The sequence below is a fragment of the Pseudomonas sp. Xaverov 83 genome (genome assembly GCF_019352905.1).
Taxonomy (GTDB): domain Bacteria; phylum Pseudomonadota; class Gammaproteobacteria; order Pseudomonadales; family Pseudomonadaceae; genus Aquipseudomonas; species Aquipseudomonas yamanorum.
In genome coordinates, this window is record NZ_JAAAFU010000016.1 from 1 (window position 1) to 49,497 (window position 49,497).

General features: G+C 62.4%; 46 protein-coding genes and 1 riboswitch. Of the genes, 24 read left to right on the forward strand and 22 right to left on the reverse strand.

The annotated features are described in order from the left end of the window. The first annotated feature begins 213 nt into the window (after positions 1–213). The 4 genes from K0H47_RS07070 (at position 214) to K0H47_RS07085 (ending at position 5,306) form a co-directional block, all read left to right on the forward strand. Positions 214–723: a sigma-70 family RNA polymerase sigma factor gene (locus K0H47_RS07070; RefSeq protein ID WP_219272266.1), complete on the forward strand. Its 510-nt coding sequence runs from the start codon at positions 214–216 to the stop codon at positions 721–723. A 9-nt stretch (positions 724–732) separates the two neighbouring features. Beyond that, the gene (locus K0H47_RS07075) at positions 733–1,689 is read left to right on the forward strand and encodes a FecR domain-containing protein (RefSeq protein ID WP_063029067.1); all 957 of its coding nucleotides are present in this window, start codon (positions 733–735) and stop codon (positions 1,687–1,689) included. Between the two features lie 90 nt (positions 1,690–1,779). Next, entirely contained in the window at positions 1,780–3,573 is a 1,794-nt protein-coding gene (locus K0H47_RS07080; protein ID WP_219272268.1) for an ABC transporter ATP-binding protein, read from the forward strand. Continuing rightward, complete coding sequence (locus K0H47_RS07085) at positions 3,567–5,306, forward strand: ABC transporter ATP-binding protein (RefSeq protein ID WP_219272270.1); 1,740 nt, start codon at positions 3,567–3,569, stop codon at positions 5,304–5,306. The genes K0H47_RS07080 and K0H47_RS07085 overlap by 7 nt, the downstream gene beginning before the upstream one ends. Positions 5,307–5,340: 34 nt before the next feature. Here K0H47_RS07085 and K0H47_RS07090 read toward each other — a convergent pair whose 3' ends face one another. Beyond that, positions 5,341–7,080 carry a dipeptidase gene (locus K0H47_RS07090; RefSeq protein WP_219272271.1) on the reverse strand — a complete coding sequence of 580 codons (1,740 nt, stop codon included), beginning with the start codon at positions 7,078–7,080 and terminating at the stop codon, positions 5,341–5,343. Between the two features lie 205 nt (positions 7,081–7,285). Here K0H47_RS07090 and K0H47_RS07095 point away from each other — a divergent pair, with 205 nt between their 5' ends. Then, positions 7,286–8,203: an ADP-ribosylglycohydrolase family protein gene (locus K0H47_RS07095; RefSeq protein ID WP_081253122.1), complete on the forward strand. Its 918-nt coding sequence runs from the start codon at positions 7,286–7,288 to the stop codon at positions 8,201–8,203. Positions 8,204–8,210: 7 nt separating this feature from the next. Here K0H47_RS07095 and rtcR read toward each other — a convergent pair whose 3' ends face one another. Further along, positions 8,211–9,818 (reverse strand): RNA repair transcriptional activator RtcR, encoded by a 1,608-nt coding sequence (gene rtcR, locus K0H47_RS07100; protein ID WP_177027082.1) that lies wholly within the window; start codon positions 9,816–9,818, stop codon positions 8,211–8,213. A 204-nt stretch (positions 9,819–10,022) separates the two neighbouring features. Here rtcR and K0H47_RS07105 point away from each other — a divergent pair, with 204 nt between their 5' ends. The 5 genes from K0H47_RS07105 to K0H47_RS07125 all read left to right on the forward strand — a co-directional run bounded on the left by K0H47_RS07105 (position 10,023) and on the right by K0H47_RS07125 (position 16,059). Continuing rightward, entirely contained in the window at positions 10,023–11,573 is a 1,551-nt protein-coding gene (locus K0H47_RS07105; protein WP_063029078.1) for a TROVE domain-containing protein, read from the forward strand. Between the two features lie 332 nt (positions 11,574–11,905). Further along, positions 11,906–13,132, forward strand: a complete 1,227-nt coding sequence (locus tag K0H47_RS07110; RefSeq protein WP_063029080.1) for an RtcB family protein — start codon at positions 11,906–11,908, stop codon at positions 13,130–13,132. Positions 13,133–13,168: 36 nt separating this feature from the next. Continuing rightward, entirely contained in the window at positions 13,169–13,963 is a 795-nt protein-coding gene (locus tag K0H47_RS07115) for a nucleotidyltransferase domain-containing protein (protein WP_063029082.1), read from the forward strand. A 9-nt stretch (positions 13,964–13,972) separates the two neighbouring features. After that, positions 13,973–14,998: an RNA 3'-terminal phosphate cyclase gene (gene rtcA / locus K0H47_RS07120; protein WP_063029084.1), complete on the forward strand. Its 1,026-nt coding sequence runs from the start codon at positions 13,973–13,975 to the stop codon at positions 14,996–14,998. 104 nt (positions 14,999–15,102) lie between these two features. After that, positions 15,103–16,059, forward strand: coding sequence for a Dyp-type peroxidase (locus K0H47_RS07125; RefSeq protein WP_219272273.1), 957 nt, complete (start codon positions 15,103–15,105; stop codon positions 16,057–16,059). Here the strand turns inward: K0H47_RS07125 and K0H47_RS07130 are convergent. Continuing rightward, positions 16,056–16,928 carry an undecaprenyl-diphosphate phosphatase gene (locus K0H47_RS07130; protein WP_093208602.1) on the reverse strand — a complete coding sequence of 291 codons (873 nt, stop codon included), beginning with the start codon at positions 16,926–16,928 and terminating at the stop codon, positions 16,056–16,058. The two genes, K0H47_RS07125 and K0H47_RS07130, sit on opposite strands and share 4 nt — an antisense overlap. A gap of 180 nt (positions 16,929–17,108) precedes the next feature. On the opposite strand from K0H47_RS07130, the gene K0H47_RS07135 reads away from it, so the two are divergent. Further along, entirely contained in the window at positions 17,109–17,624 is a 516-nt protein-coding gene (locus K0H47_RS07135; protein WP_081253123.1) for a GNAT family N-acetyltransferase, read from the forward strand. Between the two features lie 4 nt (positions 17,625–17,628). Here the strand turns inward: K0H47_RS07135 and K0H47_RS07140 are convergent, their stop codons facing one another. Then, positions 17,629–18,585, reverse strand: coding sequence for a GlxA family transcriptional regulator (locus K0H47_RS07140; RefSeq protein WP_063029087.1), 957 nt, complete (start codon positions 18,583–18,585; stop codon positions 17,629–17,631). A 167-nt stretch (positions 18,586–18,752) separates the two neighbouring features. On the opposite strand from K0H47_RS07140, the gene K0H47_RS07145 reads away from it, so the two are divergent. After that, on the forward strand, positions 18,753–19,430 hold the full coding sequence (locus K0H47_RS07145) for a type 1 glutamine amidotransferase domain-containing protein (RefSeq protein ID WP_201142614.1): 678 nt from the start codon (positions 18,753–18,755) through the stop codon (positions 19,428–19,430). A gap of 95 nt (positions 19,431–19,525) precedes the next feature. Next, positions 19,526–20,650, forward strand: coding sequence for an alkene reductase (locus tag K0H47_RS07150; RefSeq protein ID WP_219272275.1), 1,125 nt, complete (start codon positions 19,526–19,528; stop codon positions 20,648–20,650). A 6-nt stretch (positions 20,651–20,656) separates the two neighbouring features. Here K0H47_RS07150 and K0H47_RS07155 read toward each other — a convergent pair whose 3' ends face one another. After that, the gene (locus tag K0H47_RS07155) at positions 20,657–21,262 is read right to left on the reverse strand and encodes a glutathione S-transferase (RefSeq protein WP_219272276.1); all 606 of its coding nucleotides are present in this window, start codon (positions 21,260–21,262) and stop codon (positions 20,657–20,659) included. Between the two features lie 101 nt (positions 21,263–21,363). Here K0H47_RS07155 and gcvA point away from each other — a divergent pair, with 101 nt between their 5' ends. Continuing rightward, entirely contained in the window at positions 21,364–22,263 is a 900-nt protein-coding gene (gene gcvA, locus K0H47_RS07160) for a transcriptional regulator GcvA (protein WP_201142612.1), read from the forward strand. 15 nt (positions 22,264–22,278) lie between these two features. Here gcvA and K0H47_RS07165 read toward each other — a convergent pair whose 3' ends face one another. Beyond that, a complete protein-coding gene (locus tag K0H47_RS07165; RefSeq protein WP_093208619.1) occupies positions 22,279–23,277 on the reverse strand; it encodes an NAD(P)H-quinone oxidoreductase in 999 nt (332 codons plus the stop codon). 177 nt (positions 23,278–23,454) lie between these two features. Here K0H47_RS07165 and K0H47_RS07170 point away from each other — a divergent pair, with 177 nt between their 5' ends. Both K0H47_RS07170 and K0H47_RS07175 read left to right on the forward strand, forming a co-directional pair. Continuing rightward, positions 23,455–24,330, forward strand: a complete 876-nt coding sequence (locus tag K0H47_RS07170; RefSeq protein ID WP_219272278.1) for a LysR family transcriptional regulator — start codon at positions 23,455–23,457, stop codon at positions 24,328–24,330. 108 nt (positions 24,331–24,438) lie between these two features. Beyond that, positions 24,439–24,855, forward strand: coding sequence for a DoxX family protein (locus K0H47_RS07175; RefSeq protein WP_201142610.1), 417 nt, complete (start codon positions 24,439–24,441; stop codon positions 24,853–24,855). Between the two features lie 60 nt (positions 24,856–24,915). Here K0H47_RS07175 and K0H47_RS07180 read toward each other — a convergent pair whose 3' ends face one another. The 3 genes from K0H47_RS07180 to K0H47_RS07190 all read right to left on the reverse strand — a co-directional run bounded on the left by K0H47_RS07180 (position 24,916) and on the right by K0H47_RS07190 (position 28,106). Beyond that, positions 24,916–25,734, reverse strand: a complete 819-nt coding sequence (locus K0H47_RS07180) for an alpha/beta fold hydrolase (protein ID WP_093208634.1) — start codon at positions 25,732–25,734, stop codon at positions 24,916–24,918. Between the two features lie 87 nt (positions 25,735–25,821). Beyond that, entirely contained in the window at positions 25,822–27,213 is a 1,392-nt protein-coding gene (locus tag K0H47_RS07185; protein WP_219272280.1) for an alginate export family protein, read from the reverse strand. Then, positions 27,210–28,106, reverse strand: coding sequence for a VOC family protein (locus tag K0H47_RS07190; protein ID WP_093208641.1), 897 nt, complete (start codon positions 28,104–28,106; stop codon positions 27,210–27,212). Before K0H47_RS07190 ends, K0H47_RS07185 begins: the two co-directional genes overlap by 4 nt. 150 nt (positions 28,107–28,256) lie before the next feature. Between K0H47_RS07190 and K0H47_RS07195 the strand changes: the two genes are divergently transcribed. Continuing rightward, positions 28,257–29,324, forward strand: a complete 1,068-nt coding sequence (locus K0H47_RS07195) for an NAD(P)-dependent alcohol dehydrogenase (protein ID WP_063029106.1) — start codon at positions 28,257–28,259, stop codon at positions 29,322–29,324. A 135-nt stretch (positions 29,325–29,459) separates the two neighbouring features. Here the strand turns inward: K0H47_RS07195 and mntP are convergent, their stop codons facing one another. From mntP to K0H47_RS07215, 4 genes are all read right to left on the reverse strand, one after another. Next, on the reverse strand, positions 29,460–30,023 hold the full coding sequence (gene mntP / locus K0H47_RS07200) for a manganese efflux pump MntP (protein ID WP_063029108.1): 564 nt from the start codon (positions 30,021–30,023) through the stop codon (positions 29,460–29,462). 10 nt (positions 30,024–30,033) lie between these two features. After that, positions 30,034–30,200: riboswitch (yybP-ykoY riboswitch) on the reverse strand. A gap of 41 nt (positions 30,201–30,241) precedes the next feature. Then, complete coding sequence (gene scpB, locus K0H47_RS07205) at positions 30,242–31,024, reverse strand: methylmalonyl-CoA decarboxylase (protein ID WP_063029110.1); 783 nt, start codon at positions 31,022–31,024, stop codon at positions 30,242–30,244. After that, positions 31,021–32,244, reverse strand: coding sequence for a CaiB/BaiF CoA-transferase family protein (locus tag K0H47_RS07210; RefSeq protein ID WP_219272281.1), 1,224 nt, complete (start codon positions 32,242–32,244; stop codon positions 31,021–31,023). The genes scpB and K0H47_RS07210 overlap by 4 nt, the downstream gene beginning before the upstream one ends. A gap of 18 nt (positions 32,245–32,262) precedes the next feature. Beyond that, a complete protein-coding gene (locus tag K0H47_RS07215; RefSeq protein ID WP_017475349.1) occupies positions 32,263–33,564 on the reverse strand; it encodes an MFS transporter in 1,302 nt (433 codons plus the stop codon). A gap of 160 nt (positions 33,565–33,724) precedes the next feature. Here K0H47_RS07215 and K0H47_RS07220 point away from each other — a divergent pair, with 160 nt between their 5' ends. After that, positions 33,725–34,639: a LysR substrate-binding domain-containing protein gene (locus K0H47_RS07220; protein WP_017475348.1), complete on the forward strand. Its 915-nt coding sequence runs from the start codon at positions 33,725–33,727 to the stop codon at positions 34,637–34,639. A gap of 25 nt (positions 34,640–34,664) precedes the next feature. Here the strand turns inward: K0H47_RS07220 and K0H47_RS07225 are convergent, their stop codons facing one another. Then, a complete protein-coding gene (locus tag K0H47_RS07225) occupies positions 34,665–35,237 on the reverse strand; it encodes a LuxR C-terminal-related transcriptional regulator (protein WP_063029114.1) in 573 nt (190 codons plus the stop codon). A 130-nt stretch (positions 35,238–35,367) separates the two neighbouring features. Here K0H47_RS07225 and K0H47_RS07230 point away from each other — a divergent pair, with 130 nt between their 5' ends. Genes K0H47_RS07230 through K0H47_RS07240 form a run of 3 tightly spaced genes read left to right on the forward strand, consistent with a single transcriptional unit; the run spans position 35,368 to position 39,463 of the window. Then, positions 35,368–36,546 carry an acetyl-CoA acetyltransferase gene (locus tag K0H47_RS07230; protein ID WP_017475346.1) on the forward strand — a complete coding sequence of 393 codons (1,179 nt, stop codon included), beginning with the start codon at positions 35,368–35,370 and terminating at the stop codon, positions 36,544–36,546. 1 nt (position 36,547) lies between these two features. Beyond that, on the forward strand, positions 36,548–38,080 hold the full coding sequence (locus tag K0H47_RS07235) for a class I adenylate-forming enzyme family protein (protein ID WP_177071468.1): 1,533 nt from the start codon (positions 36,548–36,550) through the stop codon (positions 38,078–38,080). 42 nt (positions 38,081–38,122) lie between these two features. Further along, on the forward strand, positions 38,123–39,463 hold the full coding sequence (locus K0H47_RS07240; protein WP_063029118.1) for an MFS transporter: 1,341 nt from the start codon (positions 38,123–38,125) through the stop codon (positions 39,461–39,463). Positions 39,464–39,481: 18 nt separating this feature from the next. Here K0H47_RS07240 and K0H47_RS07245 read toward each other — a convergent pair whose 3' ends face one another. The 8 genes from K0H47_RS07245 to K0H47_RS07280 all read right to left on the reverse strand — a co-directional run bounded on the left by K0H47_RS07245 (position 39,482) and on the right by K0H47_RS07280 (position 47,044). Next, on the reverse strand, positions 39,482–40,432 hold the full coding sequence (locus K0H47_RS07245; protein ID WP_017475343.1) for an oligopeptide/dipeptide ABC transporter ATP-binding protein: 951 nt from the start codon (positions 40,430–40,432) through the stop codon (positions 39,482–39,484). Beyond that, complete coding sequence (locus K0H47_RS07250; protein ID WP_093208668.1) at positions 40,432–41,424, reverse strand: ABC transporter ATP-binding protein; 993 nt, start codon at positions 41,422–41,424, stop codon at positions 40,432–40,434. The genes K0H47_RS07245 and K0H47_RS07250 overlap by 1 nt, the downstream gene beginning before the upstream one ends. Then, complete coding sequence (gene ddpC / locus K0H47_RS07255) at positions 41,421–42,302, reverse strand: D,D-dipeptide ABC transporter permease (RefSeq protein WP_032868129.1); 882 nt, start codon at positions 42,300–42,302, stop codon at positions 41,421–41,423. The genes K0H47_RS07250 and ddpC overlap by 4 nt, the downstream gene beginning before the upstream one ends. Positions 42,303–42,321: 19 nt before the next feature. Next, positions 42,322–43,338, reverse strand: a complete 1,017-nt coding sequence (locus tag K0H47_RS07260; protein ID WP_017475340.1) for an ABC transporter permease — start codon at positions 43,336–43,338, stop codon at positions 42,322–42,324. Between the two features lie 170 nt (positions 43,339–43,508). Beyond that, positions 43,509–45,059 (reverse strand): ABC transporter substrate-binding protein, encoded by a 1,551-nt coding sequence (locus tag K0H47_RS07265; RefSeq protein ID WP_219272282.1) that lies wholly within the window; start codon positions 45,057–45,059, stop codon positions 43,509–43,511. A 118-nt stretch (positions 45,060–45,177) separates the two neighbouring features. Beyond that, positions 45,178–45,720: a D-alanyl-D-alanine dipeptidase gene (gene ddpX / locus K0H47_RS07270; RefSeq protein WP_177027097.1), complete on the reverse strand. Its 543-nt coding sequence runs from the start codon at positions 45,718–45,720 to the stop codon at positions 45,178–45,180. A 21-nt stretch (positions 45,721–45,741) separates the two neighbouring features. Continuing rightward, positions 45,742–46,596, reverse strand: coding sequence for a MurR/RpiR family transcriptional regulator (locus K0H47_RS07275; RefSeq protein ID WP_063033943.1), 855 nt, complete (start codon positions 46,594–46,596; stop codon positions 45,742–45,744). Between the two features lie 136 nt (positions 46,597–46,732). After that, positions 46,733–47,044 (reverse strand): hypothetical protein, encoded by a 312-nt coding sequence (locus tag K0H47_RS07280; RefSeq protein ID WP_063029128.1) that lies wholly within the window; start codon positions 47,042–47,044, stop codon positions 46,733–46,735. Between the two features lie 162 nt (positions 47,045–47,206). Between K0H47_RS07280 and K0H47_RS07285 the strand changes: the two genes are divergently transcribed. Genes K0H47_RS07285 through K0H47_RS07295 form a run of 3 tightly spaced genes read left to right on the forward strand, consistent with a single transcriptional unit; the run spans position 47,207 to position 49,388 of the window. After that, positions 47,207–47,881, forward strand: a complete 675-nt coding sequence (locus K0H47_RS07285; protein WP_219272284.1) for a secretin and TonB N-terminal domain-containing protein — start codon at positions 47,207–47,209, stop codon at positions 47,879–47,881. Next, positions 47,878–48,423 (forward strand): RNA polymerase sigma factor, encoded by a 546-nt coding sequence (locus K0H47_RS07290; RefSeq protein ID WP_017475334.1) that lies wholly within the window; start codon positions 47,878–47,880, stop codon positions 48,421–48,423. The genes K0H47_RS07285 and K0H47_RS07290 overlap by 4 nt, the downstream gene beginning before the upstream one ends. Positions 48,424–48,461: 38 nt before the next feature. Next, on the forward strand, positions 48,462–49,388 hold the full coding sequence (locus tag K0H47_RS07295) for a DUF4880 domain-containing protein (protein ID WP_063029132.1): 927 nt from the start codon (positions 48,462–48,464) through the stop codon (positions 49,386–49,388). Positions 49,389–49,497: the final 109 nt, after the last annotated feature.

Consider the following 49,497-nt stretch of genomic DNA (forward strand, 5'->3'; position numbering starts at 1 on the left):
GGTGGGGCAAGAGCGTTTTGCTTACTTTTGCGCTGTTCAAAAGTGAGCCGCTGTAAGAGCGGAACCAATATCAGCCGTCACCCAAATAACGGATATGCACACACCACCCCGCCCAGCCCCTCCACATTGCACCCACGCCCCAGAGCCGATAGTCTTGCCAACCATTACCAAAACCCCAATGCCCCCGGGCCCATTGGGTAAAAGGAGAGGTTTGTGAACATCGGACAGTTCGCCTTTCAACGCCAGGTTGAAACCCTATACGTCGACCACAACAGCTGGCTGCGCACCGTACTAAGGCGCAAGCTGGGCAATGCATTCGACGCCGCCGACCTGGCCCACGACGTCTACCTGCAACTCATGCGCAAGGGCCAACTCCCCCCCACCGGCGAATCCCGCCGCCACCTGACCCAAATCGCCAACGGCCTGGTCATCGACCTCTACCGCCGTCGCCAGATCGAATCCGCCTACCTGCAAGCCCTGACCCTCTTGCCCGAACCCTGCGCCCCCGATGAAGAAACCCGCGCCCTGGCCATCGAAGCCCTGATCGAAATCGACGCCGCCCTGCACAACCTGCCACCCAAGGCACGCCAGGCCCTGTTGCTGTGCAAACTCGACGGCCTGAGCTACCGCGAGATCGCCGCCGAGCTGCACGTCTCCGTCTCCTCGGTGGAAAAATACATCGCCGCCGGCCTGCTGGCCTGCTACCAGACCCTGCACGGCTGACCCACGGCGATGTCGACCGAACAGCCAATCGCCCCCGATATTATCGAGCGCGCCACCGCCTGGATGGCCCGCCTGTGGGCCGATGACGCCAGCGCCCAAGACCACGCCAACTGCCTGCGCTGGCGTGCCGAACACCCCCATCACGAACTGGCCTGGACACGCCTGCTGGGCTTCGAGCAAAAACTCAACAGCGTCCCCGCCGCAGTAGCCAGGCACAGCCTGGCCGAACCCGACGCTCCCGACTCCCCCGATCGCCGGAGCACCCTGCGCCTGCTGGGCCTGTTGGTAGCAGCCGGTGGCCTCACCTACGGCGTGCGCCGCACCGACGCCTGGCAACTGGCAAGTGCCGGCCACAGCACCCGCACTGGCGAAATTCGCGAAGTCGTATTGCCCGACGGTACCCGCCTGGTGTTGGGCTCGGCCTCGGCGATTGACGTGCAATTCGACGACCGCCAACGCCTGGTACGGTTGCGGGCCGGCGAGGTCTTCATCACTACCGCGCCGTCATCTCGACCGTTTCGGGTGCAGAGTCGCCAAGGTGTGTTTCAGGCCCTGGGCACGCGCTTCAGCGTCCGCCAATGCGACGACAGCTGTCAGTTGGCAGTGCTTGAGGGCGCCGTACACGTGCAGCCGGACCATGGCCCAGCGGTGCGAGTGGAGGCGGGGCAAGGTGCCACGGTTTCCAGGGACAAGGTGCACCCGACTGCGGCGGTGACTGACCGCAGCATCGCCTGGGTCAAGGGGCTGTTGGTGGCTGATGGTACCCGGCTCGACGAGCTGATCGCCGAGCTGGCGCGCTACCGCCCCGGAGTGCTGCGCTGTGCGCCGGAGGTGGCGATGCTGCGGGTCAGCGGCGTGTTGCACCTGGACAATACCGACCTGGCCCTGAACAACCTGGCCGCCGCGTTGCCGATACAAGTGGTGAGGCGCACCCGCTATTGGGTGACAGTACGTGCCCCTGCCTGAAAAAAACTTGAGGTTTGATTGAGGGTTTTGGCGGCTCGTTCGGAAGATAAGATAAGGGCGAGCAAAGGCTCATTCAGTCAGGGAGACTTCATGAGTAACAAGGATGTGGCTGCGGCCAAACCCAGGGGGCGGGGCGCGGTCTCGCAAGTGTTGCGGCCGGTGCGCGGGCGACTGATCGCTGCGGCACTGCTGGCCGGTGTGGGCAGTATGCTGACGTTGGTGCCGCTGGGCGGCATCGTGCATATCGCCAGGGTCGCCCTCGGCTGGCCGTCCATGGCCCAGGCGTCGGGCGAGGTGTGGTTGACCCTCTGTGTCAGCCTGGCGAGCCTGTTCGCGGGCCTGCTGTTGATGACGGTTGCGGAGACGGTCGCGCACCTGGCCGACAACCACATCACTCGCCACCTGCGCCTGGCAATCGCCCAGCGACTGAGCCAGGTGCCGCTGGGCTGGTTCACCGAGCGGGCGTCGGGCGAGGTCAAGCAGGCGATGCAGGACGACATCGGTACCCTGCACAGCCTGACTGCGCATTTCTATACCACCGCCGGGCGTTGCGCCGGGGCAGTGTTGTTGTCGGCGGTGTATCTGTTCTCGGTCGACTGGCGCATGGCGCTGGTATCGCTGTTGCCGTTTCCGGGGTTCTTCCTGTTCTTCAATCGTGCGATGAACGCCAGCGGCCGCACCAGGCAGGCCTTTGTCGAACGCATGACCCGGGTCAATAACGCAGTCGTCGAGTTCGTCAACGGCATTCCGGTGGTCAAGGCCTTCGGTGCCATCGGCAAGGCCCACGCAAGCTACCGCAAAGCGGTGGATGATTTCAGCAAAGCCTTCGTTGAATTCACCCGGCCGCTGGTGGGGACGATGGCCAACGCCAATGCAATGATCGCCCCGGTGACGGTGCTGGCAACGGTGCTGACGTTCGGCCTGGTGTTTATCAGCCTGGGCTGGATCAGCGCCGTAGAGGTGCTGCCGTTCGCCATTGTCGCGCCGGGTATTTGTGCGCCGCTGATGCTGCTGAGTTACATCACTCACGACCTGAACAACGCCGTTGGCGCCGCCGAGCGTGTACAGGCACTGCTGGCGACACCGGTGCTGGCACAGGTGGAACCGGGTTCCGAGCGGCTGCCCAAGGACGCCGAGGTGCGCGTGGAAAACCTCGGGTACGCCTACGACCCGCAGAACCCGGTACTGTCGAACATCAGCTTGACCCTCAAGCCCGGTACCGTCACCGCCATTGTCGGCGCTTCGGGCTCGGGCAAGTCGACCCTGGCGCGCCTGCTGCTGCGCTTTTTTGACCCGACCGAGGGGCGTATCACCCTGGGCGGCGTCGACCTGCGGCAGATCGAGACCTCGCAGCTCTACAACCTGATTGGCTTCGTGTTGCAAGAGGTGCGCCTGGTCCACGCCAGCATTGCGGAAAACATCGCCCTCGGCCGGCCCAGCGCGAGCCGCAAGGAAATCGAAGCGGCCGCCCGGGCCGCGAATATCCACGAATGCATCATCGGCTTGCCACGGGGCTACGCCTCGGTGATCGGCGAGGACGCGCAGTTGTCCGGCGGTGAGCAGCAGCGCATCAGCATCGCCCGCGCGGTATTGCTGGCGCCGCCGGTGCTGGTACTGGATGAACCCACGGCCGCCGCCGATGCCGGGAACGAGGTGGCGATCCAGGACGCGCTGTCACGCGTTGCCCAAGGGCGCACGCTGCTGGTGATCGCCCACCGCCTCGACACCGTGATGCACGCCGACCACATCATCGTGCTGGAAAACGGCCGCATCGTTGAACAGGGCAACCATCCCCGACTGATCGCGCAGGAGGGCCGCTACGCGCGCCTGTGGGCGTCGGGCGGCTACAAACAGACCCGCGAACAGGTGCTGCCGACATGCTGAAAACCTTTATCGAACTGTCGGGCGACGACGGGCCAGTCTTGCGTCGCTATGTGGGAAAGGTGGTGTTCTACGGCGCGCTCTGTGGGCTGACCATCGCTGCGCTGGTGCCGGTACTGACCGATATGCTCAACGGTGATCTTGCCGAAGCCGCGTTGTGGCTGGTGGTGTTTCTGGCGGCGGTGGCGACGTGTTGGGCTACGCGACGGGAAGTTGAAAAGGCTGGCGTCGCGGTGGGCGTGGCGGTGCTGCAAGGCGGTCGCCAGCGGATTGGCGATCATGTGGCCGGGCTGCCCGTCGGCTGGTTTACGCCGGATAACACCGCGCGGCTCAACCAGGTGGTGACCCAGGGCATGATGACCGTGGCCCAACTGCCGGCCCATGTATTTACCCCGGTGCTCAGCGGCGTGGTGACGCCGTTGGTGCTGGTGCTGGCGTTGTTTGTGTTGAACTGGAAAATGGGCCTGATCGCCCTGTTGGCATTGCCGATTCTCGGTGCTGCGTTCTGGTTCAGCGCGCGGCTGGGCCGGCGTGCCGACCGAGCGTTCCAGCGCAGTTCGGCCGACACCAGCCAACGCATGCTGGAGTTCGCCCAATCGCAATCGGTGTTGCGTGCGTTCAGTGGCGGCGGTAGCTCGGTGTTCCTGCAGCGGGCGATTGAACAGCAACACGCGACAGGGGCACGCCTGATCCTGCTGTCTGCAACCTCGGTACTGCTGAATATGTGGTTGGTGCAGGTGGTGTTCGCCGCCTTGTTGATCGCCGCCGCGTTGTGGCTTGACGCCTACCTGGGGAATGCCTTGTACGTGGGTTCGGTGATCGCGGTGATGGTCTCGCTGTTGCTGGTCAGCCGCTTCGTTGACCCGCTGCTGGAGGTGGCTGGCTATGGCGAGACGTTGCGCGGGGCCGGGATGCAACTTGAGGCGGTGCGCGAGATCCTTGCGGCATTGCCGATGAAGGAGCCAAGCGCGCCGCAGTGTCCGCGGGATGCCTCCGTGGAATTGTGCGACGTCAGCTTTCGTCACCCGGGTAGTCCTCGGGACGTGTTGCGCGGCGTGAACCTGCGTATTGAGCCTGGCAGCATGACCGCACTCGTAGGGGAATCCGGCTCCGGCAAGACCACGCTCTTGCGGTTGGTCGCGCGATTTTTCGAGGTCAGCCAGGGCCAGGTGTGTATCGGTGACGTGGATGTGCGACAGATGTCCGGCGAGCAACTCAACGCGCAGATCAGCCAGATTTTCCAGGACACCTACCTGTTCCAGGGCAGCGTCGCCGACAACATTCGCCTCGGCAAGCCCGATGCCAGCGATGCGCAAGTATTGAAGGCCGCGCGACAGGCCGGCGTGCAAGAAATCATCGAGCGCCTGCCCATGGGCCTGTCGACCACCGTGGGCGAGGGCGGGGCACGCCTGTCCGGTGGCGAGCGCCAGCGTGTTGCGATCGCCCGGGCGCTGGTCAAGGGCGCGCCGATCCTGTTGGTGGACGAAGCTACGGCTGCATTGGACGCCGAGAACCAGGCGGTCATCGCCGAAACCCTGGCACGCTTGCGCGGCACGTGCACGTTGATCGTGATCGCGCATCAGCTGTCGACGGTGGTGATGGCCGACCAGATCGTGGTGCTTGAAGAGGGCCGGATCGTAGAGCACGGCACGCCTGAACAACTGACGGCCCGCCAGGGGCGCTATGCCCGGTTCCTGGCACAGCGGCGGGCGTCGAAGGGGTGGCGTATCGCCTAGTGGACCCGCCAGGACGGCGGGTCCGAGCGCAGGGTCAGAGCTTCGGCAGTTGCCCGATGCGGCCCATCATTTCGGTGACAATCTGCAGGTCCAGCAGGAACTGGTCGACGGTCTTGAACTCGCTGTCGGTGTGGCCGGTGTACTTGACCTCCGGCCGCGCCAGGCCGAATTGCACGCCATTAGGCAGCTCATGCACCGAGGTCGCACCGGCGGAAGTGCCGTACTTGTGTTCCATGCCCAGGTTCTCGCTGGCCACCGCCAACAGCGCCTTGACCCACTCGCCTTCAGGGTTGCGGTACATCGGCTCGGCGATCGAGTAGTCGAAGCTCACGGCTACGTGGCTCTTCTTGGTCCACGCAGCCAGCTTGTCAGCAATTTCAGCCTTGAGCGCTTCCGGCGACTTGCCTTTTGGCACCCGCAGGTTGACTGCCAGCTTGAAGGCTTTGTCATCCTCACCCACATAGGTCAGCGAGGTGGTCAGCGGCCCCATGAACGCATCGGAGAAGCCCACACCCAGTTTGCCGCCCAGGTAATCCAGGCCCCAGTTGTTGGCGGCATAACGCGCGGCGTCGGTGAACTGGTTGTGCTTGAGCGTGACTTTGCCGTCGAGGCTGTTGAGGAAATCGAGCATCCGGGCCACCGGGTTCACCCCGGATTCCGGCTCGGAGGAGTGGGCGGACACGCCGGTGACGGTCAGTTGGACGTCCTTGCCGACCACCTTGGCCGCTACTTCAAAGTCGCCGCCATTGCGCTTGGCGTATTCGCTACCGGCCTTTTGCAGGCTGGCGGCGAGTTCGGCAGGCTTGTCGCTGAGCAATGTCACCACCGACGCCGATGGAATCTGGTTGGTGGCCTTGCCGCCGGTCATCGAGATGATTTCTGCGCCTTTGCCTTCAGCCTTGCGCTTGGGGAACTTGGCCATGACCGTGCCGTAGCCTTTCTCGGCGATCACCACCGGGTAGCCGCCATCCAGCGCCAGGTTGTAGTTGGGCGTTGGGTTGTGTTCGAAGTAGTACGGGATTGCGTCGCCGGAGGTTTCCTCGGTGGTGTCCACCAGCAGCTTGAAATTGCGTGCCAGTGGCAGCTTCTCTTCCTTGATCACCTTCATCGCATACATCGCTGCCACGATGCCGTTCTTGTCGTCCTCGGTGCCGCGGCCATACATGCGATCGCCAATCAGCGTGACCTTGAACGGATCGAGCTTGGTGCCGTCCTTGAGCACCCAGTTTTCCGGGGTTACCGGTACCACATCGGCGTGAGCATGGATGCCGACGACTTCATCGCCGCTGCCTTCCAGGGAGATCTCATAGACACGGTTATCGATATTGCGGAAGTTCAGGTTGAACGACTCGGCCAGGCTCTTGATCTTGGCGGCGATCTTGATGAACTCGGGGTTGTCGTGCTGGGCCACGCCGGCCACTTGGAAGGTCGGGATCTCCACCAGTTCGCGCAGGGTTTCAGTGGCGGCAGCGCCGTACTTCACTCGCGCATACAGGCCCAGCAGGCGATGGATTTCATTCTGCTGGTCGGCGGTCAGGTCCTTGTTGTCGAGGAACGCGCTGATGGCCGGGCCGAGGTTGTCGCTCTTCGCCACGTCACTCTTGGCCAGGCTGCCGAGAAACTGCCTGAAATCCTTCACCGAAGCATCGCTGAAGGTCTTCAGGATGATCGCGTTCTGTTGCGGGGTGAGGTTGGCTTGCGCTTGGGTGGTGAACACCGAAAGGCTGGCGGCCATCAGGGTGGCTACGGCCAGTTGCTTGAGGGAAAAATCCATTGCTGAGGGCATTCCTTTGCAGGGAGTGAGTGAGAAATGTCTGATCAGAAGGTCAGAAACAATTTCACACACTACCATCGGGAGGCTGGGGGAGGGGAGTGCTTGAGTAGGAAATTTCCCGTAGAAATGCGCAATGACCCACAGAACAGAAAGCTCCGGTATGGTTCTGCGGTTAGGGTGTTATTTGTGCAAAGGAGTGGTGTTGATGATGCTTTCAGACCGTTATCGCGGCAGCCTGCTTGGGCTGGCCTGTGGTGATGCAGTAGGGACTACGGTTGAGTTCATGCGCCGTGGGTCGTTTGCCCCGGTCACTGATATGGTGGGGGGTGGACCGTTCCAGCTTTTGCCTGGTCAGTGGACGGATGACACTTCCATGGCGCTGTGTCTGGCCGAAAGCCTGCTGCGCAAGAATGGTTTCGACGCTGCCGATCAGATGGGGCGTTATTTGAACTGGTGGAAGTGGGGCTACCTGAGTGCTACGGGGGAGTGTTTCGATATCGGCACAACCGTTCGTGATGCATTGACGAAGTATCAGCACACAGGCGATCCGTTCGCGGGCTCCACCGACCCGTACTCGGCGGGTAACGGGTCAATGATGCGCCTGGCCCCGGTGGTGCTGTTCTGTTTCCCTGAAGCCGAGCGCTTGCGGGAGTTTACCGTCGACAGTTCCCGCACTACTCATGGCGCGTTGGAGGCGATTGAGTGCTGCCTGGTGCTGGCGGAGTGTATTTCCAATGCGCTGCGTGGGGATTCGAAAGCGCAGGTACTAAAGGTTGACTATCTGGACTTGAGCGAACCCAAAGTTGTGGACATTGCTGATGGGCACTACCTCGATAAGGCGCGCAGCGACATCGTTGGTTCTGGTTACGCGGTGGCTTCGCTTGAAGCTGCGCTATGGTGTTTTTATCACACCAACAGCTTTGCCGAGGCCGTGCTGGCTGCGGCAAACCTGGGGGATGACGCCGACACTACTGCGGCGATCGTGGGTCAGTTGGCTGGTGCGTATTACGGCGTGCAGGGCATTCCAATCGAGTGGTTGGGCAAGGTGTGGCAGCGTGAAGAAATTCAGGAGACTGCCGATGCGTTGTTTCAGGCGGCACAAGGCCAGGCTGCTGCGCTCTAGGTATCCGTCAGCCCTTCAACTCCGCCAACTGTTTCCACTCAATCGAAAACCTCGCCAGGTATTTGCGTAGTCGGTCGGCATCGTTTGGTTGCGCCTTGGCTTGTCGGGAAACACCGAACAGGCGTCGTCCGGCATCGGAAATGCTGTCGGACTGGAGGCATGTTTCGATCACGGCGTTGAGTTGCAACTGGTCGAACAGGTCCAGTTCGGTATCGACGCCCAGGCGTGACAGCCAATCGTTTTGCGGCGACGCCAGGCCCCAGGCGTGACGCAGTCGGTCGATCTCTTCCTGGGTCTGGTTTTCGTCGATGCGCCCGCTGTCCGCCAGGGTGGCCATGCGCGTGATGGAGGCAGACAGTTCGCGAAAGTTGCCCAGCCAGGCCGCTTCGCTGGAGCAGGCAAAGGCGAGGTAGCGCCGCCGGGCTTCGAGGTTGAAGCGCACCACTTGGCCTTGTTCGCGGGCATGGCGTTCCAGTTCGAAGTCGATGTTCGGTTCGATGTCTTCACGACGCCCGGCCAGGCCCGGCAGGTCGAAGGTCCAGAGGTTGATCCGGGCGTACAGGTCTTCGCGGAACAGCCCTTCGGCGACGCGGCCGCGCAGGTCGCGGTGGGTGCCTGCGATGATCAGGAAGTCGCTGGTGACTTCCTGGTCGCCACCGAGGGGAAAAAAGCGTTTCTCTTCGACGGCCTTGAGCAGCATCGCCTGTTCGTCGAGCCCAAGCTCGCCGATCTCATCCAGGAACAACATGCCGCCATCTGCCGCGCGCAGCAAACCATCGCGAGCGTTCTGGGCGCCGGTGAAGGCGCCTTTGATATGGCCGAACAGAGCCGACATCGCGCCATCGCCGCGCAAGGTGGCGCAGTTCACTTCAACAAAACGCCCCTGGACCTGATGCCGGCTGCGCTTGAGTTCGTAGATGCGCCGCGCGAGGAATGACTTGCCGGCACCGGTAGGGCCGATCAGCAGCATCGGCGCCTTGGAGCGCACGGCCACGCGTTCGATCTGTTCGATGGAGCGGTTGAAGGCCGGGTTGCGTGTGGCGATTCCGGATTTGAGGAAGGCCAGGCTTTCCAGGCGCTTGTGGGCGAAGCGCGATGCGATGCGGTCGTAGCGCGACAGGTCGAGGTCGATCAGCGCATGGGTGCCGGTGGCACGCTCCTCTTCGTTGCGGCGGCGAGCCGGGGACGTCTGGATCAAGCGGGCTGGCAGGTAGCGCGCTTCCGTCAGCAGGAACCAGCAGATTTGCGCAACGTGGGTGCCGGTCGTGATGTGGACCAGGTAGTCCTCGTGGTCGGTATCGAAGCGGTAGCTGGTGGTGAAGTCGTGCAGAGCGCCGTACACCTCCTCGAAATCCCAGGGGTTCTTCAGGTGCATGGGGTGCAGCCGCACCTCGGTTTCCGGCGATACCTGCAGGATGTCGTCGCGTACCCGCTGAGCCAGGCTGACGTCTCGTGCGTCGACGCCGTGAATCAGCTCCAGGCGATCAATCAGTACTTCCTGCTGCTGGCAGAGGCCCACGCTGGGCCGCCAATGGTTCCAGCGGTTGGCGCCTTTGCCGACCCGGTCCAGGGTTGAACCGATAAAACCTATGGCGACCGTGCGCTTTTGAATCATGGCGATACCAAAATATAGATGGCGATATGTAAGGATAAGTAATTTCTGATGGGAATGTCATCGCAGTCGAGTCGATTAGTTATTTAAATTAAAAATATTCATATAAAACAAATAGATAAAAATATTTAACGGCGGAAATAAAAAACTGGCATGGCAGCTGCAATAACTCTCGCAACGGAACCCACAACAGAGCGAGACGCCGCGATGGCCAACTCCCAGATCTTTAACACCCAGCAGGCGAAACTGCCTGCATGCGACACCTTGAACGCCACACGGGTACCGGCTTATGCCTACAGCGCCAAGCACAAGCTGGCCCAGTTGGCAGTCACCGGTTGCCTGAACCAGACCTTCCACGCCTCGGCAGAAAGCCAGCTGGAGAGCGTGTTGCAGTTGGCCAGCGAGCTGGACAGCCGCTATGTCGCCAAGGTTGCGTGCTATGCCCGCCGCCAAGGCCACATGAAAGACATGCCCGCGCTGCTGTTGGCCGCATTGGTGGCGCAGCGTTCGGTGATGGTGCCGCAGGTGTTCGAGCAGGTGGTGGACAGCGGCAAGATGTTGCGCAACTTCGTGCAAATCCTGCGCAGCGGTGTGACGGGGCGCAAGTCCCTGGGCTCGCAGCCCAAGCGCCTGGTGCAGAACTGGTTGAACACGGCGACGGAGCGTCAGCTTCTGCAGGCGTCAGTCGGTAATCAGCCGTCGTTGGCGGATGTGGTGAAAATGGTTCACCCCAAGCCCACTGAACCATGGCGTGAAGCGTTCTTCGCCTGGTTGATCGGGCGGCCGGTGGACGTACAAGCCTTGCCGGAGTTGACGCGGGCTTTGCTCGCCTTCCGTAGTGGTTCCACCACTGAAGTGCCGGCAGTACCGTTCCAGTTGCTGGGGAACGAGAAGCTCAGCAAAGAACAATGGGCTGCCCAGGCCGATAACATGGGTTGGCAGGCCCTGCGCATGAACCTTAATACCTTTGCACGCCAAGGCGCGTTCGAGGTGCCAGGGTTCGCATGGCAAGTAGCGGCGCGGTTGGCTGATGCAGAGGCGATCGCCAAGGCGCGGGTTTACCCGTACCAGTTGCTGGCGGCGTATCGAATGGCGGGGGATGACGTACCGGCCTGTGTGCGTGAAGCCCTGCAGGACGCCCTCGAGTTGTCCCTGGCCAACGTGCCGGTGTTGCAAGGTTCGGTGGTGGTTTGCCCTGATGTGTCGGGCTCGATGCACAACCCGGTCACCGGGTATCGCGAGGGCGCCACCAGCGCTGTACGTTGCATAGATGTGGCGGCCTTGATCGGCGCGGCGATCTTGCGCAAGCAGCCAGACGCACGCTTGATGCCGTTTGAAAACCATGTGGTGGATATCCGCCTCAACCCGCGTGACAGTGTGATGAGCAATGCGCAGAAGCTGGCAGCCATCGGCGGAGGCGGGACTAACTGCTCGGCGCCGCTGGCGAAAATAGCCAGCGCCAAAATGAAAGTGGACACGCTGATCCTGGTGTCCGACAACGAGTCGTGGATTGACGCAAGGCGCCAACGTGGTACCGAAACCATGCGTCAGTGGGCGTTGATCAAGCAGGTCAACCCGCAAGCGCGGTTGGTGTGTATCGATATGCAGCCCGGTGCAACCACGCAGGCGGCAGACCGCCAGGATATTTTGAATGTGGGAGGCTTCAGTGATGCGGTATTTGATGTGGTCGCGCAGTTCGCCGAAGGGCGCTACGGTGCGCAACATTGGGTGCAGGCGATTGAAGCAGTAGACGTTTGATTTCACCGGCGCTGAATGCCGACGGGACTACATCCAAGACGTCTCGTCAGACCCTTGTCAGCGCCGGTGAAGGCACGAATGCCTGTGGCTGTACATCTATGGTAAGCCGGTATGTTCCGGCGCTCAGTCACACTTTTTGTCGTGCCACCTTATTACGATTGCCTCGGCGAATGCCGGTGAAACTACAGTACGGAATGGTCGCGGGTTCGAGTCCCGCCAGTCGCAAGACTGTAGCTCAGCGGGAGAGCGTGCCGCATGTTTCCCCCCTCTTTTGTCGCCGTCTGTTTACTTGAAACGCCGCGCCTGCGGCACATACAAAAAGAATCGAGATCATGCAAGAGAAGACCTACCAACTGCTGGAAGTTGCCAACGGCAAGCCCATCAAACTCTGGACCCAAGGGGTACCGGTTGAGCCAGAGGCGCGCCAGCAATTGATGAACACGGCGAAGATGCCGTTCATTTTCAAACACCTTGCGGTGATGCCGGATGTGCATCTGGGCAAGGGCTCGACCATTGGCAGCGTGATCCCCACCGTGGGCGCGATTATCCCAGCCGCGGTTGGCGTGGATATCGGCTGCGGCATGATTGCCGCACGTACCTCGCTGACTGCCGCCGACCTGCCGGATAACCTCCACGGCCTGCGCTGCGCGATCGAGGCGGCGGTGCCCCATGGTCGCACCAGTGGCCGTAACGGGCGTGACAAGGGTGCCTGGGACACTGTTCCGCAGCAGGCCGACCAGGCTTGGGCGGCGTTGCAGCCACGCTTCAAAACGATCACCGACAAGTACCCGAAACTGAAGAACACTAACAACCGCCAACACTTGGGGACGCTAGGATCGGGTAACCACTTTGTCGAAGTCTGCCTGGATGAAGCCAACCGGGTCTGGTTCATGTTGCACAGCGGCTCCCGTGGCGTCGGCAACGCTATCGGTAACCTGTTTATCCAGTTGGCTCAACAGGACATGCGTCAGCACATCGCCAACCTGCCGGATCGCGACCTGGCTTACTTCGAGGAAGGCAGCCAGCACTTCGATGACTATGTGGAGGCGGTCGGCTGGGCCCAGGATTTTGCCCGTCAGAACCGCGAGATGATGATGCGGGCGGTGGTTGAGGCGACGCGCAAGGTGATCCACAAACCGTTTGAAGTGGCGCTGGAGGCGGTGAACTGCCACCACAACTATGTGCAAAAAGAGCGGCATTTCGGTGAGGACATTCTGGTCACTCGCAAGGGTGCGGTGTCGGCAAAGAAGGGTGAGCTGGGGATTATTCCCGGCTCGATGGGCGCGAAAAGTTTCATCGTGCGGGGGCTGGGTAACGAAGAGTCGTTCTGCTCCTGCAGCCATGGTGCTGGCCGGACCATGAGCCGTACCAAGGCCAAAAACACCTTCACGGTGGCCGACCAGGTTCGGGCAACGGCCCACGTGGAATGCCGCAAGGACGCCTCGGTAATCGATGAGATTCCGATGGCCTACAAGGATATCGACCAAGTCATGCACGCCCAGCGCGAGCTGGTGGAAGTGCTGCACACCTTGCGTCAGGTGGTGTGCGTGAAGGGATAAAGTCTGGAATTTGATGGTTGTACAGGAGCGTTAAACATGAATAGGGAACAAGACGACGGTCACCCCCTCAGTCTCGCCATGCGCGAACGGGTCTTGCTTGAGCTGGAGCGCATAGAGCGTGAGCGAAACGTTACGGTGCTGTATGCCTGTGAATCCGGCAGTCGTGCCTGGGGCTTTGCGTCCACCGACAGTGATTACGACGTGCGTTTCGTCTATGTGGAAAAGCCGGACTGGTTTGTCCAGGTGGATACGCCACGGGACGTGATCGAACGCCCGCTGGACGACGAGCTGGATATCAGCGGCTGGGAGTTGCGCAAGACCCTCGGTCTGCTGCGTAAATCCAACCCGACGCTGCTGGAGTGGCTCGATTCGCCGCTGGTGTATCGCAGCGAGACGCCTGCGACCTCGCGCCTGCAGGCCCTGGCGGAAGCGTTCTACAGCCCGCCTGCGGCCCGCAGTCACTATTTGTCGATGGCCAGGAAGACCTTTCGTGGGTACCTGCAAGGCGACACGGTGCGCTTCAAAAAGTACTTCTATGTGCTGCGGCCGTTGCTGGCGGTGCGCTGGATCGACCTTGGGCTCGGACGGCCACCGATGACATTTGCCGACCTGTTGTCGACGGTCACGGACCCACTCTTGCTGGATGAAGTGGCGACGTTGCTGGCCCTGAAACGTAATGCCGGGGAAGCGGCGTATGGACCCAGGCGCCCGGCATTGCACCGGTTTATCTCGGCAGAGCTGGAGCGCGAAGTCCCCAAATTGCCACGTACCCAGGAACACACGCACTTGCTGGACCACTACCTGAGGGAAACGGTAAAGCACTACGCATAAGGAATGGTTATGGACCAGGATGTGATCGAGTTGGACGGCGCCATGGGCGGCGGCCAGGTGTTGCGCAGTGGCTTGAGCCTGTCGATGGTGACGGGGCGCACGCTGCGGATTAAAAATATTCGTGCCAGGCGCAGTCGGCCAGGGCTGCTGCGTCAGCACCTGACGGCGGTTCTGGCCGCTGCCCAGGTATGTGGCGCCCGGGTCGAAGGCGCCGAGCTGGGTTCCCAGGCGTTGCTGTTCGAGCCTGGACTGATTCAGGGCGGGGACTATAAATTTTCTATCGGCACGGCCGGCAGTTGCACCCTGGTATTGCAGACAGTGTTGCCGGCATTGCTGCTGGCGCCGCAAGCCAGTCGCGTCAGCATTTGCGGAGGCACCCACAATCCGATGGCGCCTCCGGTGGATTTTCTTGAACGCGCCTGGTTGCCGCAATTGCGGCGGATGGGCGCCAGAGTGGAACTGACACTGGTGCGTCACGGTTTTGTACCGGCGGGCGGTGGCGAGCTTGTGGCGTTTATACATCCGAGCACATTGATGCCGTTGCACCTCACAGAGCGGGGTGAGTTGCGGGGCTCTCGAGCCACCACACTGAGTGCCGGGTTGCCTGTTCATGTGGCCGAGCGTGAGCTGGAGCGTGTTCGTCAGCGGCTGACGATCAAGCAAGAGCAGTTGCACGCGGTGAACCTTGACGCGGAGCACGGGCCAGGCAATGTCCTGTTGTTGGAATATGCTCATGCGCACGTCACCGAAGTGTTCAGCGCATTTGGCCAGGCCAGGTTGCGCGCAGAGGCGGTGGCCGATCAGGCCATCGAGCAGGCGCTCGAGTGGCTTGCCAGCGAAGCGGTCGCCGCCGAGCATCTGGCCGACCAGCTATTGCTGCCGATGGCGCTCGCGGGCGGCGGCAGTTTCACCACGCCGCGGATGACCGAGCACCTGCAGAGCAACATGGCGGTGATCCAGCGGTTTTTGCCGGTGGTACTTGAGAGCCACGAACAAGGCCCTCAATTGCTGAGGATTGAATGCCGGGCGTTGTAGCCCGGCAGGCGGGACCACCCTCTAAGCGCTGAGCCGCGACCGTCCTTCTTCTGTCTGCTAATCTGCGTTCGTTGAAATATCGACCGCCACCCGTGGACCTCTCAATGACAACCCCAACCGATCCAAACCTTGAACCTCAATCCGTCTGCAGCCCGATCACCAGCAGCGCCATTTTCATGGTCGCCACCCTGGCTCCCGGCAGCGACTCGGCGGAGGCGGTACGCAGTTGGTGCGCCGATATTGCCGGCCTGGTGCGTTCAGTCGGTAAGCGTGTGCCGGCGGGCAACCTGTCCTGTGTTGCAGGTTTTGGCTCCAAGGCCTGGGACGCGCTGTTCGGCAGCCCGCGCCCTGCAGCGCTGCATCCGTTCAAGGAAGTGGGCGTGGCAGGTCGTCTGGCACCCGCTACGCCGGGGGATATCCTGCTGCACATCCGTGCCGATCAGATGGACCTGTGTTTTGAGCTGGCTACGCAGTTGATGGCGGCGTTGGGCGATGCGGTGACGGTGGTGGACGAGGTCCAGGGTTTCCGTTACTTCGACATGCGCAGCATCATCGGTTTTGTCGACGGTACCGAGAACCCGGTCGGGCGCAAGGCGGTGGGCTTCACCATTGTCGGTGATGAGGACCCGGACTTCAGCGGCGGCAGCTATGTGTTGGTGCAGAAGTACCTGCACAACATGACGGCCTGGAACGCATTGTCAGTCGAGGCTCAAGAGCGGGTGATCGGGCGTACGAAGCTGTCGGACATCGAACTCGACGACGCGGCCAAGCCGACCAACTCCCACAGTGCGCTGACCACCATCACCAAGGACGGCGAGGAAGTGAAGATCCTGCGGGACAATATGCCCTTTGGCCGTCCAGGCGCCGGGGAGTTCGGTACGTACTTCATCGGCTACGCACGCTCGCCGGAGCCGTTGGAGTTGATGCTGGAGAACATGTTTGTCGGTCGACCGGCCGGCAACTATGACCGCCTGCTGGACTTCAGCACGGCGGTCACCGGCGGCCTGTTCTTCATACCATCAGCGGATTTGCTCGAGGAACTGGCCGACCGCGTGCCTTAAGCCAACAACCCGGTGCTCACCGCCACAATCAGGAACACCCCCAGCACCGCACGGTAGATCACGAACGGCCAGGTGGAGAACCGCTCCAGGAACTTCATCAGGCCCCAGATCGCGAAGAACGCCGAGACACTGGCGACCACCAGGCCAAAGATCAGGTGCGGCCAGGCATGGGCCGGAAGGTCGGCGTGGAACAACACCCACAGCTCCTTCAATCCCGCCAGGGCGATCGCCGGCAAGCCCAGCAGGAACGAAAATCGCGCCGCTTCTTCACGCTTGAAGTTGAGGAACAGTGCGGCGGTCAGGGTTGAACCCGAGCGGGAAACCCCCGGAATCAGCGCGCCGATTTGCGCAATGCCGACAATCAGCGCATCCCGCAGACGCATTTCGCCCACCGTGCGCTTATGCCTTGCGCTGAGTTCAGCCGCGGCCAGCAGCACCGCCATCACCAGGCAGGAAATCCCGATCACCATCAGCCCGCGCAACGGCGAGTTGCACGAGTTGAGCGTCGACGACAAGGCAATCCCGGCTATACCAATCGGAATAGTCGCCAGCACAATCGCCACCGCCAGCTTGAACCACTGGTTGTTGTAGTCGCCCTGGCGCACCGCGCTGATGCTGCCCACGGTGACCTGGCGCACATCCTTCCAGAAGTAACTGACCACCGCCGCCAGTGCGGCCAGCTGCATGGCCGCGGAAAACGCCGAGCCGGGATCCGGCCAGCCGAGCAGGGCGGGCACGATGCGCATGTGGGCGGTGGAAGACACGGGCAGCAATTCGGTGATGCCCTGAATGATGCCCAGGATGCCGATTTGCAGGTAATCCAGGGATGCAAAGCCGACATCGAGGCCGCTGGTGCAGACGTTTGTCAAAGTACTTATCCTGAAAACGAGGGGAGGGAAGTGCTGCGGAGTTTAGTCTAACTTTGTAATGATTTTGTCGTTGACAAGAGAAAAGCGCGATCGGTTCAGCCAACAGAAAGCTTCGCCGGTGTATTGGCATTGCCTGTGGCTTTGTTGACAATGGCGCCCTGTTTTTTTGCCGAGATGCCCATGCCTGCAATCCCCGATACCACCGTCGAATTGATCGAGGCCGGCCCGGAACACGCCGCGCTGATCGCCAACCTTTACCAGTTCTACGCCTACGAGTCCTCGGACTGGGAACAGGAAGACGTCGAGGTGGACGGCCGCTTCTACATCCATGAGGAGCACCTGGCCCGCTATTGGGAAGACCCGCAGTGGAGTGCCAACCTACTGCTGGTGGACGGCTATATCGCCGGCTTCCTGCTGATTGAAGGCAGCGAATTGCCGGGGATTGATGCGCTGGAACTGGCTGACCTGTTCATCTTGAAACGCTACCGCCGCAAGGGCATCGGCCGCGCCATCGCTACTCAGGTATTGAGCAGTGGCGAGGCGAACTGGCTGGTGCGTTTCTATGATCAGGATGAAGTGAGCCAGGCGTTCTGGCGCACGGTATTGGATAACCTGCCCCGTCCGGTGCAGGCCATTGAGCTGGATGATGAGCCGAACCTGCTGAGCTTCCTCGTGACCCGGGCGGCGCTGCACTGAGGCCTCAGCTAAACGCTGCACCAGCCCCTGCACTGAACAGCGCCGCCTGCATCGCCTGAGGCGGCTGCCCGAATGCGCGCAGGAACGCCTGGCGCATGCGCTCGCGATCACCGAACCCGGTCTCGCGGGCGACCACTTCCACCGGATGGCGACTGGTTTCCATCATCGCCCGCGCAGCTTCTACTCGCAGGGATTCGATGGCCTTGGCCGGGGTTTGCCCGGTCTCCTCGCGAAACACCCGACTGAACTGGCGCGGGCTGAGGCGCGCCACGGCCGCCAGCGCTTCGACTGAAAGGTCGTGAGTCAGATTCTCCCGAGCGTAGGCCAGGGCCAGCTGCACGCGGTCGGATTTGGGGTCCAGTTCCAGCAGCGCCGACAATTGCGACTGTTCGCTGCCACGCCGCTGGGCAATCACCAGCTTGCGCGCGATGCGACGGGCAAGGTCGCTGCCCAGGTCGTTCTCCACCATCGCCAGCGCCAGGTCCACCCCGGCGCTCATGCCGGCGCCGGTCCAGATCTGGCCGTCGACGACGAACAGTTTGTCTTCTTCCAGGCGAATCTGCGGGTAACGCTTGGCGAACGCCGGCGCATGCAGCCAGTGGGTGGTGGCGCGCTTGCCCTCGAGCAACCCGGCTTCGGCCAGCACGAAGATGCCCATGCACAGCGACGCAATCCGTCGGGACTGCTTGGAGGCCGCCTGGACCAGCCTCAGCAGGTTGGCATCAGGCAGTTGGAACTCCAGGTAGCCGCTGACGATCAATGTGTCATAACCCTCGGGCCGGATCGGTGTGCTGTTCACCGAGAACCCCTGGGACGTCATGATCGGGCCGCCACTCTCCGACACAAGGTGAAACTCATAGGCCTGCTCGCCCCGCAGCAGATTCGCGCACTCGAACACCGAGCCCAGGCTAAGGCTGAGGGATTGAAAGTTCGGGTAAACCATCAGCGCAATGCTGTGCATCTCATCTCTCCAAGGGGCGCGGAGCGGTGATTGTCGGCGTGTAACCGGTAAACGGCAACCGGCTTGGCGCAATGTCCGGAATCCTTGCGGACATGACATTGTGCGGTGTTGACCCGGCTCCTAAGCTTCACTCCATTCCACCCCACATCACCCCGAGGCACTGGCACATGAAAGTATTGATGGTTTTGACTTCTCACGACCAGCTTGGCAACACCGGCCGCAAGACCGGGTTCTGGCTCGAAGAATTTGCTGCTCCCTACTACGCGTTCAAGGACGCCGGGGCCGACGTGACCCTGGCCTCGCCAGCCGGTGGTCAGCCGCCGTTGGATCCGGTCAGCGACCTGCCGGATTCGCAAACCGACCAGACCCGCCGCTTCGCCACCGACCCGGCGGCACAGCAGGCCCTGGCCACCACGCTGAAGCTGGACTCGGTCAACGCTGACGACTTCGACACCGTCTTCTACCCAGGCGGCCATGGCCCGCTGTGGGACCTGGCAGAGTCGAAAATCTCCATCGCCCTGATCGAAGCCTTCGAGCGTGCCGGCAAGCCGATTGGCTTTGTGTGCCATGCCCCGGGCGCCTTGCGTCACGTCAAGGCCGTCAACGGCGAACCGCTGGTCAAGGGTCGACGCGTCACCGGCTTCTCCAACTCCGAAGAAGCCGCGGTTGGCCTGACCGACGTAGTGCCGTTCCTGATCGAGGACGATTTCAAGGCACTGGGCGGCAAGTATGAAAAGGGTGCCGATTGGCAGTCCTTTGTGATTGAAGATGGCCTGCTGGTCACCGGGCAGAATCCTGCCAGTTCCAGCGACGTCGCCAAAGCGCTGTTGAAGCTGACCGCGTAACCCGCTAAATCCCCCCAAAGTAAGTGGTTGGCGGCTCCCCCGAGCGGGAGCCGGCCACTTCTGCACGCCCGAAATTCGCTTCTGGAACCCCCATCATGAGTAACAGCGCTTTAGGTACCCCGATCAAATTGGGGCACCACACCCTGAAAAACCGCATCGTCCTGCCGCCACTGACCCGCCAGCGAAGTGCCCAGCCCGGTGATATCGCCACGGACTTGATGGCGCTCTATTACCGCCAGCGCGCCACCGCCGGCTTTATGGTCAGCGAAGGCACGCAGATCGAGCCTCGCGGCCAGGGTTATGCCTGGACTCCGGGCATCTACACGCCGGAGCAAATCGACGGCTGGCGCACCGTGACCGATGCCGTGCATGCCGAAGGCGGTGTGATCTTCGCCCAGCTTTGGCACGTGGGCCGCGTGTCCCATCACGACCTGCAACCTGACGGCGCAGCCCCCATCGCGCCGTCGGCGATCCAGCCGCAGCAAGCCAAGGCATTCGTTGCAACCGGGCCCGGTACCGGTGAGTTGGTGCAGCCACCAGTGCCCCGCGCCTTGACTACCGCAGAGGTCAAGGAGCTGGTGGGGCTGTATGCCCAGGCTGCAAAAAACGCGTTGGCCGCCGGGTTCGATGGCGTGGAGATTCATTCGGCCAACGGCTATCTGGTGAACCAGTTCATTTCGGCGCATTCCAACCAGCGCGACGATGAATACGGTGGCTCGCTGCACAATCGCCTGCGTTTTTTGCGGGAAATCGTCGAGGCGGTGGCTGAAGTGGTCGGCCCGGAACGCCTGGGTGTGCGCTTTGCGCCGTTGTTCAGTGGCACTGACCAGGACCGGGTTTACATCGGCCTGGTCGAGGAAGATCCGCATCACACCTACATTGAGGCGATCAAGGTGCTTGAGGCGGCCGGCATCGCCTACGTGTCCATCGCCGAGGCTGACTGGGACAACGCGCCGGAATTGCCCGAGTCGTTCCGCCGGGCTATGCGCGACACCTTCACCGGTCGCATCATCTACGCCGGCCGCTACACCGCAGAGCGCGGCGTACGACTGGTAGAGGCGGGGCTGGCGGACCTGATTGCATTTGGCCGGCCATACATTGCCAACCCCGACTTGCCTCAGCGCCTGCTCAACGGTTGGCCGCTGAACCCGTTGAACGCTGCCGGCCTGTATGGCGGCACGGAAGTGGGCTTTACCGATTATCCGGTGTACGCCGGGTAAACGCGGCTACTCGGTCGGGTACTTGTGAAACGCCGAATGCTGTTCCGCACGTGCCGCATGGCGCTGCAAGTGCGGGAACGCATCGGCCTTCACGACGTCGGCTATCTTGAGCTGGGTGAAGGACCAGGCGACCGCCACCGTCAGACTCGCCTGGTTCAGCGGCGTGTCGCTGTCGCGCTCGGCCACCAGCGTCTCCAATAACGAATAAGCGGCCAGCAGTTGCCCGGTCACACGGTCGATCCACGGCTGGTGAAGTTTTTCGGCAGGCCGCAGGTGATGTTCGTAGACGATCTGCACGGTCTTTTCGCACGCGGCCAGCGCCAGGCCGATCACTTGCAGATCCCGGGCAAGTGCCACTGCTTGCTGGGGCAACAGCTTTTTGTCAGCCGGCGCCAGGGCTTCCAGGTATTCGAGGATCAGGCCGGAATCCATCAGCACCGTACCGTCGTCGAGCACCAGTGTCGGGGCCTTGACCACCGGGTTGATCCTGGAGAACTCGTCGAAGGTGCTGAACACCGACAGTGACTGGTGTTCAAACGCGACACCATAAAGCTCCAGGGAAATTGCCACGCGGCGCACGTAGGGCGAGTCCATCATGCCGACCAGTTTCATGTAGCCTCCATTTACCGCAGTGTTAAATTCAGATTACTTTATCGGGGCATCCATCCCTGCAATATCGATCTTTTTTATCACGAAAGGTTAGCCGCGCTTACATGAACGCTTTCCCACCCCTGGCCGCACTGCGTAGTTTCGAAGCCACTTCCAGGCTCGGGAGCGTGACCCTGGCCGCCAAGGAATTGCACGTCACCCACTCGGCGATCAGCCAGCAGATCAAGGCGCTGGAGGAGATGGTCGGCCTTACCCTGTTTGTGCGTGAAGGTCGCGGGCTGCGTGTCAGCGAGGATGGCCGCTTGTACGCGCTGCAAATCCGCCAGGCGTTGGCGGACATCGAGCACGCCACCCGGACAATCCAGGCCCAGCCGAAAATGGGCGAACTGGTGGTAGCCGTCATCCCCTCGTTTGCCCGCGCCTGGTTGATCCCCAGGCTGCCGGCGTTTCAGCAGCGTTACCCGGACATCAACATCCGCCTGCAAGCCAGCCTGACGGTTTCCAACCTGCATCAGGAGTCGGTGGATATCGGCATTCGCATGGGCAAAGGCGATTGGGAGGGGGTGGAACAGGCGTTACTGTTTCATGACGAAGTGGTGGTAGTCGCGGCGCCGCACTTCAATGGCGGGCAACTGCCGCGCACGCCCGCGCAGATCATCGCGAGCCGGATTATTCACAGCACCGAATCCTGGTTGCCCTGGTGCCAGGCGGCGGGTGTGGAAATGGCTGTGGAGCGCCAAGGCCTGTGCAGCAACGATTCGAACCTGGTGCTGGAGGCGGTGCGGCTGGGGCAGGGCATCGCGCTGGATCGGCGCAGCCTGGTGCAGGACGCCATTGGGCGCGGTGAGTTAGTGCAGTTGAGTGAAATCACCGCACCGTACCCTTATCCGTATTGGCTGGTGTGGCCGCCGCGGGAGCGTGCGGCGAACAAGCAGCGAGAGTTTTCCGAGTGGTTGTTCGCCGAGGCGCAAGCGTATCAGGCCCTGTTGAAACCCCAGGCCTGACCCGCAGCGTTTTTTTCAGTCCACCCGCAACACAATCTTGCCGATATGGTCACCACCTTCCATCCGCGCATGGGCCTTCGCGGCGTCGGTATAGGCATACACCTCATCGATCATCGGCAGGCAACGCCCGGCCGACAGCACCGGCCACACGTGTTCGCGCAGCTGTGCGGCAATCGCGGCTTTTTCTTCCCGGGTGCGCGAGCGCAGCAACGAGCCGGTCACGATCGCGCGTTTGCCGAGGATCGCCAGCAGGTCGATGTCCTTGGCGCGTGCGCCGCCCAGGAAGCCCAGCATCACCAGCCGACCCTCCATGGCCAGGGCGCTGATGTTGTTGTTCAGGTAGGAGCCACCCATGATGTCGAGGATCACGTTGACGCCCTCGCCAGCGGTTTTGTCAGCGATGACCTGGGCGAAATCCTGTTCCCGGTAGTTGATCGGTTCGGCCCCCAGTTCGCGGATGGTGGCGCATTTTTCTGCACTGCCGGCGGTGGCGAAGGCTTCGATACCAAACTCGCGGCACAGCATCAGCGCGGTGGTGCCGATGCCGCTGGTGCCGCCGTGGATCAGTACGCGCTGGTCTTTATGCGCGCCGCCGATGCCGAACAGGTTGGCCCACACAGTGAAGAAGGTCTCCGGAATCGCTGCCGCCTGAATCCAGTCCAGACCATCGGGAACCGGCAAGGTCTGGCTGGCGGGTACCGCGCAGTACTGTGCATACCCGCCGCCATTGGTCAGGGCGCAGACCTTGTCGCCCAATGCGTACTCGTTGACGCCTTCGCCCAGCGCGACCACCACACCGGCCACTTCCAGCCCGGGGAACGGGCTCATGCCGGGTTTCATCGGGTAGGTGCCGGCGCGTTGCAGGGCGTCCGGGCGATTGACGCCGGCGGCGTGCACGCGGATCAGTACTTCGCCGGGGCCGGCAACAGGCATGGGCTCCTGGCGCGGTTGCAGAACCTCGGGGCCGCCGGGGCTAGTGATTTCGATCAGGGTCATTTCGTGGGGCAGATTCATTTGAGCGCACCTGTAGCAATGAACGTATGGGTTGGGACCGCGCCCGGTACCGGGCGGTTCAGCAGGCTGGCGATCCGGAGGATTTTCTCTGGCGCCCAGCATATCCGGGATAAGTGATGCAATAATGCTGCGATTACACGTCACAGTGATGCATAGATGCATCAAAAGGGGGAAATCATGAACTGGGACGATGCCCGGGTATTTCTCGCGGTGTGCCGCGAGTCCACATTACGCGGTGCCGCGCGGGTGCTGGGGGTGGATCAAGCCACCGTGGGGCGGCGGGTCAATGCCCTGGAAAAGTCGTTGAACGCGACGTTGTTTTTGCGCACCTCCGAAGGCTATGCGCTGACAGCCGTGGGTGAGGCCGCCTTGCAATCAGTGGAGAAAATGGAGCGTTCGGCCATTGACCTGGAACGTCAGGTCCAGGGCCTGGACGACCGTCTGACCGGCACCGTGCGGGTGACCACCACCGACTCCCTGGCCATCGACTTCTTGATCCCGGCCATCGCCCGGCTGCACGACGCGCGCCCTGACGTGCGGGTGCAGATGGACGCTTCGACCCAGATCCTGAGCCTGGCCAAGCGCGAAGCCGACATCGCCGTGCGCAACACTCGCCCGGACAACCCCGACCTTATCGCCCGGCGCATCGCCCGCTGGCCGGTGGGGCTATTTGCCTCGCAGGCGTATATCGACCGCCACGGCGCACCGCAGCCTGGCAGCCTGTTCGAAGGACACGATCTGGTGGTGTACCAGCCACACCTGCAAAGCCAAAAAGACCTGACCCTGGTCTCCGAGCCGCTGGGGCGCGGGCGCATCGTTGCGGCCATGAGTTCCAGCCTGCTGGTGCGCCGGTCCATCGCTGCGGGCCTGGGCATCGGTGAAATTCCGCTGATTACCGGCGAGCGGGACGGTCTGGTGCGGCTGTGGCCGGACCGTACGCGGCCGTTACCCTACGATGTGTGGCTGGTGACCCATGCCGACCTGCGGCACACCGCGCGGGTGCGGGTGGTGATCGATGAGATCGTCGCCGGGTTTGCCGACACGGGTGAGTAAGGTCCCAGGTCAGCACAACGCTGCAATTTCCGAGGCGTCCGTGGCCGCACAATCGGCTCCGGTTCCGGCGTAAAAACGTCGGTAAAACGTCACGGGAACAGGTCGCTTATGAACGCATTACTACGGGATGACGGAGCACGGGATTTAGGGCTGCTGTTTTTGCGAGTCAGCGGGGGCTTGTTCCTGCTGTGGGTCCATGGCCTGCCCAAGCTGCTGGATTATGGTGAACAGTTGAAGGTGATCGAGGATCCCTTCCACCTGGGGGCGAGCGTGACACTGTTGCTGGCGATTTTCGCCGAAGTGCTGTGCCCGCTGTTGATCATCGCCGGGGTGCTGGTGCGCCTGGCCTGCCTGCCGATCCTGAGTGTGCTGCTGATCGCCATGCTGGTGGTGCATCCGCAATGGACACTGCTCGAAGGGCAGTTTGGCTGGCTGCTGTTGATCATTTTCACCAGCATCCTGATTGCCGGGCCCGGGCGAATAGCATTCAACCAGCGGTGGGTCGGCGCCCTGCGTTACGCCTGAATAAAAAAGGCCGGGTGCAAGCCCGGCCAAAAGGAGGTGTAGCAGCGTGATGCAGTCGGTTCAGCGTTTCAGGAACGCCAGCAGGTCTGCGTTCAAGGCTTCGGCGTGGGTGACCGCGAAGCCGTGTGGCGCATCCTTGTACACTTTCAATTCGGCGCCCTTGATCATCTCGGCGGCCACCTTGCCGGTGGTTTCGAACGGTACGATCTGATCGCCGTCTCCGTGGATGACCAGCGTCGGTACGTCGATCTTGGCCATGTCTGGACGGAAGTCGGTTTCCGAGAACGCAGTGACGCAATCCACGGTGGACTTGAGCGAGGCGAGCAGGGCGATCTGCAAGCTCTGGGTCAGTACACCGTCGGAGACTTTCTGGCCCTTGTTGATGCCGAAGAACGGTGTGTTGAAGTCGGAAATGAACTGCGCGCGGTCCTTCAGCAGGCCGGCCTTGATGCCGTCGAATACATCCTTGGGAACACCTTGCGGGTAGTCGGGTTTCTGGCCGAACAGCGGCGTCACCGCCCCCAGCAACACCAGGCCGGCGACGCGCGCGCTGCCATGGCGCGCGATATAGCGGGCGACGTCGCCACCGCCCATGGAAAAGCCCACCAGCGTCACGTCCTGCAGGTCCAGATGGTTGATCAGTTCGGCGATATCGTCGGCGAAGGTGTCGTAGTCGTTACCGGTCCAGGGTTGGTCCGAGCGGCCAAAACCACGGCGGTCAAACGCGATGGTGCGGTAGCCGCGGCTGCTCAGGTACTCCATCTGGTATTCCCACATGTCGGCGTCCAGCGGCCAGCCATGGCTGAACAGCACGGGTTTACCGCTGCCCCAGTCCTTGAAGTAGATTTCGGTGCCGTCTTTGGTGAGTAAAGTGCTCATGGAAACTCCTTGGGTGAGTACGAAGGCAAAGGCTGACTATTGTCGAACAGGCGCAGGCAGCGCTTGTACGGGTGTGCTTGGTTGGGGTTACCAGCTGAACTTGAGTTCCACCCCCAGGTAATTGCTGTCATGGCCGCCCGCATCCCGCAGCGTTTGGCCGACCGCGTAGTGCACGGCCTCGACGGCGCCGGTGAGGTTGGGGGTAAAACCATAGTCGGTGCGAACTTGAGCGTAGGCGCCGGTCCAGCGTTCACCTTGGCCTGCGGTGCCGGCAACCGGCAGGTTGGGCTGAGTGTAGACCGCGTCTGCGGTGGTTTGCCGCCAGAGCAGGCCTACGGCGGTCTGAACGCTGAGCTTGGCGATGGGCTTGACGGTGATCGACGGCTTGACGTGAATCAGGTTGCTGTAGCCCGTATAACCCGCGAGGGAAAAGTAGTAGCCATTGGGGAACAGCGGGTTGAACGTCCCCACCGTGCCGTCACCGGCGTGGCGGTCGCCCGAGGCGATATCCATCTGCAGCCCCAGGCGCGGTGTCCAGGCCAGGCTGTCGAAGGTGTAGCCCACGCGGCTGCCGCCACCCCAGGCGCGAATATCCTTGTGGCCCACTGAGCCACCTTGCAGCATGGCTTCAATGTCCCAATCGAACCCCAGGGCTGCGCCCCCCAGCCGGGCGTCGAACAGCTGGCGTTTCTCATCGCCGTCGCCGTCCAGATAGTGGGCATCGCTGCGTTCATACACCCCGTAATAGGCCGACAGCTCATTTTTGCCACCTACCAGCCGCTCGACCCGCAGCATGTGAAACTGCGCGTCAGCGTTGGATTTATCGTCGAAGTGCCGCTCGTCCTGGTACTGCACCGGGTGGCTGGCGATCCCGATAAAACGCCAGTTCGAGGTTTCCCAGTCAGCCCATAGCGCATCAAAGGACTGGCGCACATTCGGTCCGTCCCGTGAAGAAATAAAGCGCTGCAAGTCGAAGGCAAAGTCCTGCCGACCGACGCGGCCCTTGAACGTACCGGCACTGAAGGTGTTGATGTATTCGGCAAAGGCCAGGCGCAGGTCGACGCGGTTCTGGTCGGCGCCGCCGATCGTCGTCTTGTCATAGGCCCGCGCATCCTCCAACTGGGTGAACACCCGCCAGTTTTCATCCAGGTGCAGGTCGGCGTGTATCTGGAGACGCTGGATCAGGTACTGGTCACGGGCCACGTTCTTCGCGCCGAAACCGGCGGCGTCGTTCATCTCGAAGCGCTCACGCAAGGTCGCGCCCAGGGACAGGTAAGTGAACGGGTTGGCACTGGACAGCGGGATGTATTTCAGGCTGTCCAGGGGTTGGGTGCGCAGCGTCGGGTCCTTGAGCACGGACCAGTCTTCCTGCCAGCGGTTGGCTTTGATGTCCGGCCGCGTCGGTTGATCATCAGCGTGGGCGCTGCCGGCCAGCAACGGCCACAGCACCGCCAGGCCCCAGCCTGTGCCGCGGATCATTTTGCGCCGCTGAGCTGGTGAATCTCCGCGACGTAACCGCCCGGGAATTCCACCAGCGCGCTGCGCCGGCCCTTAGTGTCAAACGCAGGCACCAGCACCTTGGCGCCGGAACCAGTGGCTTTGCCCAGCGTGTCGGTCAGGTCGGCCACTTGGTAGCCGGTGGTTTCATGGCCGAAGGGGTAGGGCAGTTGGCCGTTGGTGACCAGCACCGCCATGCGTCCGAACGGCGACTCGATGTCAACGCGGCGATAGCTGCCGCTGGCCTGGCCGATATCCACCGCCGGGGCATGCTTGTCATCGGCCAGGACCTTGCCGTGGGAAAACCCGACGAAAGACTTGATGAACGTGTCGGCGCGGTCGTTGGAGACATACACACGGTTCTCCGGAACGGTCTGGAACGCCGCGTAATCCGGGGCCTTGGTGTGCCAGTAGAGCTGCATATTCACGCCGCCTGGCCACTGGATTACCGCATCACGGCCGATGGGGTCGGGAAAATCACTGACAATCACCGCCGCGCCGTTTTCCCGGGCAGCCTTGAGTGCAACGTCCATGTCCTTGACCAGGTAGCCGTTGCGCTCCTGGCCGAACGGATGCGGGACAGGTGTGGTGAAGCCGAACAGCGACACCGTGCCCGCCGGTGTCTGCAGGAGTTGCGAGGTGGTGCTGCTGGGCACCGGCAGTACATTCACCACCACCTGGGGCGTGCTTTTTCCGCCGAATGTGGCGAGGAAACTCTGGGCAAAACGGTCCACGTCAGCCGGGGCGACGTAGACGTGACTGGTGTCGTATTGCGGCGCCACGGCCACATTCGGTGTTGCCGCCAACGCGCTGCCCATCATCTGCGCGCCCAACAGCGTCAAGGCCAGGGATATCGTCGTCACTTTCTTGCACATGCCCATTCTCCAGCACTTTTCAGCGTGATCGAAAAGTCGCCAGCTTAGGGGCCGGGCTGCCGTGCGGATTGTATGGGCGTGCTCGGTTGAACGGTTCAGCGTCTATGCTGGTCAACTGACTTCAACCGTCTGAACAAACAGGTGAACGAAATGGCCAAGACTTACAGCTACGCCGCTCGTGACTCCAAGGACTCACTCAAACCCTTCACATTCGAACGTCGCGCCCCCGGGGCCGACGACGTGCAAATCGACATCCTCTACTGCGGCGTCTGCCACTCGGACCTGCACACCGTGCGCGACGAATGGCACAACACCTTGTACCCATCGGTGCCGGGCCATGAAATCGTTGGCCGAGTGACCGCCGTGGGCGCCAATGTCAGCAAGTTCAAGGTGGGCGATTTGGCCGGCGTCGGCTGCATGGTCGACAGTTGCCAACACTGCGAATCCTGCGCCGAGGGCGAAGAGCAGTACTGTGAAAACGGCTTCACCGGCACTTACAACGGCCCGGTGTTTGGCGGCGAAAACACCTTCGGCGGCTACTCGGACAATATCGTGGTCAAGGAGAAGTTCGTCCTGCGCATCTCCCACGACGAGAGCAACCTGGCGGCGGTCGCGCCGCTGCTGTGTGCAGGCATTACCACCTACTCACCGCTGCACCACTGGAAGGTCGGGCCGGGCAAGCGCGTCGGCGTCGTCGGCCTGGGTGGCCTGGGGCATATGGCGGTGAAAATCGCCCACGCCATGGGCGCCTACGTGGTGCTGTTCACGACCTCGCCGAACAAGCGCGAAGACGGCCTGCGCCTGGGAGCCGACGAAGTAGTGGTGTCGAAGAACCCGGATGAAATGGCCAAGGTTGCCAACTCCCTGGACTTCATCCTCAACACCGTGGCCGCGTCCCACAACCTCGATGCCTTCCTCAACCTGCTCAAGCGCGACGGCACCATGACCCTGGTAGGCGCGCCGGACAGCCCACACCCGTCACCGACTGTGTTCAACCTGATCTTCAAGCGCCGCAGCCTGGCCGGATCGTTGATCGGCGGCATCCAGGAAACCCAGGACATGCTGGATTTCTGCGCCAGGCACGGGATCGTCTCGGACATTGAGATGATCGACATCCAGAGCATCAATGAAGCCTACGAGCGCATGCTCAAGGGCGATGTGAAGTATCGGTTTGTGATCGACATCGAGAGTTTGAAGAAAGAAAAACACGCGGCCTGAAATACGCTCCATAAGTTCCAGTAGATCCAGTGTGGGAGCTGGCTTGCCTGCGATGGCGGTGTACCCGTCAACATCGTTGCTGACTGACACTCCGCTATCGCAGGCAAGCCAGCTCCCACATTTGTTATGCGTCGGTCAGACCGACAGGTGCTCATACAAAATCGTCGCACCCACCAGCATCAGCACCACGCCGCCGACCATCTCGGCGCGCTTGCCCACCACAGTCCCCAACACCCGGCCGAGCATCATGCCGATGGTCACCATGGTCATGGTCGCCAAGCCGATCGCCGCAGCGGCCACCAGAATATTCACGTCAACAAACGCCAGGCCCACACCGACCGCCAGGGCATCAATGCTGGTGGCAAACGCCGTCACGGCAAGAATCATGAACGAGTGCTGGCTCGGTTTCTCTTCTTCTGGATCATCGGCCTTCAAGCCGTTGTAGATCATGTGCAGGCCCAAGGCTACCAGCAGGGTAAAGGCGATCCAGTGGTCCCACTGTTCCACCCAGCGGGTGGCGGCCTGGCCGATAGCCCAGCCGATGATCGGCGTGATGGCTTCAATCACACCAAAGATCAGGCCGGCCCGCAGGGCTTCGGTCAAACGGGGTTTGTGCAGGCTGGAACCTTTGCCGATGGCCGCCGCAAAGGCGTCCGTGGACATGGCAAGGGCGAGAAGGATGAGGGAAATGGGGTTCACGGTAAGACTTCCAGTCGGGCTATATGAGTCAACGACACAACCACACGCCCGACTTTAGGCATGGATGTGTCGCTGGTCTCACCAACCAAAATGGTGTTCGCACCACGGCATGTTGCCGAGAATGTTGATACGAACGCTTCGAGAATCCGAAGCAGGCTACTCCCCAACGAGGTGGCGGATCATAGCCGCGCAAACATGAAAATTTTGTTAATAACGCTTCAGCGCCCCTCAAACACCGGCGGTCGCCGTTCGGCAAACGCCGCCAACCCTTCGCCGAAGTCGGCACTCTCGCAGGCCTGGCGTCGCAGTTCGGCGATCTGCTCCATGGCCTGTACCGGCATCGGTTGCAGGTCTTCGAGGATACGCAGTTGCTCCTTCACTGCCTGGATTGCCAACGGTGCCTTGGCGGCGATGCCCCGGGCTATCTCCAGGGCGGTGGCTTCCAGGGCGTCGGTGGCCACTAAGCGGTTGATCACGCCGAAGCGTTCGGCGCGTTCGGCGTCGAGCTTCTGGGCGCAGAAGAACATTTCCTTGAGCACGTGAATCGGCAGGTTGTTGAAGAACCGCAGCAGGCCGCTGGTGGTGTAGGGCAGGCCGATATTGGCCGGGGTCATGGCGAAGCTGGCGCTGTGGTCGGCGACCACCATATCGCAGCTCATGGCCAGGTCCACGGCGCCGCCCCAGGCTGAGCCCGAGATCGCCGCGATCACCACGCCGGGGTAGGCGCGGATGCGCCGCAGCACTTGCTCCAGCGGCTTGCCGTAGGCCACCGGGTCGCGGTCGTGCGCCACTTCGCCGATGTCGTGGCCGGCGCTCCACACCGAATGGCCAACCTCAGCGCCGAGGATCACCACGCCGACGCCCTGGGCGGCGAGGGCGACCAGGCTTTCGTCGAGACCGTTGAGCAGTTGCGCGCTGAGGGCATTGCGCTGGCTGGGGTTGCTGAACACCAGGCGGGCGATGCGCTTGTCGAGCAGTGTGAGGGAAACGTTGACGGTCATGGTGCGACTCCTGTGGCGTGTTCGGGGTGCGTGGCTTGCAAGATGACATGGGACTTGAGCAAGGCCTGGATCGAGGCCGGGTCGAAACCGGCTTGCTGGAGGATTTCGACACTGTGCTCCCCAAGCAGCGGCGGGGGTCGTTGCAGCTCGGTCGGCGCGGCGTCGCTGAAGATCGGCGTGACGACCTGGCGCAACGCACCCAGGTTGGGATGGTTCAGGGTGCGGGTCAACTGGCTGTGCAGCACCTGCGGGTCGGCGAACACTTCGTCGAGGGTGTTGATCGGGCCGGCAGGCAATCCGGCGGCAATAAAGCGTTCGGTCCAGTCACGCTTGCCGCGGGTTTTCAGGCGGGTTTCCAGGATCGCTTTCAACTCATCCCGGCGTTCCACCCGGGCTTCGTTGCTGGCGAAGCGCGGGTCGTCCGGCAGCTCGGGCAGGTCCAGCAACACGCACAACCGGCCCCACATCGCCGAGGTGATCGGCGCCAGGTTCAACGGGCCATCCAGGGTCTGGAACACGCCGTAGGGTGCAATCACCGCATGGGCATTACCGGTGCGCCGAGGCACATCGCCCAGGCTCAGGTAACGCTGGCCGTGCACACTCAGCAGGCCCACCAGGCTGGCCAGCAGCGACGTGTTGACGTGCTGGCCGCGCCCGGTGCGCTCGCGTTCCAGCAGTGCCGCCAGCACCGCACTCACCAGCCACATGCCCGAAGTCAGGTCACCGATGGCGGTGCCGGTACGGGTCGGATCGCCCTCGTTGAAACCCGTCAGGCTCATCAGCCCGGAATAGCCTTGGGCAATCTGGTCGAACCCCGGCCAACTGCTCATCGGCCCGTCGCTGCCAAACGCATTGATGCTGCCCAGGATCAACCGTGGATTTCGCGTGCTGAGCACCTCATAACCCAGGCCCATGCTCTCCAGGGTGCCGGGCTTGAAGTTCTCGATGACCACGTCGGCGTCGTCGATCAACTGCTGGATCGTGTCCAGGCCCTTGGGGTTGCGAAAGTCCACGCACAGGCCGCGCTTGTTGCGGTTGCACGAGAGGTAGTAGGTGCTGGTACCCCGGTCGAACGGGCCCCAGGTCCGGCTCATGTCCCCGGCCGGCCCGGGCTCTACCTTGATCACATCGGCGCCCAGATCCGCCAGCACCATGGTGCAGAACGGTCCCGAGAGGGCGCGGCTGAGGTCGATGATCTTGATGCCTTGCAACGCTTGCATGGGCTTCTCCAGTCGGGGTTATTGCGGCAATGTCTGATGACGGGTTTCGACGGCAAACGGCAGGATCAGCACGCCCAGTACAAAGGCTGCGGCGGTCCAGGCAATCGGCGCGCCGATGGAGCCATACCAATGAATGGCGGCGGCCAGCAGGAAGTTGACGCCGGCGCCGATGAAACGCCCCACCGACGCGTTGAAGGCAAATGCGGTGGCGCGGATCCGGGTGGGATATTGTTCCGGCAACCACAGGGAAAAGATCGCGAAATTGCCGCCGAAAAAGCCGAGGAAGACCAGCGACACCATGAACAGGTGCAGGCCATCGTCCAGGTAAAACACCCAGCCAAAAGCAAAGATGATCGACGCCGCCATGCCGCTGAAATAAATCCCCAGGGCCATTCGCCGACCGAGTTGTTCGGCCAACCAGGGCGCCACCAGGCAACCGAGAATGGTGCTCAGGGACAGCACCGCCGCGCCAATCGACGCCAGGTGCACGGCGCCCACGTGGTCGATACCGGCGCGGGTCGCCAGGGTGACCACGGCGGTGGCTTCATACACGGAACCGGCCCATAGACCGACAATTGCCACCCCGACCAAGGCCGAGCTGGTCAAGGTGCGACGGCGAAAGGCCGGGGCGAAAATTTCCCACCAGGGCGCAGATGCACCTGCCTTGGGTGTGCTGCGCACGGCTTGCGGCTCCTTGACCTTCAGCGCGGTGTAGATCGCCACGACCGCCGGAAACAGCCCGCACAAGAACATCACACGCCAGCCGTAAGTGGCGCCGACGGTGTAATTGAGCAGCGCGGCGATGAAAAAGCCCAGGTAGTAACCGGTTTGCAGATACCCGGCGCCCATCTTGCGCCGGTCCTCGGGCCAGCTCTCGGCCACGTAGGTGCCCGCCAGCGCCCACTCACCGCCGACGCCAATCCCGGCGATCAAGCGGAAAATCGCCAGTTGCCAGATGTTGTCGGAGAAGGCCGCCGCACCGGTAAAAATCGAGTACACCAGGATGCTCGCGGCCAGCACCTTGACCCGTCCGAAGCGGTCGGCCAGCGGGCCCCAGATAAACGACAGGCCCCAGCCCACCAGGAACAGGCCGAACATGATCGAGCCATACATGGCGATGTTCGCCGCTGTGGGGGCGAGCCCGGAATTGGGCAGCAACTCGGTCAGGGCGGGAATCAGCACCAGGGCGAAGATCACCGAATCCACACCATCCAGGACCCAGCCCAGGTACACCGCCCAGAAGCCACGAATCTGCTCGCGGGACAGCGGTGTTTTGTGGGGTTTTACCCTCGTTGCCGATGCGGTTAACGCTTTGGACATGACGACCTCCCATTGACCCTGATCGGGCCTATAGAAGCGCGGCGAGGCGCTTCGTTTATTGTGAAATCAATCTATGCCGGTCCTACATAAGCAACAAATATGAAATTCCTTTGGTCCCATCGGATTTTTATATAGAGTCGATTTTTTTGGGGAGGCTCCCATGGACCTGCGCCAGTTGCGCTACTTCGTCAAAGTGGTCGAGTGCGCCAACATCACCCGCGCCAGCGAGGCGCTGCACATTGCCCAGCCCGCCATCAGCCAGCAGATGCGTAACCTGGAGCGGGACATGGACATGCAACTGCTCGAGCGCAGCGTGCAGGGCGTGGTGCCCACCGCCGCGGGCCAGACGTTGTACCGGCATGCCATCGAGCTGTTGCGCCAGGCCGACGGCACCCGCGAACTGCTGCGCCAGGACGCCGAATATCCCCAGGGCAAGGTCTCGGTCGGCATGCCATCGAGTACCGCACGGATGCTCGCGATTCCCCTGGCACGCACCATCCGCAGCCGCTATCCGGGGATCAAGCTGGAACTGATCGACGCTCCCAGCGCCGACCTGGGTGGGCTGATTACCGTGGGGCGGGTGGCGATGGCGGTGATTGTCGACGGGGTGCCGACCCGGAGCGTGGCGTCCCGACGCTTGCTCACCGAAACCCTGTACCTGGTGGCGTGGCCGGAGTTTGCCCTGGCGGACATGCCCGTCAGCATCGAGGCGCTGGCGAACATGCCGCTGGTGCTGCCGTGTGCACCCAACACCATTCGCAGCCGTGTCGAGGCCGCCATGCAGGAAGCCGGGTTGCCGTTTGAGGTGGAGTTCGAAGCCAACTCCACCAACCTGTTGTTCTCGGCGGTGCAGGCGCGGTTGGGGGTGACGATTTTGCCGTGGGCGGCGGCCCATGTTGAGCTGGAGCAGCAGCAACTCAAGCTGGCGCGGATCGATCACCGGTTGTTCACCCGTGAACTGTCCCTGTGCTGGCCGGACACGGCGGTGCAGAGCAACGCGGTGCAGAAAGTCAGGGAGACGATCCTGGAGTTGTTCGAGGAGTTTGAACGCCAGCCGGTGTGGGCGGCGGGGTAATCCTCTGTGGTTCAAGCCAGGTGCTTCAGCCCACCCGGATAATTTTCGATACCAGCTCGACAATGGTCTTCGCCTGCAACTTTTTCATCAGGCGTGCCCGGTGAACCTCCACGGTGCGGTGGGAGATACCCAGGCGCTGGGCGATTTCCTTGGACTTGAGCCCGTTGACGATGTGCATGGCGATTTCCCGCTCCCGGGGCGTCAGGTCGTCCGTGCCCTGGTGGGTACGGTTGAGGCGCTCGAAGTGCCAGACCATCAGCTTGAAAGGGTCGTGCGGGGTCAAAGTGTAGCCGTGGGACCTGGCCCAAAACACTTCGCCGCTGTGGTGCTGCATGAAGCGCTCATCGGAGTAGGAGCCGTTCTTGCTGTCGAGCAACCAGTCATGGCTGCGCTTGCCGATGGCGTGATAGTCGGCCTGGGAGGGGTAGATCAACAGGGTCAACTGGTTGAGCAGTGCTTCACGCGGGTAGCCGAACAGCTGCAGGAAGGCTTCGTTGCAATCGAGTATCACCCGGTGGCTGGTGATCAGCTGTGGGGCCGGGGACACTCTGAACGCCAGGCGTTCGATGTCTTGGAGTTGGTGTGCGAAAACGCTCATCGGGCATCCTGCCTCAGGGGGTATCCGGCCCACGCTACTTATCCATGTAAGTAGTTGCACGAACTGGCAAGGGGGCTGTTCGGTGGGTCATTCTAAGGAATGTCCGCACCAAGCACAGAAGAAAATACACATGCCCGTTGATTGCGTTTCGATTGTTGCCGCCGGCCACTCACGGTTTGGCCGCCTGGAAGGCTCTACCCTGGAAGACTTGATCGTTCAGGTCACCCGCGAAGCCCTGGCGGATGCCGCCCTTGATGCGTCGGAAATCGACGCGTTGTTTCTCGGGCATTTCAACGCGGGGATGGTGCCCGACGGTTTCGCCGCCTCGTTGCTGCTGCAAGCCGACCCGGGATTTCGTTTCACGCCTGCCAGCCGTTGTGAAAATGCCTGCGCATCCGGTTCGGCAGCGATTCAGGCGGGGGTCAATGCCATCCTGTCCGGCAGCGCCGAACTGGTGCTGGTGGTGGGAGCCGAAAAGATGACCCACAACACCACCGCGCAGGTGACCCACGCGCTGGCCGGTGCCGGCTATCAGAATGATCCGGCCGAGGCGGGCCTGAGTTTTCCGCAACTGTTCGGCATGGCGGCCCGCCAATACGCCGAGCGCTACCATTGCCCGCTGTCATCCATGGCGGCCATCGCCACCAAGAACCACTCCAATGCCATGGCCAATCCCTTGGCGCAGATGCACCGGGTGATGGATTTCGAATACTGCAACAACGTCTCCCAGGGCAATCCGCTGGTGGCGCCGTCGTTGCGCCTGACGGACTGCTCGCTGATCAGCGACGGCGCCGCGGCCATTATCCTGGCCTCGCCCCAGCGGGCCCGGGCGTTTCGTCGTGATGTGCAGATCAGGGCAATGACCCAGGTGAACGACTTTCTGCCGATCGCCCAGCGCGACATCCTGGCGTTTGAGGGCCCGCAGCGGGCGATCCACTCGGCGTTGCGTGGGGCCAATGTAACCCTGGCAGACCTGAGTTTTGCCGAGGTGCATGACTGCTTTACCATCGCCGAGTTGCTGATCTACGAAGCCATGGGCCTTGCGCCCAAGGGCGAAGGGCATCGTGCCCTGGATAACGGCTCCGTGCGGGCGGGAGGGCGTTTGCCGGTGAACCTGTCCGGCGGGCTCAAGGCCAAGGGGCATCCGGTTGGCGCCACGGGCGTGTCGATGCATGCCCTGGCATTTCGGCAACTGACGGGGGAGGCAATCGGCCTGTCGGTGCCCAATCCCGAGTTCGGCCTGGTGTTCAACATGGGCGGCATGGCCGTGGCCAACTACGCCTCGGTGCTGCAAGCACGGCGGTACTGAGATGAATATTGCCAACTGGCTGCACGACACCCAACGCCGTGATCCGCAACGACCTGCGTTGTTCGAAGGGACTCGCCAGGTGGCGGACTACGCGACCTTCGCGGCACGGGTGCGGCAACGCGCTGCCGCCTTGGTCGACCAGCACGGCCTGGTGCCCGGCGATCATGTGGCGCTGCTGATGAAGAATTGCTGCGAGTACCTGGAACTGCTCTACGCCATCTGGTGGATCGGCGGTGTAGCAGTGCCGATCAACAGCAAATTGCACCCGGCGGAAGCGGCCTGGATTACCGATAACGCCCAGGCGCGATTGATCTTTACCGACGGCGGCCAGGTGTTTGCGCACGGGGCTTTGCCTGAAGGCTGTATCGAGTGGGATGGGCGTGTCTTGCCGACCGCGTTCGCCGGCCCGGCGCTGGATCAGCCTTGCCGCCGCGCGGATCAGGACCTGGCGTGGCTGTTCTACACCTCCGGCACCACCGGGCGTTCCAAGGGGGTGATGCTGTGTCACGGCAATCTGATTGCCATGTCGCTGTGTTACCCCACGGATGTTGACCCGGTCAGCGGCGATGACGCGGTGGTGTACGCCGCGCCGATGTCCCATGGCGCCGGGCTCTACAACTTTATCCATGTGCGCTGCGGTGCACGGCACGTGGTCCCTGAGTCCCGTGGTTTCGACGCTGGCGAGTTGTTCGGGCTGGCTGCCGGACTGGGCAATGTCTCGCTGTTTGCCGCGCCCACCATGGTCAAGCGGATGGTGGAACAGGCGCGGCGCGAGGGCTATGGCGGGGAAGGGATCAAGACCGTCGTCTACGGTGGTGGCCCGATGTACCTGGCGGACCTGCAAGAGGCCGTCGACACCTTCGGCCCGCGCCTGGTGCAGATCTACGGCCAGGGCGAAACCCCGATGACCATCAGCGTGCTGTCCCGCGCACTGATCGCCGAACGGCAGCGCCCGGACTGGGCGACCCTGGCGGCCTCCGTTGGCCAGGCGCAGTCCTGTATGGAAATCCGCATCCTGGACGCCGATCACCAGCCCCTGCCGGCGGGGCAGCGCGGTGAAATTGCCGTGCGTGGCGCGACCGTCATGCAGGGTTACTGGCGCAACGAAGCGGCCTCCCGCCAGGCCCTGGTGGATGGCTGGCTCTTGACCGGCGACATCGGTTTTCTCGATTCGGCCGGCTACCTGACCCTCACGGATCGCTCCAAGGACGTCATCATTACCGGTGGCAGCAACGTCTACCCCCGTGAAGTGGAAGAGGTTTTGGCCCAGCATCCCGATGTGTTTGAAGTGTGCGTGGTGGGCGAGCCCGATGCGCAGTGGGGCGAGTCGGTGGTTGCTTTTGTGGTGACCCGCGGCGCGCAAACCCTCGATGAAAAGCTACTGGGTGCCTGGTTTATCGAGCGCATGGCTTCGTTCAAAAAGCCCAGGAAATACGTGTTTCGCGACGAGCTTCCCAAGAACAGTTACGGCAAAATCCTCAAGACCGACTTGCGGGCGTGGCTGAAACAGCAGAGCATCACCGCCGCTCACTGACCCCGCTTTTCATGGATAGACATCAGACAAGGAGTCCCATCGATGGGCATTCAACAGCAAGACACGGCCCGCAAGCGGCGCCGTGCGTTTCTCGGTGCCACTTCCGGTCACTTGATCGAGTGGTACGACTACGGCGTCTACGGCTTTCTGGCGGTCTACATCGGCCAGGCGTTTTTTGTCTCCGACGACCCCACCACCAGCCTGCTGGCGAGCTTTGCGGCATTTGCCCTGAGCTTCTTCATCCGGCCTCTGGGCGGGCTGTTTTTCGGCCCGCTGGCGGACAAGATCGGTCGACGCAAAACCCTGATCATGGCCCTGGTGATGATGACCGGCTCGACCTGCCTGCTGGGGCTGTTGCCGACTTACGCAACCCTGGGCATCGCCGCGCCGGTGTTGCTGATCCTGGTGCGTTGCGTGCAGGGCTTCTCGGCCGGCGGCGAGATTGGCACTGTCACCAGCTTTATCTCTGAATACGCCGGTCCCGGCCGCCGCGGGTTTGCCACTTGCTGGCTGATGGTCACGGCGGTGCTCGGCCTGTTGCTCGGCGGTGCGGTCGCCAATGGCATGACCTGGATCCTGGGCGCCGATTTGATGCAGGAATGGGCATGGCGCATTCCCTTTCTGATCGCCGCGCCACTGGGCATGATCTCCATGTACATCCGCTTGAAGCTGGAAGACAGCCCCGAGTTTCTGGCCCTGCAACGCGCCGGTGAAACCTCCAAGGCGCCCCTGCGTGAAGTCTGGCAGTGGAAGCGGGCGATCGCCCTGGTGTTCTTCATCATCACCCTGCACAGCTCGATCTTTTACCTCGTGCTGACCTTCGCCTCGACCTACATGTCGAAAATCCTCAAGTTCGACAGCGGCACCACTTTGCTCTACGTCTTCGTCGCCAGCTTCTCGGCGGCATTCGTGATGCCGTTTGGTGGTGCCTTCACCGACAAATACGGGCGCAAACCGTTCTTGCTGGTGATCGGCACGCTGGCCACCCTGGCCATGTTCTGGATGTTCAAATCGGCGCCCACGGCCACGCCGGCCTCGTTCTTCTGGCCGCTGATGGCGGTGGCGATTCTGTTCGGGCTGTATGCCTCGTCGACGTACGCGTTGATGAGCGAGCTGTTGCCCACGCGCATTCGCTCCACCGGGATCGCGGTGGCGTACAACATCCCGGTGGCGGTGTTCGGCGGCAGTGCGCCGCTGATCTCCACCTGGCTGATCAAGGTCACCGGCGACATCACGTCACCCTGGTACTTTTATGTGGCGACCGGGGCGGTGTCGTTGATTGCTTTGTTGGTGCTGCGCAAAGAGGATTTTGTCGCCAGCGGCAGTCCAGTCGCAGTCCCCAGTGTTGCGTCGGCAACACTGGGGATGGCACCTACACCCTGAGGCCTCGGCAGGTGCGGTTCATGGATGCTCCAGATGACACCGCACTTGCTGACTCATCCCACCGGTCAACCGCTGCGGCCGTTCGCACCCTTGGGTGCGGCGCGGGCAGCGATCCAGGAAAAAGCACCCGCCCGGCAATACCCGGTTCCCCGGCAACTCGGTGGGCGCACTGACGTAGGCATCATCCAGTGCCACCCCCAGCTTGGGGACGGCCTCCAGCAGCAGTTGGGTGTAGGGATGCTTCGGCTGCTCCAGCACTTGCTCGGCACACCCCAGTTCCACAATCTGCCCCAGGTACATCACCGCCACCCGGTCGGCCATATGCCGCACCACGGACACGTTGTGGGAGATCAGGATGTAGGTCAGCCCCAGCCGGCGTTGCAGCTCGGCCAGCAGGTTGAGGATTTGCGCCTGGACCGAGATATCCAGGGCCGAGGTCGGTTCGTCCAGCACCAGGATGCTCGGGTTGGAGGCGAGCGCGCGGGCGATGGCGATGCGTTGGCGCTGGCCACCGGAAAACTGGTGCGGGTAGCGGTCCAGGTATTCGGCGCGGATGCCCACTTGGGCGGCGACCTTGGCGGCGATGGTGCGCATTTCACCCTTGGGCGTATCGCCGAGGGCGAACAGCGGCTCGGTGATGATTTTCCAGATGGGCAGGCGCGGGTCGAGGGACGATTGCGGGTCCTGGAACACAATCTGCACATGGCGATGGCGTTCCCGGGCGCTTTCATAGACCCAGTCCACTTCGCCGTCGCTGGGCTTGACCAGGCCCATCAACAGTTGGGCGAGGGTGCTTTTACCGCAGCCGGATTCGCCGACAATCCCCAGGGTTTCCCCACGGCGCACCTGCAAGTCGATGCCGTTGAGGGCGTGGGCATAACCGCGCGGGCGGCCCAGCCAGTCGGTTTTTACCGGGAACTTGACCCGTACATCCCGCAGGGCCAGCAGTGAATCTTGAGGCACTGTCATTACACCGACTCCCCGGCAGTCAGCCAGCACGCGCTTTTGCGGGTGCCGACAGGGTTGATCAGGTTCAGGCGCGGGCGCTCGATGCATTGGCTCATGGCCTGGGGGCAGCGTTCGCGGAAGGTGCAGCCTGAGGGCAGGGCGGCGAGGTTGGGCACCTGGCCGGGGATGGTCAGCAGGTCGTCGCCGGGCTTTACCTGTTCCGGCAAGCCGCTGAGCAGGCCTTGGGTGTAGGGATGGCGCGGATCGCTCATCACCTGGGCGGTCGGGCCTTCTTCTACCACCGCGCCGGTGTACATCACGTAGACCCGGTCGCAGAACTGCGAGACCACGGCCATGTCGTGGGTGATCAGCAAGATCGCGGTGCCGCGCTCCCGGGCTTTTTCCCGCAGCAGCAACAGCACCTGGCGTTGCACGGTGACGTCGAGGGCGGTGGTGGGTTCGTCGGCGATCAGCAACTGCGGGTCGCAGGAAAACGCCAGGGCGATCATCACCCGCTGGCGCATGCCGCCGGACAGTTCGAAAGGGTAACTGTCGAGCACTTGCTCGGGGTCGGCGATGTGCATGTCCCGCAGCAGGGCGATGGCCTTGGCGCGGGCGGCGGCTTTGCTCAGGCGCTGGTGGTGGATGATCACGTCGAGCATCTGCCGGCCAATGCGCCGGGTCGGGTTCAACGCGGTCATCGGCTCCTGGAAGATCATCGCCGCGTCCCGCCCGCGAATCTGCAACAGCTCTTTTTCGCTGGCGCCGAGCATGTCGCGGCCAAGCATCTGCAAGCTGCCGGCGGTGATCCGGTAACTGCGCTCCGGCAGCAGGCGCAGGCTGAGCATGGCGGTCACGGATTTACCGGAGCCGGACTCTCCCACCACGCCGACCACTTCGCCGGGGTTGACGTGCAACGACACGCCGTTGAGTGCCTGGACGTTGTTACGGTAAGCCGGGAATTCCAGGCTCAGGTTATCGATGGCAAGGACTGCCGGACTGGACATGGTCATTTCCCCTGTTGCCGTGGGTCGAGCAGGTCACGAACACCGTCACCCAGCAGGTTGAAACCGGTCGCGGTGACCAGGATCGCCAGCCCCGGAAAGGTCGAGTACCACCAGTTGTCGAGAATGAAATTGCGCCCGGTGGCAACCATCGCGCCCCATTCGGCGGTGGGCTGTTGCGCGCCCAGGCCGATGAAGCCCAGGGCCGAGGCCATCAGGATCGCGCTGCCGATGTCCAGGCTCAGCTGCACCAGCAACGGCGGCATGGCGTTGCGGCCCACGTGCCACGACACGATGTGCCAGCGCCCGGCGCCGAAGGTCTGGGACGCCTTGACGTAGCCCATCTGGCGAATGCTCAGGGCTTGCCCGCGGGCCAGGCGCACGTAGAACGGAATGCGCACCACGGTGATCGCCAGCATCGCGTTGAACAGGCTCGGGCCCAGGGCGGCGGCCAGCGCCATGATCAGCACCAGGGACGGCACCGACAGCATGATGTCCATCAGGCGCATGATCAGGCTGTCGAAACGCCCGCCGATGATCCCCGACAGGCAGCCCAGCAGCCCGCCCACCAGGCAGGATGAAAACGCCACGAACAAGCCGACGCCCACCGACTGGCGGCTGCCGTACAGCACCCGGCTGAACAGGTCGCGGCCGACTTCATCAGTGCCGAACCAATGTTCGGCGGAGGGCTCGGCCAGGCGTTGGGCCAGGTTCAACGCGTTGGGATCATGGCTGGCCAGCCACGGAGCGAAGGCCATGCAGATCAGCACGATCAAGGTGATGGTCAGGCCGGCGATGGTCAGCGGGCTGCGGCGTATTTGATAGCCCAGGTACTCCATTCGCGCACGCCAGGTGGGGCGTTGCTCGAGGGGCACCGGTACGGGCATGGTCACGGGTGCGGTCATCTCAGTTCACCTCGCCGATGCGTGGGTCGACCACCCGGTAGAGCAGGTCGATCAGCATGTTCAGCAGCACATAAATAAACGACACCATGATCGCGAAGCCCATCACCGCCGGGAAATCCAGGGACTGGATCGACTTCACCACATAGGCGCCCATGCCTGGCCAGGCGAACACGGTTTCGGTGAGCACGGCGCCGTACAGCAGGTCACCGAGGGTCAGGCCGAGCACGGTGATCGACGGGATCAGCGCATTGGGCAGGGCGTGGCGCAGGATCACCGCCCAGCGCGACAGGCCGTAGGCACGGGCGGTACGGATGTAGTCCTCGCCCAACTGGTCGAGCATCGCCGAACGGATCTGCCGGGCGACCACGCCGAGGTTGACGAAACCCAGGGTGACGGCGGGCAGGATCAGGTGTTCCAGGGCATTCAGGAACAGCGGGATATCGCCGGCCAGCAGCGAGTCGATCAGGTAGAACCCGGTAATGGTGCGGGGCGGTTCGAGGCCTTCATCCAGCCGACCGCTGCCGGGCAGCCAGCCGAGTTGGCCGTAAAACAATACGATCAGGCCCAGGCCGAGCCAGAAGGCCGGCGTGGAAATGCCGGTGACCGCCAGCGTTCGGGCGATCTGGTCGATGGCGCGGTTGTGATACACCGCTGACAGCACGCCAAGCGGCACGCCTACCAATACGGAGAGCAACAGGGCGGCAACCGCCAGTTCCAGGGTCGCGGGGAAGAAGGCTTTCAGGTCTTCAAGCACCGGGCGGCTGGTGCGGATCGATGTGCCGAGATCGCCGTGCAGCAGGTCGCTCATGTAGCGGCCGTATTGCTGGTACAGCGGCAGGTCGAGGCCCAGTTGATGACGGATGTTCTCGACGATGGCGTCGCTGGCCCGGTCGCCGGCAATCAGGCGTGCCGGGTCACCCGGGATCAGGTGAGAGATGCAAAAGGTAATCAGCGAAACGCCGACGACGACCAAAATCAGGCCGAACAGGCGTTTGCGCAACATATTCAGGAAGGCCATGAGGGCTCCTCGGTAACACAGGACAGACGGCATTCATCCAGGCGCGCTGGCTTGTGTGGGAGCCTGGCTCGCCCGCGATGCAGGCACCTCGGTCTGTCAGGCAGGCTGAGGTGATGCTATCGCAGGCAAGCCAGCTCCCACACAAGCCCGCTCCCACATTTGATCGCGTGTTACTTGCTGATCTCAGCCACGTTGAACACCTGCTCCAGCATCGGATGGAACACATAACCCTTCACCGAATCACGCATCGGCAGGGTGTAGTTCTTCTGATACAGGTAGGCGTACACGCTGTCCTTGAGCACGATCTTCTGGGCTTCCTGGTACAGCTCGGTGCGTTTGGCCGTGTCGTTGTTGGCCGCCGCGTCGCGAATCAGCTTGTCCACCACCGGGTTGCTGTAGAACGAGCGGTTGCCCGGCAGCCCTTGCAGGGACGAGTCGAACCAGAAGTTCATGTACATGTAGGGATCGGAGAAGTCCGGCGCCCATGAGCCGATGGACACGTCGAAGTCACCCTTGCCCAGGCGCTCGCGCATGGTGGCGTTGGCCAGTTTTTCCATCTTCAGGTTGATCCCCAGCGGCGCCAGGCTGGCTTGCAGGGTCAGGCCGATGGATTCCCAGTCAGGGTCCTTGTCGGAGTACATGTAGTTCAGGGTGGTGATTTTTGTCGGGAGCTTCTTCAGGTTGGCGCCGGCGCTGTCCAGGTCCTGTTTCATCATTGGCAGGCTCGGGTCATTGGCCCACATGCCGGCGGGAATCGGTCCGTTCATCAACTTGGCCTGGCCCTTGAGGATGCCGTCGACAATGCCTTTGTAGTCCACCGCATCAACGATTGCCTGGCGGGCGTTCTGGTTGTTCAGCGGGGCTTTCTGGTTGTTCAGGTACAGGTAGGTCACCCGCAGCGACGGGAACTCCTTGATCACCACGTCTTTCTTTTTGGCCAGGTTGGTGAGCTGGTCCTGGGGCATGTCTTCGGCAATGTCCAGGTCACCGCGTTCCAGTTGCAGGCGGCGTACCGAGGCTTCGCTGATGATCTTGATCACCACCTTGTTCAGCGCGGGCTTGGCGCCGGCGTAGTAGGTGTTGGGTTCCAGGGTCAGGCTCTGGCCTTTCTGCCAGTTGGTCAGGCGGAACGCGCCGGAACCGGCGGTGTGGGTGGAGAGGTAGGCGTTGACGTCGCCCTGTTTCACCACGTCCGGGTTGATGATGCCGGCGCCGTTGTGGGCGAGGGTGTAGAGGAAGGGCGCGTAGGGTTTGGTCAGGGTGAAGCGCACGGTCAGCGGGTCGACCACGGTGACTTTCATGTCATCCGGGAACGCGCCCGACGGGCCTTGCTTGAGCTGCATCACGCGGTCGAAGGAGAACTTCACTGCGTTGGCGTCGACCTCGGCGCCGTCATCGAACTTGTTGCCGGGCTTGAGTTTGAAGTCCCACACCAGGCCGTCGGCCGAGGTGGTCCAGCTGTCGGCCAGGTCGCCCTTGACCTCGGTGCTGCCCTTGCCGTTTTCGACTTTGTAGGCCACCAGTTTCTGGTACGCCGGGTACGTCACCGCCCAATCGTTATTGTCGATGGTCACGGCCGGGTCGAGGGTTTGCGGGTCGGCGGCCTTGCCGATCATCAGGGTGTCTTTGGGGGCGGCGGCACTTGCCGATTGCCACGCGCCCAGGCTCAGGGCGGCGCACAGCAGGGAGAGTGCGAGGGTCTTGCGGTTGCTTGGGGTCATGCCGGTTTCCTTGATTATTTAGAGGAAAAAGCGGGTTGGTTTATTTTTATGAAATCTATAACCGGGCAGTTGGAGCTAAAGGGTGCTGCTAATTATTGTGATGCTACGGTCCTTGTGATCAGTGTGACTCCTCAATTAATGGGAAAAGTTCGGCATCCGGCAATTCGTAATGCCACCACTCGGTGGCAATCGCCTTGAAGCCGGCGCCGAGCATGATGCCCAGCAACAGCAGGCGGTTGCGCTGCACCTGCGGCGGCAGGTCGGGGTAGAACTGGTGGGACTTGGGCTCCATGGCATCAAACGCCGTGCCCATGTCCAGGGGTATGCCGTGTTCATCAATCAGTGTCAGGTCGACGGCCACGCCACGGGTGTGATGCGAGCCCAGGCGCGGGTCGCGCACGTAGTCCGGGTTGGGCAGGGCTTGCCACAGCAGTTGCTGGGCGTAGGCCGGCCGATAGGCGTCGTAGATCAGCAGGGTCATGCCGGCCTGGCGTGCCAACAGGCTTGCCTTGCGCAGGCAGGCCGCCGCTTCGGTGTGCAGCAGGCAGCGGGCGTTGCGGTAGATAACGGTGCCTGCCAGGTTGTCGGCACTGGCGTAGATCAGGTCGACCTGTACCGGGTATTCCGGTGGGGCGATTTCTACCAATGGGCTGGTATTCACTCAAAGATTTCCTTTCCAGGGTCAGGATTCGAACTGGCCGAAGGCCTGTTGCAGGGCGCGGTTTTTTGCCAGGCGTGCATCCAGTCGCTCGCCGTAGCGGTCAGCGACGGCAGACACCATCAGGTTGAACAGGCACGTCAGGGGGGCCATGGAGTCCCAGAATTGGCCGACATCGGTTTTCAGTTGCAGCAGGTCCAGGTCGTAGTCCCGGGCCCAGGGGCATTGCAAATCGGTGATCAGCGCCAAGGGTAGACCCTGGGCATTCGCGGTCTCGCAGAACGTGGGCGTGATGCTCGAATACGCGCGGAAGTCCGCCGTGATGGCGTAGGGTTTTTCAAAACCGGAGTTCAGGGTTTCGGCGTAGATCCCCGACAGGCCGTCGACGTAATAGACCTTGGGGCGAATGTATTCCAGGTGACTGTGGAACGCGTTGAGGATGCCCCGGGTGGACTGGATGCCGAGGATGAACACGGCGTCGGCGTCCACGATGTGCTGCACGATGTCGGCGAAACCCTGGCTGCGGGCCAGGCCATAGACGTGCTGGATGGCTTCGATCTCGCGGTTGAGGGAGCGGTCGAGGGCGTCTTCCTGATCGTTCTCCTGGCGAAAGGCACCCAGGCGGTCGGTGATCAGCCAGGACGCTTGCGGGTCGCCACGCAGGCCTTGCTTGACGTCATCGAGGTTGCGATAACCCAAGGCGCGCAAAAAACGCCCCACTGAAATCCCGGTGGTGCCGGCTTGCTGGGCGATGCTGTCGGCGGTTTCGAACGGCAGCTGTTGCAGGTTGCCCAGCAGGTAGGTCGCGATGCGTTTGCCGGTGGGCGTCAGCGTCGGGAACTGCTGTTCCAGCGTGCGCTGGAAGCTGTTTTTATCCATGACGTTTTCGCGGAGACCGGTCATTGATGTTACTCAGATTTCATGATTTTGATGTCTGTTAGAAACATAACATCGGCAATCGCGATAACACAATGGCTTTTTTTCGAGCGGGTACGCAGGAGGGGGACCGCGGAGATCAAGGCCGCTGGGGTTTCACCGAAGTACCAAAGGTATTGCCCATGCGCACGCTGGTCGCCGCCGGGGTAGAGAGCCCGATCTGGTTCGGCTTGCGTTTTTCGATGGGCACCTGTTGCGCTTCCTGGTTCTTTTGCGTGGCCTTGGCGGCGTCCGGGTTGTTGCCCATCTGCTGGCTCAGGCAGCCATAGTCCGGCGCCTTGTAGCCATCCACATTGACCTCGGCGCAGCCACCGGGTGTGCCTTCGGCGTGGGCCATCAGCGGCAGGGTTGCACACAGCAACAGGCTGGCGAGGGTCGGGAACAGGTTCATCGGTGCCTCCTGGCGCGCCTTGGGAAATGGGCGGGTATGGGGCGAAAGTGTAGTGCAGCGGGCTGCCCGTCACCGTGATGTTTTTTTTGCTGGCACCGTAACATCAGGTTCATAAACGGGCCTCAGGATGACGGTTTTGTAGGCTATGTCGGACGTGTTGCGATGCTGAGCAGGGGGGCTTGGAGGCGCGCGGGCTGCTGCCTGGCTCTGCTGTTGGGGCTGGCGCAAAGCGTGCGCGCCGAAGTGATCCTGGACCTGCCTGCCCAGAACCTGGACAACGCCCTCCAAGCGTTCAGCCGTGCCACCGGCATGGCGGTGCTGGTGGATCGCGAATTGACCCGGGGCCGGCGTTCCATCGGTGTACATGGCCGCTACAGCGCGCAGCAAGCCCTGGGCCTGCTGCTGTCAGGGAGTGGCTTGATGGCGCGTTATGCCCGCAGCGATGCGTTCACCCTGCAAGTCCCCGAGGTCAGCCAGCCGGCAACGACGCGGGGACTGAAGGCCGGCCATGCAGCACGGATCAACAACAGCTACGCCACGGCCTTGCAGCAGGCGATCGAGCGCAGTTTGTGCCGTTCGCCCCTGACCCGCCCCGGCAGTTACCGCGCGCTGGTGCAGGTGTGGGTCAGCGGTGACGGGGTGATCGAACACAGCCGCCTGGTCAGCTCCACCGGTGACCTGCAGCGTGACGAAGCGCTGGTACGCGGCTTGGGCGCCACCCGTGTCGAACGCCCGGCGCCCAGTTCACTGCGCTTGCCGGTGACCTTACTTTTGATGCCCGATTCAACAGGAACACGCATGGAATGCACAGCAGGGGAAGGAGTTTCCGGGGCATGAAAGACACCGGCCACAGCACGATGGTCAGCCTGTTCCTGGCGTCCTACGAGGACTTCAAGGTACGCCTGCGCAAGCGCCTCGGGTCCGAGGACCTGGCCAACGACGTGCTGCACGAAACCTACCTGCGGGTCGACCGCATGGACGTGCCGCCGAACCTGGCGCAACCCAATGCTTACCTGTACCGCATGGCCCTGAACATCGCCGCCGACCGACGCCAGGCGGATGCGCGGCTGCTGACCGGCAGTGAAGTCGAAGAGCTGCTGCAGACAGCCGATGAAGCCCAGGACCCCTCGCGGGTGGTGGGTGGCCAGCGGGAAATCCAGTCCTTGCTCAAGGCCCTCTACGAACTGCCGGCGCGGCGGCGCCAGATCCTCATCGCTGCGCGCCTGGAAGAGGCGCCGCACCTGGAAATCTCCAAGCGTTTCGGGATTTCCACGCGCATGGTCGAAAAGGAAATCAAGGCCGGGCTGGGCCACTGCGCGCAGCGCCTTGAAAGAAAAGTGATCCAGCGGTTCGGTCCCGGGGCCGGAAAACCGTCTTAGTGATTGAGTCCCTGATAATCCGTTGAGTACCTGCGCGCTTGAACATTTTTAACTTCTCCGCTGCCCGGAATACCCCAGACAGCCCCCTGCACGATGAAGCGCGTGACTGGCTGGTGCTGCTGACTTCGGGCCGGGCCACCGTTGCGGATGCCAAAGCGTTGCGCCAGTGGTGCGCCCAGAGTCCGGAACATGCCCGGGCGTTCGAGCAGGCCAAGGTGTTGTGGCAGCAATTGGCTACGGCCGCCGAGCAGGTTTCCCGTCCACGGCATTTTGGGCGGCGGGCGTTTTTGGGTGGGGCGATTGCGGCGTCGGCGGCGGTGTTTATGGTGCGGTTTACCGTGCCGGGTGGGTTTGCCGGGTTGACGGCGGATTATCGCACCGAGGTTGGGGAGCAGCGGCGGGTGGAGTTGGGTGAGGGGGTTCGGCTGGAGCTCAATACCCAGACGCGGATCAGTCGGCGTGAGGGGGGGATTGAGTTGGTGGAGGGGGAGGTTGAGGTGGTTGCCAATGCGGCGATGCCGCTCCAGGTTCAGGCCGGTGGAGGGTGGTTGAGTGCGGCTCGGGCGCGGTTCAATGTGCGCAATACGGATCACAGTGTGTGTGTGACGTGCATTGATGGGGCGCTGTTGGTGGCTGTGGGTGGGCGTACGGTTCGGCTTGAGGGTGGGCGGCAACTGACTTATGACGCTGGCGGTGTGGGTGAGCCGGTGGCGGTGGATGTGCAGGCGGTGGTGGCCTGGCGGGAGCAGGTGTTGGTGTTTGATAACGCGACCTTGGCGACGGTGGTGGATGAGATTAATCGCTATCGGCCGGGGATGTTGCTGCTGATGAATGCGGAGCTGGGCAAGCGGCGGGTGCAGGCGCGGTTTAGTTTGCATCAGTTGGCGGGGGTGGCGCTTTTGATTCGCGATGCGTATGGGGCCAAGTGTACGGAGTTGCCTGGGGGGGTGGTTTTGTTGAGCTAAGCGGTGGAGTGAATATCCATTATTTAGGTAACGGCTGCTTATGGTTTCGCTCTTACAGCGACTCACTTTGGAAAAGCCCCAAAGTAAGCAAAGGGCTCTGCCCCGCCTG

What these genes read in the sequence shown, in the direction of transcription:
- K0H47_RS07140 (WP_063029087.1), bottom strand. Translation starts at nt 18,585, where the DNA reads ATGCACAGCATTGCGCTGATGGTTTACCCGAACTTTCAATCCCTCAGC.
- K0H47_RS07260 (WP_017475340.1), bottom strand. Translation starts at nt 43,338, where the DNA reads ATGGCCTTCCTGAATATGTTGCGCAAACGCCTGTTCGGCCTGATTTTG.
- K0H47_RS07215 (WP_017475349.1), bottom strand. Translation starts at nt 33,564, where the DNA reads ATGTCCAAAGCGTTAACCGCATCGGCAACGAGGGTAAAACCCCACAAA.
- K0H47_RS07190 (WP_093208641.1), bottom strand. Translation starts at nt 28,106, where the DNA reads ATGTGCAAGAAAGTGACGACGATATCCCTGGCCTTGACGCTGTTGGGC.
- rtcA (WP_063029084.1), top strand. Translation starts at nt 13,973, where the DNA reads ATGGACCAGGATGTGATCGAGTTGGACGGCGCCATGGGCGGCGGCCAG.
- ddpC (WP_032868129.1), bottom strand. Translation starts at nt 42,302, where the DNA reads ATGCCCGTACCGGTGCCCCTCGAGCAACGCCCCACCTGGCGTGCGCGA.
- scpB (WP_063029110.1), bottom strand. Translation starts at nt 31,024, where the DNA reads ATGACCGTCAACGTTTCCCTCACACTGCTCGACAAGCGCATCGCCCGC.
- K0H47_RS07245 (WP_017475343.1), bottom strand. Translation starts at nt 40,432, where the DNA reads ATGACAGTGCCTCAAGATTCACTGCTGGCCCTGCGGGATGTACGGGTC.
- K0H47_RS07185 (WP_219272280.1), bottom strand. Translation starts at nt 27,213, where the DNA reads ATGATCCGCGGCACAGGCTGGGGCCTGGCGGTGCTGTGGCCGTTGCTG.
- K0H47_RS07180 (WP_093208634.1), bottom strand. Translation starts at nt 25,734, where the DNA reads ATGAGCACTTTACTCACCAAAGACGGCACCGAAATCTACTTCAAGGAC.
- K0H47_RS07080 (WP_219272268.1), top strand. Translation starts at nt 1,780, where the DNA reads ATGAGTAACAAGGATGTGGCTGCGGCCAAACCCAGGGGGCGGGGCGCG.
- K0H47_RS07280 (WP_063029128.1), bottom strand. Translation starts at nt 47,044, where the DNA reads ATGAACCTGTTCCCGACCCTCGCCAGCCTGTTGCTGTGTGCAACCCTG.
- K0H47_RS07220 (WP_017475348.1), top strand. Translation starts at nt 33,725, where the DNA reads ATGGACCTGCGCCAGTTGCGCTACTTCGTCAAAGTGGTCGAGTGCGCC.
- K0H47_RS07275 (WP_063033943.1), bottom strand. Translation starts at nt 46,596, where the DNA reads ATGGATAAAAACAGCTTCCAGCGCACGCTGGAACAGCAGTTCCCGACG.
- K0H47_RS07240 (WP_063029118.1), top strand. Translation starts at nt 38,123, where the DNA reads ATGGGCATTCAACAGCAAGACACGGCCCGCAAGCGGCGCCGTGCGTTT.
- K0H47_RS07135 (WP_081253123.1), top strand. Translation starts at nt 17,109, where the DNA reads ATGCCTGCAATCCCCGATACCACCGTCGAATTGATCGAGGCCGGCCCG.
- K0H47_RS07105 (WP_063029078.1), top strand. Translation starts at nt 10,023, where the DNA reads ATGGCCAACTCCCAGATCTTTAACACCCAGCAGGCGAAACTGCCTGCA.
- K0H47_RS07195 (WP_063029106.1), top strand. Translation starts at nt 28,257, where the DNA reads ATGGCCAAGACTTACAGCTACGCCGCTCGTGACTCCAAGGACTCACTC.
- K0H47_RS07115 (WP_063029082.1), top strand. Translation starts at nt 13,169, where the DNA reads ATGAATAGGGAACAAGACGACGGTCACCCCCTCAGTCTCGCCATGCGC.
- K0H47_RS07290 (WP_017475334.1), top strand. Translation starts at nt 47,878, where the DNA reads ATGAAAGACACCGGCCACAGCACGATGGTCAGCCTGTTCCTGGCGTCC.
- K0H47_RS07090 (WP_219272271.1), bottom strand. Translation starts at nt 7,080, where the DNA reads ATGGATTTTTCCCTCAAGCAACTGGCCGTAGCCACCCTGATGGCCGCC.
- K0H47_RS07265 (WP_219272282.1), bottom strand. Translation starts at nt 45,059, where the DNA reads ATGACCCCAAGCAACCGCAAGACCCTCGCACTCTCCCTGCTGTGCGCC.
- K0H47_RS07150 (WP_219272275.1), top strand. Translation starts at nt 19,526, where the DNA reads ATGAGTAACAGCGCTTTAGGTACCCCGATCAAATTGGGGCACCACACC.
- K0H47_RS07085 (WP_219272270.1), top strand. Translation starts at nt 3,567, where the DNA reads ATGCTGAAAACCTTTATCGAACTGTCGGGCGACGACGGGCCAGTCTTG.
- K0H47_RS07210 (WP_219272281.1), bottom strand. Translation starts at nt 32,244, where the DNA reads ATGCAAGCGTTGCAAGGCATCAAGATCATCGACCTCAGCCGCGCCCTC.
- gcvA (WP_201142612.1), top strand. Translation starts at nt 21,364, where the DNA reads ATGAACGCTTTCCCACCCCTGGCCGCACTGCGTAGTTTCGAAGCCACT.
- K0H47_RS07175 (WP_201142610.1), top strand. Translation starts at nt 24,439, where the DNA reads ATGAACGCATTACTACGGGATGACGGAGCACGGGATTTAGGGCTGCTG.
- rtcR (WP_177027082.1), bottom strand. Translation starts at nt 9,818, where the DNA reads ATGATTCAAAAGCGCACGGTCGCCATAGGTTTTATCGGTTCAACCCTG.
- K0H47_RS07170 (WP_219272278.1), top strand. Translation starts at nt 23,455, where the DNA reads ATGAACTGGGACGATGCCCGGGTATTTCTCGCGGTGTGCCGCGAGTCC.
- K0H47_RS07125 (WP_219272273.1), top strand. Translation starts at nt 15,103, where the DNA reads ATGACAACCCCAACCGATCCAAACCTTGAACCTCAATCCGTCTGCAGC.
- K0H47_RS07285 (WP_219272284.1), top strand. Translation starts at nt 47,207, where the DNA reads ATGCTGAGCAGGGGGGCTTGGAGGCGCGCGGGCTGCTGCCTGGCTCTG.
- K0H47_RS07235 (WP_177071468.1), top strand. Translation starts at nt 36,548, where the DNA reads ATGAATATTGCCAACTGGCTGCACGACACCCAACGCCGTGATCCGCAA.
- K0H47_RS07075 (WP_063029067.1), top strand. Translation starts at nt 733, where the DNA reads ATGTCGACCGAACAGCCAATCGCCCCCGATATTATCGAGCGCGCCACC.
- K0H47_RS07230 (WP_017475346.1), top strand. Translation starts at nt 35,368, where the DNA reads ATGCCCGTTGATTGCGTTTCGATTGTTGCCGCCGGCCACTCACGGTTT.
- K0H47_RS07155 (WP_219272276.1), bottom strand. Translation starts at nt 21,262, where the DNA reads ATGAAACTGGTCGGCATGATGGACTCGCCCTACGTGCGCCGCGTGGCA.
- K0H47_RS07110 (WP_063029080.1), top strand. Translation starts at nt 11,906, where the DNA reads ATGCAAGAGAAGACCTACCAACTGCTGGAAGTTGCCAACGGCAAGCCC.
- K0H47_RS07095 (WP_081253122.1), top strand. Translation starts at nt 7,286, where the DNA reads ATGATGCTTTCAGACCGTTATCGCGGCAGCCTGCTTGGGCTGGCCTGT.
- K0H47_RS07145 (WP_201142614.1), top strand. Translation starts at nt 18,753, where the DNA reads ATGAAAGTATTGATGGTTTTGACTTCTCACGACCAGCTTGGCAACACC.
- K0H47_RS07250 (WP_093208668.1), bottom strand. Translation starts at nt 41,424, where the DNA reads ATGACCATGTCCAGTCCGGCAGTCCTTGCCATCGATAACCTGAGCCTG.
- K0H47_RS07165 (WP_093208619.1), bottom strand. Translation starts at nt 23,277, where the DNA reads ATGAATCTGCCCCACGAAATGACCCTGATCGAAATCACTAGCCCCGGC.
- K0H47_RS07225 (WP_063029114.1), bottom strand. Translation starts at nt 35,237, where the DNA reads ATGAGCGTTTTCGCACACCAACTCCAAGACATCGAACGCCTGGCGTTC.